Annotated in this window: 52 protein-coding genes and 1 pseudogene (1 of these 53 running past the window's edge); 31 read left to right on the top strand and 22 right to left on the bottom strand. The window is 72.6% G+C overall.

Annotation, left to right across the window (positions count from 1 at the left end):
• Positions 1–821 carry the 5' portion of a transaldolase gene (tal, locus tag ACGFMM_RS17165; protein WP_393647146.1) on the bottom strand. The gene continues 298 nt to the left of window position 1, outside the view, so the window shows 821 of its 1,119 coding nt (coding positions 1–821); its start codon is at positions 819–821; its stop codon lies off the left edge, out of view.
• A gap of 32 nt (positions 822–853) precedes the next feature.
• The gene (gene tkt, locus ACGFMM_RS17170) at positions 854–2,941 is read right to left on the bottom strand and encodes a transketolase (protein WP_393647147.1); all 2,088 of its coding nucleotides are present in this window, start codon (positions 2,939–2,941) and stop codon (positions 854–856) included.
• A gap of 309 nt (positions 2,942–3,250) precedes the next feature.
• Between tkt and ACGFMM_RS17175 the strand changes: the two genes are divergently transcribed.
• The 3 genes from ACGFMM_RS17175 (at position 3,251) to ACGFMM_RS17185 (ending at position 5,764) form a co-directional block, all read left to right on the top strand.
• Positions 3,251–4,204, top strand: coding sequence for a heme o synthase (locus tag ACGFMM_RS17175; protein WP_393647148.1), 954 nt, complete (start codon positions 3,251–3,253; stop codon positions 4,202–4,204).
• Positions 4,205–4,259: 55 nt separating this feature from the next.
• On the top strand, positions 4,260–4,580 hold the full coding sequence (locus ACGFMM_RS17180) for a hypothetical protein (protein WP_393647149.1): 321 nt from the start codon (positions 4,260–4,262) through the stop codon (positions 4,578–4,580).
• A 104-nt stretch (positions 4,581–4,684) separates the two neighbouring features.
• A complete protein-coding gene (locus tag ACGFMM_RS17185) occupies positions 4,685–5,764 on the top strand; it encodes an amidohydrolase (RefSeq protein ID WP_393647150.1) in 1,080 nt (359 codons plus the stop codon).
• A gap of 17 nt (positions 5,765–5,781) precedes the next feature.
• On the opposite strand, the gene ACGFMM_RS17190 is transcribed toward ACGFMM_RS17185, so the two are convergent.
• From ACGFMM_RS17190 to ACGFMM_RS17200, 3 genes are all read right to left on the bottom strand, one after another.
• The gene (locus tag ACGFMM_RS17190) at positions 5,782–6,741 is read right to left on the bottom strand and encodes a heme A synthase (RefSeq protein ID WP_393647151.1); all 960 of its coding nucleotides are present in this window, start codon (positions 6,739–6,741) and stop codon (positions 5,782–5,784) included.
• A gap of 83 nt (positions 6,742–6,824) precedes the next feature.
• Entirely contained in the window at positions 6,825–7,592 is a 768-nt protein-coding gene (locus tag ACGFMM_RS17195) for an ABC transporter permease (protein ID WP_393647152.1), read from the bottom strand.
• A gap of 88 nt (positions 7,593–7,680) precedes the next feature.
• Entirely contained in the window at positions 7,681–8,607 is a 927-nt protein-coding gene (locus ACGFMM_RS17200) for an ABC transporter ATP-binding protein (RefSeq protein WP_393647153.1), read from the bottom strand.
• A gap of 175 nt (positions 8,608–8,782) precedes the next feature.
• Between ACGFMM_RS17200 and ACGFMM_RS17205 the strand changes: the two genes are divergently transcribed.
• The 9 genes from ACGFMM_RS17205 (at position 8,783) to ACGFMM_RS17245 (ending at position 19,125) form a co-directional block, all read left to right on the top strand.
• Positions 8,783–12,385 (top strand): S8 family serine peptidase, encoded by a 3,603-nt coding sequence (locus ACGFMM_RS17205; protein WP_393647154.1) that lies wholly within the window; start codon positions 8,783–8,785, stop codon positions 12,383–12,385.
• A gap of 165 nt (positions 12,386–12,550) precedes the next feature.
• Positions 12,551–13,276, top strand: coding sequence for a helix-turn-helix transcriptional regulator (locus tag ACGFMM_RS17210; RefSeq protein ID WP_393647155.1), 726 nt, complete (start codon positions 12,551–12,553; stop codon positions 13,274–13,276).
• A complete protein-coding gene (gene sufB / locus ACGFMM_RS17215) occupies positions 13,273–14,688 on the top strand; it encodes a Fe-S cluster assembly protein SufB (RefSeq protein ID WP_393647156.1) in 1,416 nt (471 codons plus the stop codon). Before ACGFMM_RS17210 ends, sufB begins: the two co-directional genes overlap by 4 nt.
• 65 nt (positions 14,689–14,753) lie before the next feature.
• Entirely contained in the window at positions 14,754–15,935 is a 1,182-nt protein-coding gene (gene sufD, locus ACGFMM_RS17220; protein ID WP_393647157.1) for a Fe-S cluster assembly protein SufD, read from the top strand.
• Positions 15,935–16,252 (top strand): bifunctional 3-phenylpropionate/cinnamic acid dioxygenase ferredoxin subunit, encoded by a 318-nt coding sequence (locus tag ACGFMM_RS17225; RefSeq protein WP_393647158.1) that lies wholly within the window; start codon positions 15,935–15,937, stop codon positions 16,250–16,252. The genes sufD and ACGFMM_RS17225 overlap by 1 nt, the downstream gene beginning before the upstream one ends.
• A gap of 7 nt (positions 16,253–16,259) precedes the next feature.
• Positions 16,260–17,024, top strand: a complete 765-nt coding sequence (sufC, locus tag ACGFMM_RS17230) for a Fe-S cluster assembly ATPase SufC (RefSeq protein WP_393647159.1) — start codon at positions 16,260–16,262, stop codon at positions 17,022–17,024.
• A complete protein-coding gene (locus ACGFMM_RS17235) occupies positions 17,021–18,277 on the top strand; it encodes a cysteine desulfurase (RefSeq protein ID WP_393647160.1) in 1,257 nt (418 codons plus the stop codon). Before sufC ends, ACGFMM_RS17235 begins: the two co-directional genes overlap by 4 nt.
• A gap of 12 nt (positions 18,278–18,289) precedes the next feature.
• The gene (gene sufU / locus ACGFMM_RS17240) at positions 18,290–18,754 is read left to right on the top strand and encodes a Fe-S cluster assembly sulfur transfer protein SufU (RefSeq protein ID WP_393647161.1); all 465 of its coding nucleotides are present in this window, start codon (positions 18,290–18,292) and stop codon (positions 18,752–18,754) included.
• Entirely contained in the window at positions 18,751–19,125 is a 375-nt protein-coding gene (locus ACGFMM_RS17245) for a metal-sulfur cluster assembly factor (protein ID WP_393647162.1), read from the top strand. Before sufU ends, ACGFMM_RS17245 begins: the two co-directional genes overlap by 4 nt.
• A 78-nt stretch (positions 19,126–19,203) precedes the next feature.
• Here the strand turns inward: ACGFMM_RS17245 and ACGFMM_RS17250 are convergent, their stop codons facing one another.
• Positions 19,204–20,319 (bottom strand): oxidoreductase, encoded by a 1,116-nt coding sequence (locus tag ACGFMM_RS17250; protein WP_393647163.1) that lies wholly within the window; start codon positions 20,317–20,319, stop codon positions 19,204–19,206.
• A 110-nt stretch (positions 20,320–20,429) separates the two neighbouring features.
• On the opposite strand from ACGFMM_RS17250, the gene ACGFMM_RS17255 reads away from it, so the two are divergent.
• The 6 genes from ACGFMM_RS17255 (at position 20,430) to ACGFMM_RS17280 (ending at position 24,406) form a co-directional block, all read left to right on the top strand.
• A complete protein-coding gene (locus ACGFMM_RS17255) occupies positions 20,430–20,750 on the top strand; it encodes a DMT family transporter (protein ID WP_393647164.1) in 321 nt (106 codons plus the stop codon).
• The gene (locus tag ACGFMM_RS17260; protein WP_393647165.1) at positions 20,750–21,304 is read left to right on the top strand and encodes a TetR/AcrR family transcriptional regulator; all 555 of its coding nucleotides are present in this window, start codon (positions 20,750–20,752) and stop codon (positions 21,302–21,304) included. The genes ACGFMM_RS17255 and ACGFMM_RS17260 overlap by 1 nt, the downstream gene beginning before the upstream one ends.
• A gap of 64 nt (positions 21,305–21,368) precedes the next feature.
• Positions 21,369–21,968: an RNA polymerase sigma factor gene (locus ACGFMM_RS17265; protein ID WP_393647166.1), complete on the top strand. Its 600-nt coding sequence runs from the start codon at positions 21,369–21,371 to the stop codon at positions 21,966–21,968.
• Complete coding sequence (locus ACGFMM_RS17270; RefSeq protein WP_393647167.1) at positions 21,961–22,995, top strand: hypothetical protein; 1,035 nt, start codon at positions 21,961–21,963, stop codon at positions 22,993–22,995. The genes ACGFMM_RS17265 and ACGFMM_RS17270 overlap by 8 nt, the downstream gene beginning before the upstream one ends.
• A 123-nt stretch (positions 22,996–23,118) precedes the next feature.
• Complete coding sequence (dapD, locus tag ACGFMM_RS17275; protein ID WP_393647168.1) at positions 23,119–24,108, top strand: 2,3,4,5-tetrahydropyridine-2,6-dicarboxylate N-succinyltransferase; 990 nt, start codon at positions 23,119–23,121, stop codon at positions 24,106–24,108.
• A gap of 76 nt (positions 24,109–24,184) precedes the next feature.
• Entirely contained in the window at positions 24,185–24,406 is a 222-nt protein-coding gene (locus ACGFMM_RS17280) for a hypothetical protein (RefSeq protein ID WP_393647169.1), read from the top strand.
• Here the strand turns inward: ACGFMM_RS17280 and dapA are convergent.
• Positions 24,391–25,281 carry a 4-hydroxy-tetrahydrodipicolinate synthase gene (gene dapA / locus ACGFMM_RS17285; protein WP_393647170.1) on the bottom strand — a complete coding sequence of 297 codons (891 nt, stop codon included), beginning with the start codon at positions 25,279–25,281 and terminating at the stop codon, positions 24,391–24,393. The genes ACGFMM_RS17280 and dapA overlap by 16 nt on opposite strands.
• Before the next feature lie 101 nt (positions 25,282–25,382).
• Complete coding sequence (locus ACGFMM_RS17290) at positions 25,383–25,820, bottom strand: cupin domain-containing protein (protein WP_393647171.1); 438 nt, start codon at positions 25,818–25,820, stop codon at positions 25,383–25,385.
• Between the two features lie 187 nt (positions 25,821–26,007).
• On the opposite strand from ACGFMM_RS17290, the gene ACGFMM_RS17295 reads away from it, so the two are divergent.
• The gene (locus tag ACGFMM_RS17295; protein ID WP_393647172.1) at positions 26,008–26,718 is read left to right on the top strand and encodes an antibiotic biosynthesis monooxygenase; all 711 of its coding nucleotides are present in this window, start codon (positions 26,008–26,010) and stop codon (positions 26,716–26,718) included.
• 19 nt (positions 26,719–26,737) lie between these two features.
• Here ACGFMM_RS17295 and ACGFMM_RS17300 read toward each other — a convergent pair whose 3' ends face one another.
• Complete coding sequence (locus tag ACGFMM_RS17300; RefSeq protein WP_393647173.1) at positions 26,738–28,564, bottom strand: endonuclease/exonuclease/phosphatase family protein; 1,827 nt, start codon at positions 28,562–28,564, stop codon at positions 26,738–26,740.
• 206 nt (positions 28,565–28,770) lie between these two features.
• Here ACGFMM_RS17300 and ACGFMM_RS17305 point away from each other — a divergent pair, with 206 nt between their 5' ends.
• Positions 28,771–30,219 (top strand): hypothetical protein, encoded by a 1,449-nt coding sequence (locus ACGFMM_RS17305; RefSeq protein ID WP_393647174.1) that lies wholly within the window; start codon positions 28,771–28,773, stop codon positions 30,217–30,219.
• Between the two features lie 145 nt (positions 30,220–30,364).
• A pseudogene (locus ACGFMM_RS17310) lies at positions 30,365–31,522 on the top strand (RNA-guided endonuclease InsQ/TnpB family protein).
• Between the two features lie 78 nt (positions 31,523–31,600).
• On the opposite strand, the gene ACGFMM_RS17315 reads toward ACGFMM_RS17310, so the two are convergent.
• A complete protein-coding gene (locus ACGFMM_RS17315; RefSeq protein ID WP_393647175.1) occupies positions 31,601–32,821 on the bottom strand; it encodes a TerD family protein in 1,221 nt (406 codons plus the stop codon).
• 36 nt (positions 32,822–32,857) lie between these two features.
• The gene (locus ACGFMM_RS17320) at positions 32,858–33,088 is read right to left on the bottom strand and encodes a hypothetical protein (RefSeq protein ID WP_393647176.1); all 231 of its coding nucleotides are present in this window, start codon (positions 33,086–33,088) and stop codon (positions 32,858–32,860) included.
• A gap of 55 nt (positions 33,089–33,143) precedes the next feature.
• Between ACGFMM_RS17320 and ACGFMM_RS17325 the strand changes: the two genes are divergently transcribed.
• Complete coding sequence (locus ACGFMM_RS17325; RefSeq protein WP_393647177.1) at positions 33,144–34,196, top strand: AraC family transcriptional regulator; 1,053 nt, start codon at positions 33,144–33,146, stop codon at positions 34,194–34,196.
• Between the two features lie 81 nt (positions 34,197–34,277).
• Here ACGFMM_RS17325 and ACGFMM_RS17330 read toward each other — a convergent pair whose 3' ends face one another.
• From ACGFMM_RS17330 to ACGFMM_RS17355, 6 genes are all read right to left on the bottom strand, one after another.
• Positions 34,278–35,483, bottom strand: coding sequence for an MFS transporter (locus tag ACGFMM_RS17330; protein ID WP_393647178.1), 1,206 nt, complete (start codon positions 35,481–35,483; stop codon positions 34,278–34,280).
• 66 nt (positions 35,484–35,549) lie between these two features.
• Positions 35,550–35,939, bottom strand: coding sequence for a hypothetical protein (locus ACGFMM_RS17335; protein WP_393647276.1), 390 nt, complete (start codon positions 35,937–35,939; stop codon positions 35,550–35,552).
• A gap of 140 nt (positions 35,940–36,079) precedes the next feature.
• The gene (locus ACGFMM_RS17340) at positions 36,080–37,528 is read right to left on the bottom strand and encodes a peptidoglycan D,D-transpeptidase FtsI family protein (RefSeq protein ID WP_393647179.1); all 1,449 of its coding nucleotides are present in this window, start codon (positions 37,526–37,528) and stop codon (positions 36,080–36,082) included.
• Positions 37,529–37,649: 121 nt separating this feature from the next.
• On the bottom strand, positions 37,650–38,267 hold the full coding sequence (locus ACGFMM_RS17345) for a response regulator (RefSeq protein WP_393647277.1): 618 nt from the start codon (positions 38,265–38,267) through the stop codon (positions 37,650–37,652).
• Positions 38,268–38,302: 35 nt separating this feature from the next.
• Positions 38,303–39,565, bottom strand: coding sequence for a sensor histidine kinase (locus ACGFMM_RS17350; protein WP_393647180.1), 1,263 nt, complete (start codon positions 39,563–39,565; stop codon positions 38,303–38,305).
• The gene (locus ACGFMM_RS17355; protein WP_393647181.1) at positions 39,562–40,491 is read right to left on the bottom strand and encodes a hypothetical protein; all 930 of its coding nucleotides are present in this window, start codon (positions 40,489–40,491) and stop codon (positions 39,562–39,564) included. Before ACGFMM_RS17355 ends, ACGFMM_RS17350 begins: the two co-directional genes overlap by 4 nt.
• 198 nt (positions 40,492–40,689) lie before the next feature.
• Between ACGFMM_RS17355 and ACGFMM_RS17360 the strand changes: the two genes are divergently transcribed.
• Entirely contained in the window at positions 40,690–41,187 is a 498-nt protein-coding gene (locus ACGFMM_RS17360; RefSeq protein WP_393647182.1) for a cupin domain-containing protein, read from the top strand.
• A 67-nt stretch (positions 41,188–41,254) separates the two neighbouring features.
• On the opposite strand, the gene ACGFMM_RS17365 is transcribed toward ACGFMM_RS17360, so the two are convergent.
• On the bottom strand, positions 41,255–42,253 hold the full coding sequence (locus tag ACGFMM_RS17365; RefSeq protein WP_393647183.1) for a zinc-dependent alcohol dehydrogenase family protein: 999 nt from the start codon (positions 42,251–42,253) through the stop codon (positions 41,255–41,257).
• A gap of 105 nt (positions 42,254–42,358) precedes the next feature.
• On the opposite strand from ACGFMM_RS17365, the gene ACGFMM_RS17370 reads away from it, so the two are divergent.
• The 4 genes from ACGFMM_RS17370 (at position 42,359) to ACGFMM_RS17385 (ending at position 45,812) form a co-directional block, all read left to right on the top strand.
• A complete protein-coding gene (locus tag ACGFMM_RS17370; RefSeq protein ID WP_393647184.1) occupies positions 42,359–43,387 on the top strand; it encodes an AraC family transcriptional regulator in 1,029 nt (342 codons plus the stop codon).
• The gene (locus tag ACGFMM_RS17375; protein WP_393647185.1) at positions 43,384–43,860 is read left to right on the top strand and encodes a GNAT family N-acetyltransferase; all 477 of its coding nucleotides are present in this window, start codon (positions 43,384–43,386) and stop codon (positions 43,858–43,860) included. The genes ACGFMM_RS17370 and ACGFMM_RS17375 overlap by 4 nt, the downstream gene beginning before the upstream one ends.
• Positions 43,861–43,940: 80 nt before the next feature.
• Positions 43,941–44,654, top strand: coding sequence for a DsbA family oxidoreductase (locus ACGFMM_RS17380; RefSeq protein WP_393647186.1), 714 nt, complete (start codon positions 43,941–43,943; stop codon positions 44,652–44,654).
• Between the two features lie 102 nt (positions 44,655–44,756).
• Positions 44,757–45,812, top strand: coding sequence for an aminotransferase class V-fold PLP-dependent enzyme (locus ACGFMM_RS17385; RefSeq protein ID WP_393647187.1), 1,056 nt, complete (start codon positions 44,757–44,759; stop codon positions 45,810–45,812).
• Between the two features lie 33 nt (positions 45,813–45,845).
• On the opposite strand, the gene ACGFMM_RS17390 is transcribed toward ACGFMM_RS17385, so the two are convergent.
• On the bottom strand, positions 45,846–46,370 hold the full coding sequence (locus ACGFMM_RS17390; protein ID WP_393647188.1) for a MarR family winged helix-turn-helix transcriptional regulator: 525 nt from the start codon (positions 46,368–46,370) through the stop codon (positions 45,846–45,848).
• 158 nt (positions 46,371–46,528) lie between these two features.
• Here ACGFMM_RS17390 and ACGFMM_RS17395 point away from each other — a divergent pair, with 158 nt between their 5' ends.
• Positions 46,529–47,608 (top strand): alkene reductase, encoded by a 1,080-nt coding sequence (locus tag ACGFMM_RS17395; protein WP_393647189.1) that lies wholly within the window; start codon positions 46,529–46,531, stop codon positions 47,606–47,608.
• A gap of 70 nt (positions 47,609–47,678) precedes the next feature.
• Here the strand turns inward: ACGFMM_RS17395 and ACGFMM_RS17400 are convergent, their stop codons facing one another.
• Positions 47,679–48,782: a pyridoxal-phosphate-dependent aminotransferase family protein gene (locus ACGFMM_RS17400; protein ID WP_393647278.1), complete on the bottom strand. Its 1,104-nt coding sequence runs from the start codon at positions 48,780–48,782 to the stop codon at positions 47,679–47,681.
• A 248-nt stretch (positions 48,783–49,030) separates the two neighbouring features.
• Between ACGFMM_RS17400 and ACGFMM_RS17405 the strand changes: the two genes are divergently transcribed.
• Positions 49,031–50,548, top strand: a complete 1,518-nt coding sequence (locus ACGFMM_RS17405) for an FG-GAP-like repeat-containing protein (protein ID WP_393647190.1) — start codon at positions 49,031–49,033, stop codon at positions 50,546–50,548.
• Between the two features lie 47 nt (positions 50,549–50,595).
• Complete coding sequence (locus tag ACGFMM_RS17410; RefSeq protein WP_393647191.1) at positions 50,596–51,687, top strand: amidohydrolase family protein; 1,092 nt, start codon at positions 50,596–50,598, stop codon at positions 51,685–51,687.
• 63 nt (positions 51,688–51,750) lie between these two features.
• On the opposite strand, the gene ACGFMM_RS17415 is transcribed toward ACGFMM_RS17410, so the two are convergent.
• Positions 51,751–52,314 (bottom strand): GNAT family N-acetyltransferase, encoded by a 564-nt coding sequence (locus ACGFMM_RS17415; RefSeq protein ID WP_393647192.1) that lies wholly within the window; start codon positions 52,312–52,314, stop codon positions 51,751–51,753.
• Entirely contained in the window at positions 52,298–54,430 is a 2,133-nt protein-coding gene (locus tag ACGFMM_RS17420; protein WP_393647193.1) for a penicillin acylase family protein, read from the bottom strand. Before ACGFMM_RS17420 ends, ACGFMM_RS17415 begins: the two co-directional genes overlap by 17 nt.
• A gap of 90 nt (positions 54,431–54,520) precedes the next feature.
• Between ACGFMM_RS17420 and ACGFMM_RS17425 the strand changes: the two genes are divergently transcribed.
• Entirely contained in the window at positions 54,521–55,249 is a 729-nt protein-coding gene (locus ACGFMM_RS17425; protein ID WP_393647194.1) for a siderophore-interacting protein, read from the top strand.
• Positions 55,250–55,386: the final 137 nt, after the last annotated feature.

The raw sequence follows: 55,386 nt of genomic DNA on the forward strand, positions 1-55,386 counted from the left end.
GGGTCCTTGACGCCGGTCGAGGCCCACAGCGGACGCTGCTTGTTGGCCTGCGCCTTGTCGAGGGCGGCCCAGCGCTCGCTGCCGAACACGTCCTCGTACGCCTCGTAGGCCAGGCGGGCGTTGGCCAGCGCGGCCTTGCCCTTGAGGCCCTTGGCCTCGTCCGTGCCGATGACGTCCAGGCGCTTGTCGATCTCGGTGTCCACGCGGGACACGAAGAAGGACGCCACGGAGTGGATCTTGGAGAGGTCCAGGCCGCGCTCGCGGGCCTTCTCCAGACCGGCCAGGTAGGCGTCCATGACCGCGCGGTAGCGCTCCAGGGAGAAGATCAGCGTCACGTTGACGCTGATGCCGAGGCCGATGACCTCGGTGATCGCCGGCAGACCCGCCTTGGTGGCCGGAATCTTGATCAGCGTGTTGGGACGGTCCACCAGCCAGGCCAGCTGCTTGGCCTCGGCGATGGTGGCCGTCGTCTCGTGGGCGAGGCGCGGGTCGACCTCGATCGACACCCGGCCGTCCTGGCCCTGGGTCGCGTCGAAGACCGGCCGCAGGATGTCGGCGGCGTCGCGGACGTCCGCCGTCGTGATCATGCGGATGGCCTCGTCGACGGTCACCTTGCGGGCGGCGAGGTCGGCGAGCTGCTGGTCGTAACCGTGGCCCTCCGAGATCGCCTTTTGGAAGATGGACGGGTTGGTCGTCACGCCGACCACGTGGCTCTGGTCGATCAGCTCGGCCAGGTTGCCGGAGGTGATCCGCTGGCGCGAGAGGTCGTCCAGCCAGATCGCGACGCCTTCGTCGGAGAGGCGCTTGAGTGCGTCTGTCATGAGAGGTTCTCCAAAAATCGTGTCTGTCGGCGTCAGCGCGCGGCGGCTTCGAGAGATTCCCGGGCGGCGGCGGCCACCGCGTCGGCCGTGAAGCCGAACTCGCGGAAGAGGACCTTCGCGTCCGCCGAGGCGCCGAAGTGCTCCAGGGAGACGATCCGGCCGGCGTCGCCGACGTACTTGTGCCAGGTCAGGCCGATCCCGGCCTCGACCGCGACCCGCGCCTTCACCGACGACGGCAGGACGGAGTCCTTGTACGCCTGGTCCTGCTCCTCGAACCACTCCACCGACGGCATCGAGACCACCCGGGTCGGGACGCCCGCGGCCTGCAGCTGCTCGCGCGCCTCGACGGCGAGGTGCACCTCGGAACCGGTGCCGATCAGGATCACCTGCGGCTCGCCACCCTCGGCGTCGAACAGCACGTAGCCGCCCTTGGCCGCGTCCTCGTTCCAGGCGTAGGTCGGCACGCCCTGACGGGTCAGGGCCAGACCGTGCGGGGCGCCCTTGCCGAAGACCTTCGTGTGCCGCTTGAGGATCTCGCGCCAGACGATCGAGGTCTCGTTGGCGTCCGCCGGACGGACCACGTTCAGACCCGGGATCGCACGCAGCGAGGCCAGGTGCTCCACCGGCTGGTGGGTCGGGCCGTCCTCGCCGAGACCGATCGAGTCGTGCGTCCAGACGTACGTCACCGGCAGGTGCATCAGGGCCGACAGACGCACCGCGTTGCGCATGTAGTCGGAGAACACCAGGAAGGTGCCGCCGTAGATCCGGGTGTGGCCGTGCAGCGCGATGCCGTTCATGGCCGCGGCCATGGCGTGCTCGCGGATGCCGAAGTGGATCGTGCGGCCGTACGGGTCGGCCTCCGGCAGCGGGTTGCCCTGCGGCAGGAAGGACGACGCCTTGTCGATCGTGGTGTTGTTCGAACCGGCCAGGTCGGCCGAGCCGCCCCACAGCTCCGGGATCACCGCGCCGAGTGCCTGCAGCACCTTGCCGGAGGCGGCGCGGGTCGCGATGCCCTTGCCGGACTCGAAGACCGGGAGCTTGTCCTCCCAGCCCTCGGGGAGCTCGTTGGCCTGGATGCGGTCGAAGCCGGCCGCACGCTCCGGGTTGGCGGTGCGCCACTCGGCCAGCGACTTCTCCCACGCGGCGCGGGCCTCGCGGCCCCGGTCGCCCAGCGAACGGGTGTGCCGGATGACCTCGTCGGAGACCTCGAAGGTCTGCTCCGGGTCGAAGCCGAGGACGCGCTTGGTGGCCGCGACCTCCTCGTCGCCCAGCGCCGAGCCGTGCGCGGCCTCGGTGTTCTGGGCGCTCGGCGCCGGCCAGGCGATGATCGAGCGCATCGCGATGAACGACGGGCGCTCCGTCTCCGCCTCGGCCGCCCGGATCGCCGCGTACAGCGCCGCCGGGTCCAGGTCGCCGTTGGCCTGCGGCTCCACGCGCTGGACGTGCCAGCCGTAGGCCTCGTACCGCTTCATCGTGTCCTCGGACACGGCGGTCTCGGTGTCGCCCTCGATCGAGATGTGGTTGTCGTCCCACAGCATGACCAGGTTGCCGAGCTTCTGGTGACCGGCCAGCGACGAGGCCTCGGCGGCGATGCCCTCCTGGAGGCAGCCGTCACCGGCGATCACGTAGACGTTGTGGTCGAACGGGGACGTGCCGGGGGCCGCCTCCGGGTCGAACAGGCCGCGCTCGTAGCGGGCGGCCATCGCCATGCCGACGGCGTTGGCGACGCCCTGGCCCAGCGGGCCCGTGGTCGTCTCGACGCCGGCGGTGTGGCCGTACTCCGGGTGACCCGGGGTCTTCGAGCCCCAGGTGCGGAACGCCTTCAGGTCGTCCAGCTCAAGACCGAAGCCGCCGAGGTACAGCTGCGTGTAGAGGGTCAGGGAGGAGTGCCCCGCGGAGAGCACGAACCGGTCGCGCCCCACCCACTCGGGGTCGGCCGGGTCGTGGCGCATCACCTTCTGGAAGAGGGTGTACGCGGCGGGGGCCAGGCTCATCGCCGTACCCGGATGGCCGTTTCCGACCTTCTGTACGGCGTCCGCTGCCAGGACGCGGGCAGTGTCCACGGCCCGCTGGTCCACTTCGGTCCACTCGAGGTCTGTGGTGGTCGGCTTAGTGCTCACCCTGGGTCAGGGCTCCTCTCCACATGGTCAGTAGCCGGTGACGGAGGGTGTACCGGCGCTGCCGAGCCTACCCCCGATATAACGCCCTCATTTTTGCCACCGGGGCCCTCAAATGAGCGGATACAGCAAGAGTGCCGGTGACTCTGTCAGTTCGCCTCCCGAGCCGGTCCACCCCTTGGGACGACCCTGCCCAACACGACCCCACCCCGGCGAAGAACGGCGTATGGGCAACGTCTACAGTGGCGTGGTACGCGCAAGTCTTCACCCCGTCTTCATCCGGGGGGCTTGCTGGGAATTTCTCTGTCAGGGGTGTGCGTGACGGCCGTCGAGAACCGACCCGCCGGGGTCGTCTTGGCCCCCAGCCCGGGAGGCCATCGGCCGTTCGGGGCTCGCGTCAAGGCATTCGTGGCGCTGACGAAGCCGCGAATCATCGAACTGCTGCTCATCACCACCGTGCCGGTGATGTTCCTCGCCGAGCAGGGCGTGCCGGACCTGTGGCTGGTGCTCGTCACCTGCACCGGCGGCTACCTCTCCGCGGGCGGCGCCAACGCGCTGAACATGTACATCGACCGCGACATCGACGCCCTGATGGACCGCACCTCCCAGCGGCCGCTCGTCACCGGCGTGCTCACCCCGCGTGAGGGCCTGGTCTTCGGCATCTCGCTCGCCGTGATCTCGACCCTCTGGTTCGGCCTGCTGGTCAACTGGCTCTCCGCCTGGCTGTCGCTCGGCGCCCTGCTGTTCTACGTCGTGATCTACACGATGATCCTCAAGCGGCGGACCGCGCAGAACATCGTCTGGGGCGGCATCGCCGGCTGCATGCCGGTGCTGATCGGCTGGTCGGCCGTCACCAACTCGATGTCCTGGGCCGCCGTCATCCTCTTCCTCGTCATCTTCTTCTGGACGCCGCCGCACTACTGGCCGCTGTCCATGAAGGTGAAGGACGACTACGCGCGCGCCGGCGTGCCGATGCTGCCGGTCATCGCCTCCAACAAGGTGGTCGCCAAGCAGATCGTCGCCTACAGCTGGGTCATGGTCGCGGTCTCGCTGCTGCTCACCCCGCTCGGCTACACCGGCTGGTTCTACACCGCCGTGGCGCTGGTCGCCGGCGGCTGGTGGCTCTGGGAGGCGCACGCGCTGCTCGAGCGGGCGAAGTCCGAGGTGACCGGTCCCAAGCTCAAGGAGATGCGCCTCTTCCACTGGTCCATCACCTACGTCTCGCTGCTCTTCGTGGCGGTCGCGGTGGACCCCTTCCTGAGGTAGACGCCACACGGCCCGGCCGTCGCCAGTGGATCTACCGCTGGGTAGCATCCTTGTCATGGCAGACACCAAGCAGGCGGAGCGCCGGGCGACCCGGCTCGCCAAGCAGATCAAGGCGTTCTCCGAGGAGCACGGCGGCGCCGAGGGGCAGCTGGCCTACATCGGCCAGATGGGCACCCGGATCGTGCTCGTCGGCGAGGACGGCGGCTGGGGCGACCTGGTGGCCCCCTCCCACGACATCGCGCAGAGCGCTGCGGAGAAGGCCGGACTGACCCTCCACGACGAGTTCGACGGCGAGTTCGCGGCCAAGGTCGTCACCGGCCCCTACGAGTGGACCCGGATGGCCGGAATCCAGCTCGGCGGCCCGGCGAACAAGTAGCGCGCACGGCGGCCCACGAGGTCGCCGCGCAAGTCGGGGCAACACCTCGCGCGGGGCTCACCCGTTAGGACGGGTGGAAGCACGTCCACGCAGGGAGCCCCGTCATGATCGAGACCCCGACTCTGGTGGACCAGTACTGCCACGGGGTGCTCCGTACGGAGCTCGGCCTCGGCACGTTCGAGGCCCACCTCGGCAGGACCACCGGGCCGCCCGCGCCCGGCACCACCTTCTTCGACACCCAGACCGGCTTCGCGGTACGCCGCTGGTGCCCGCCGCTGCTCGGCCTCGAACCGCACTGCCCGCCCGCCCGCTATCTCGCCCGCCGCCGTGAACTCGGCGTCCTGGAGTCGGGCCGGCGGCTGCTGCGGGCCTCCGGGATCTCGACCTATCTGGTCGACACCGGAATGCCCGGCGACCTCACCGGACCGGCCGAGATCGCCGCCGCCGCGGCCGCGCGGGCCCATGAGATCGTCCGCCTCGAACTCCTCGCCGAACAGGTCGCCGACACCTCCGGCACCGTCGACGGGCTGCTCGCCAATCTTGCCGAGGCCGTGCACGGCGCCGCCGCGACCGCCGTCGCCTTCAGCTCCGTCCAGGGCGTGCCGCACGGGCTCGCGCCCGCGCCCGAGCCGCCGGGGCCGGGGGAGGTGCGCGGCGCGGCCGGGCGCTGGCTGGCCGGCCGCCGGGTCGGCGAACCGCTGACCGACCCCGTCCTGCTGCGCCATCTGCTCTGGATCGCCGTCGCCACCGGGCGGCCGCTGCAGCTCCGGGTGGGCGTCGAGGATCCGATGGCGCTCGGCGGCTTCGCCGCGGCGACGGCCGGCCTGGGCACGGACCTGGTGCTGCTGCACGGCTACCCGTACCACCGGCAGGCGGCGCATCTGACGAGCGTGTTCCCGCACGTGTACGCGGATCTGGGCCCGGTCCTCGCGCAGACCGGGGCCCGCGCGGCGGCCGTCCTCGCAGAGATCCTGGAGCTGGCGCCGTTCGGCAAGCTGCTGTTCTCCAGCGGCGCGCACGGGCTGCCGGAGCTGCACGTGGTGGCCGCGGCCACGTTCCGCAGCGCGCTGGGCCGGGTCCTCGGCGACTGGGTCGGCGACGGCGCCTGGTCCCTCGCCGACGCCCAGCGCGTCGCCACGATGATCGCCTCGGGCACGGCCCGGAGGGTGTACGGGCTGGGGTGAGCGTGCGGCGGGGGGCCTTACGCGGCGGTGAGCGCCGGGTCCGGCTGCGCGGGGATCTCCGGCGCCGTCACCGGCCGCTCCCGAAGGCTCAGCGCCAGACGGAGCACGGCGATCCACATCAGCGAGGAGCCGAGCATGTGCGCGCCGACGAGGAGCTCGGGCACGCCCGTGAAGTACTGCAGGTAGCCGATCCCGCCCTGGGCGAGCAGCACGATCAGCAGGTCGCGGGCGCGGGCGCGGGTGTCGTCGGGCGCGTCCACGATGCGCAGGACCAGCCACATGGCGACGGCCAGCGCGCAGATCACCCAGGCGGCGATCGCGTGGAGGTGGGCCGCGTCGGTCCAGTCCCACGGCATGCGCGGGACCTCGCTGCTGTCGCCGGCGTGCTTGCCCGCACCGGTCACCAGCGTGCCGAGCGTGATCAGCAGCGCGGCGACGGCCGTGATCGCCCAGGACAGCTTGCGGACCGGCTTCGGGACCCGAGGCCGGGGCGTGCTGTCGCCCTCGCCGGTGCGGTGCCAGGTGATCACGGCGACGGTGAGCAGCAGGTTGGCCGCCAGGAAGTGCACCGCGACGATCCAGGGGTTCAGCGCCAGCAGGACCGTGATGCCGCCGAGGACGGCGTTGAGCACGACGACCCAGAACTGCGACCAGGCCAGTCGGCTCAGCCCGCGCCGGCGCGGCTTGGCGGAGCGCGCGGCGATGATCGTCCAGCCGACGGCGGCCGACAGCACGTACGTCAGCATCCGGTTGCCGAACTCGATCGCGCCGTGGATGCCCTGCTCGGGCGTGGCGAACAGGCTGTCGTCCGTGCACTTCGGCCACGTGTCGCAGCCGAGACCGGAGCCGGTCAGACGGACCGCGCCGCCGGTGACGATGATGAGCACGCTCATCACGACTGCGGAGAGCGCGGCGCGCCGGAGCGTCCGGGGGGACGGCGTCCAGCGGCGGGCGATGGAGGCGAGGGGCGTTTGCACGGGCCCTATCGTAAGGGGGCCTTGTGCACGCGTTCACGAGGGGGTCGTTACGGGCGAAGTCACCCCGGAACGTCACCCCGTCGCTACTCCCAGCGGAAGAACTTCGCCGCCGCTCCGAGGCCGAGGACGGCCCAGACCGCGAGGATGCCGGCCGCGCCCCACGGCAGGGCCGCGCCGCCCTGGAGCACGTCGCGCAGCCCGTCGGAGAGCGCCGAGATCGGCAGCAGCTCCAGGACGGCGCGGGCCGCGTCCGGGAACTTCTCCAGCGGCACGATGACGCCGCCGCCGACGAGAAGCAGCAGGAAGACCAGGTTCGCGGCGGCCAGGGTGGCCTCCGCCCGAAGGGTTCCGGCCATCAGCAGCCCGAGGCCGGAGAACGCGGCGGTGCCGAGGACGAGCAGCAGCGCCACGGCCGCCGGGCTGCCCTGCGGGGACCAGCCGAGCGCCAGCGCGATCACCGTGAGCAGGGCGATCTGCAGCAGCTCGGTGACCAGGACGGAGAGCGTCTTGGCGGTCATCAGGGCCCAGCGGGGGAGCGGCGAGGCGGCGAGCCGCTTGAGGACGCCGTAGCGGCGCTCGAAGCCGGTGGCGATGGCCTGGCCGGTGAAGGCCGTGGACATCACGGCGAGGGCGAGCACCCCGGGGGCCAGGAAGTCCACGGGCTCGCCCGCTCCGGTGTCGACGATGTCGACGGTGGAGAACAGCACCAGCAGCAGCGACGGGATGATCACCGTCAGGAGCAGCTGCTCGCCGTTGCGGAGCAGCATCTTCGTCTCGAACGCGGCCTGCGCGGCGATCATGCGGCCGACGGGCGCGGCGCCGGGCTTCGGCGTGTACGTACCTGTGCTCATCCGCGCAGTTCCTTGCCCGTGAGTTCCAGGCTGCGCTTTCCCGGGGGGCGACCCCCGGACCCCCGGCAGAACTCGGCGTCGTTCCGCTTCATCCGCGCAGCTCCCTTCCAGTGAGTTCCAGAAAGACGTCTTCCAGCGTGTGGCGCTCGACCGCGATGCCCTCCGGCATGACGCCGTGCTGGGCGCACCAGGTGGTGACGGTGGCCAGCAGCTGGGGGTCGACGGTGCCGGTGATCCGGTACGAGCCGGGGGTCGGCTCGGCGGCCTGGGCGCCGTCGGGGAGGGCCTTGAGCAGGGAGCCGAGGTCGAGTCCGGGGCGGCCGGTGAAGCGCAGGGTGTTCTCCGCGCCGCCGCGGCACAGCTCCTCGGGGCTGCCCTGGACGGCGACCCGGCCGGCGTCGATGATCGCGACGTCGTCGGCGAGCTCCTCCGCCTCGTCCATGAAGTGGGTGGTGAGGACGACGGTCACGCCGTCCGCGCGCAGCTCGCGGACCAGGTCCCAGGTGGCCCGGCGGGCCTGCGGGTCGAGGCCGGCGGTGGGCTCGTCCAGGAAGACCAGCTCGGGGCGGCCGACCACGGCCATCGCGAGCGCGAGGCGCTGCTGCTGGCCGCCGGAGAGCCGGCGGTAGGTCGTACGGCCGCAGGAGCCGAGGCCGAGCCGCTCGATCAGGGCGTCCACGTCGAGCGGGTGGGCGTGCAGCCGCGCGGTGTGGCGGAGCATCTCGTCGGCGCGGGCGCCGGAGTACACGCCGCCGGACTGGAGCATGACGCCGATCCGGGGCCGCAGGGCCTCGCCCTGGGCGACGGGGTCCAGGCCGAGCACGCGGACGGTGCCCGCGTCGGGCCTGCGGTAGCCCTCGCAGGTCTCGAGGGTGGTGGTCTTGCCGGCGCCGTTGGGGCCGAGGACGGCGGTGACCGTTCCGCCCCGGACGTCGAGGTCGAGGCCGTCGACTGCGGTCTTCGTCCCGTACCGCTTCACCAGGCTCCGGACCTGTACGACGGACTCGTTCTTCATGCCGGGAAGTCTAGAGAGCCGCCGGGTGTGTCCGGTCTCCGGGGAGAGCCCTGGGGCCAACGAGCAAGGAATGACCGGAAGTTGTCCCCCGATTCGCTCACATGTACCTGCCAATTCCTTCACGATCGGACGACGGTACGCACCGATCCGCGCACCATCCGTGAAGGGAGAGTCCGTGGCGATACGCCGCAGAGCACATTCCGGACCGAGACGCACACGATCGCTCGCCGCACTGACCGCCGCCCTCGTCGTCCTGCCCCTCGCACTGAGCGCCGCTCCCGCGCAGGCCCAGGACCCCGAGGCCCGGCAGCCCTCCGCCTACGGGCAGAAGACGGAGGCCGCGCTCCGGGGCGAGCTGACCGGCGGCGGGAAGGAGACCTTCTGGGTCGCCCTCGCCGAGGAGGCCGACACCACGACCGCCCGCCGGGCCGCCGGCAAGACCGCCAAGGCCCGCGCCCTGCGCGCGGCGAAGACCGCGCACGCCGAGAAGAGCCAGGCCGGCCTGCGGGCGCTGATCAAGGGCGCCGGCGGTTCGTACGAGTCCTTCTGGATCGCCAACACCCTCAAGGTCACCGGAGACGAGGCGCTCGCCCGCAAGCTCGCCGCCCGACCCGAGGTCGCCGCCCTGGAGGCCGACGACCCGGTGCGGCTGCCCGATCCGCTGCCCGGCGAGGCGGAACCGCGTACCGACGCCGTCGAGTGGAACGTGGAGCGGATCAACGCCCCGCGGGTCTGGTCCGAGCTGGGCGTGCGCGGCGAGGGGATCACCGTCGCCAACATCGACTCGGGCGTCCAGTACGACCACCCGGCCGTGAAGGCCGCCTACCGGGGCCTGAAGGCCGACGGCACGTACGACCACGCCTACAACTGGTTCGACCCGGCCAAGGTCTGCACCGGTACGGCGCCCTGCGACAACAACGGCCACGGCACGCACACCATGGGAACCATGGTCGGCGACGACGGCGCCGGCAACCAGGTCGGCGTCGCGCCCGGCGCCCGCTGGATCGCCGCCAAGGGCTGCGAGTCCAGCTCCTGCTCCCGCGACTCGCTGCTCCGTTCCGGTCAGTGGCTCGTCGCCCCCACCGACGCGAGCGGCCAGAACCCCCGGCCCGACCTCGCCCCGGACGTGGTGAACAACTCCTGGGGCAGCGCCGTCCTGGACACCTGGTACAAGACCACCGTCCAGGCCTGGCGGGACGCGGGGATCTTCCCGGCCTTCTCCAACGGCAACAGCGGCCCCGGCTGCAACACCGCCGGCTCCCCGGGCTCGTACGTGAACAGCTACTCCTCCGGGGCCTTCGACATCAACAACACGATCGCCTCGTTCTCCTCGCGCGGCACCGGAGAGACCGGCGGGATCAAGCCGAACCTGGCCGCGCCCGGCGTCAACGTCCGCGCGTCCTGGAACAACGGCGGCTACAACTCCATCTCCGGCACCTCGATGGCCTCCCCGCACACGGCGGCCACCGTGGCCCTGATGTGGTCCGCCTCGCCGGCCGTCCGCGGCAACGTGACGGAGACCGAGAAGCTCCTCGACTCCACCGCGATCGACGTCGACGCCACCACGTGCGGCGGCACCGTCGCCGACAACAACGTCTTCGGCGAGGGCCGGCTCGACGCCTACGCGGCCGTCACCGCCGCCCCACGCGGCCCCCTCGGCGCGGTCGGCGGCAAGGTGACCGCCGCCGGCGCCCCCGTCGCCGACGCCGTGCTGCGCTTCGACGGCCCCATGAAGGCCACCGCGACCACCGGCGCGGACGGTGGATATCTCCTGCCCAAGCTGATGGTCGGGGAGTACGCCGTCGCGGTCGCCAAGTTCGGCTACCTCGCCGCCGCCGGCACGGTGACCGTCACCGAGAACGGCTCCGCCGTGAAGGACTTCGCCCTCGACGAGGCCCCGTCGGCCGACGTCACCGGCGTGGTCACCGGCGCCACCGGCCCGGAGGGCGGGGCGGTGCTCACCGCCCAGGGCACGCCCGTGACCGGTACGACCGGCCCGGACGGCCGCTACACGCTGCGGCTGCCGCACGGCACGTACCAGCTGAACGTCGTCCCCGCGCACCGCTGCGCCTCGGCGACCACCGTCCAGGTCGAGGTCACCGGGGCCCTGGCCAGGGACATCGCGCTGCCGGCCCGTACCGACGCCTTCGGCACCGCCTGCTCGGTCTCCGCCTCCGCGGACTTCCCGGCCGGCACCACCAAGCTGGCGTACTCCGGCACCACCTTCGGCACCGCGACCTTCGCGCTGCCGTTCCCGGTGCCCTTCTACGGGAAGACCTACCGCCAGGCGACCGCCTCCGTGGACGGCGTGCTCTCCTTCGGAGCGTCCTCCACGTCCAGCTCCAACACCACCCTGCCGACCGCCTCGACCCCGAACGGCGCGCTCTACCCGTTCTGGGACAACCTCACGGTCGACGCCGAGGCGGGCGTGTACTGGGGGACCACCGGCGCCGCCCCGCACCGCCGGCTCGTCGTCGAATGGCGCAACGCGCTGATCGCCGGCTCCGCCTCGGGCGAGCGGATCTCCTTCGCCGCCGTACTGAGCGAGGACGGCTCCGCGTCCCTGCACTACAAGGACGTCTCCGGGGCCGGTCTGGAGAACGGCTCCTCGGCGACGATCGGCGCGGAGAGCCACACCGGCACGGACGCGCTGCTGTACTCGTACAACGAGGGCGCGCTGACCGACGGGACCGTGATCACGCTGCGGCAGACCACGACCGCCGTCGTCACAGGCCGGGTCGTCGACTCCAACGACCTGCAGCCCGTCGCGGGCGCGCGGGTCACCGCCAGCAGCGGGGGCCTCGGCCCGGCCGAGGACACCGACGCGAACGGCGTCTACCTGCTCCAGATGCCGGCCGAGTGGCGCGACTACGACATCGGCATCAGCGCCGGCCACTATTGGCCCGACGGCAGCACCATCACGGCCCGGAACGGCGCGGTGTACGTGGTGAACGGCGAGCTCGGCACCGGCCGGGTCACCGCCGACACGGAGTCGCTCACCGTGATCGCCCCGGCCGGCCAGACCCGGACCCGGACGCTGAACCTGGCCAACACCGGCAGCATCGCCGCCTGGTTCAAGGTGGCCGAGAAGGACGGCAAGGGCTGGGTCTCCGTCTCGCCGGCCGCCGGCGACCTGGAGCCCGAGGGCATGAGCCCGTACGACAAGGCCAAGGTCGCGCTCTCCTTCGACACGACCGGAGTAACGCCCGGCACCGTTCTCACCGGCACCCTCCAGGTGACCTCGCAGAGCGGGCGCCGGCCCGTGATCGACATCCCGGTGAAGCTGGTGGTCCCGGCCTACCGGACCGCCGTCGACGCGGGGGCGGCCACCCAGTCCGTGGACGCGCTGGGCGACGCCTGGGGACCGGACCGCAAGCACGCGGCCGGTTCGTACGGCTGGCTCGGCACGACCACCGCGCCGTCCACGTCCCGGGAGATCACCGGCGCCGCCGACCCGACGCTGTACCGCACGGCCCGCCAGGGCATGTACGAGTACCGCTTCGACGGGCTGCCGGCCGGCACGTACCAGATCGAGCTGGGCTTCGCCGAGCTCGCCGCCCGGGGCCCGACCGACCGGGTCTTCGACGTGATGGCGGAGGGGCAGCAGTTCGTGCCCAATCTGGACCTCGCCCTGGAGGCGGGGGTGCGCGTGGCGCACGACCGGAGCTTCACCGTGAAGGTCACGGACGGGCAGCTCAACCTCCGTTTCGTGGCGAACGCAGGAAAGCCGCTGGTCAACTCGGTCCGGGTGACGGAGCGCCCCGATCTGACCGGCTGACACCCCTGCCCGACGCCTGCGGCCGCACCCTCCGGGGCGCGGCCGCAGGCCGTTCCGGAGATCATTTCCGCAGGTCAGGTAAGCCTTACCTGAGTGATGCACCGCACCGTCCGCCCCCCGGGACGCGGCTTGTCACCTTCGGAAGAATTACGCAACAATGGCGTTGTGAAAAACGTCGGCGAGGCTCCGGAGGAACTCGCGACCGGTGAACGATCGACACGCAACCGGGTCGCGCGGTCCATCCTTGACCACGGGCCCTCCACCGTCGCCGACCTCGCGGACCGGCTCGGCCTCACCCAGGCCGCCGTCCGTCGCCATCTGGACTCGCTCGTCGCCGACAACGTGGTGGAGGCCAGGGACAAGCGCGTCTACGGCACCCGCACCCGCGGACGCCCGGCCAAGGTCTTCGCACTGACCGACTGCGGCCGGGACGCCTTCGACCAGTCCTACGACACGCTGGCCGTCGAGGCGCTGCGCTGGATCGAGCAGAACGCCGGAGGTGAGGCCGCCGTCGCGGCCTTCGCCCGGGACCGCATCGAGGCGCAGGCCGAGGCGTACCGGCGGGCCGTCGAATCGGCGGAACCCGCCGAGCGCACCGAGGCGCTGGCCAAGGCGCTCACGGCGGACGGGTACGCTGCCACTGCGCGGCAGGCGCCCGTCGGCGAGCAGCTCTGCCAGCACCACTGCCCGGTCGCCCACGTCGCCGAGCAGTACCCCCAGCTGTGCGAGGCGGAGACGGAGATCTTCTCCCGCCTCTTGGGAACGCACGTCCAGCGTCTGGCCACCATCGCGCATGGTGACGGCGTCTGCACCACGTTCATCCCGCACGGCGCCCCACAGACCACTTCTTCATCAGCATCTGCAAGCACGGCCGGGAGGAACCCCGCATGACCACCGAGATCAGCCACCCCGAGCTCGAGGGCCTGGGTCGGTACGAGTACGGCTGGGCCGACTCGGACGCGGCCGGTGCCGCCGCTCAGCGCGGACTCTCCGAGGCAGTCGTCCGCGACATCTCCTCGAAGAAGAACGAGCCCGAGTGGATGCTGAAGCTCCGCCTCAAGGGTCTGAAGCTCTTCGGCAAGAAGCCCATGCCGACCTGGGGCTCCGACCTGTCGGGCATCGACTTCGACAACATCAAGTACTTCGTGCGGTCCACCGAGAAGCAGGCCGAGTCCTGGGAGGACCTGCCGGAGGACATCAAGAACACGTACGACAAGCTCGGCATCCCGGAGGCGGAGAAGCAGCGCCTGGTCGCCGGCGTCGCCGCCCAGTACGAGTCCGAGGTCGTCTACCACCAGATCCGCGAGGACCTGGAGGAGCAGGGCGTCATCTTCGTCGACACCGACACCGCCCTGAAGGAGCACGAGGAACTCTTCAAGGAGTACTTCGGCACCGTCATCCCGGTCGGCGACAACAAGTTCGCCTCCCTGAACACCGCCGTGTGGTCCGGCGGATCGTTCATCTACGTGCCGAAGGGCGTGCACGTCGAGATCCCGCTGCAGGCCTACTTCCGCATCAACACGGAGAACATGGGCCAGTTCGAGCGGACGCTGATCATCGTCGACGAGGACGCCTACGTCCACTACGTCGAGGGCTGCACCGCCCCGATCTACTCCTCCGACTCGCTGCACTCCGCGGTCGTGGAGATCATCGTCAAGAAGGGCGGCCGCTGCCGCTACACGACGATCCAGAACTGGTCGAACAACGTCTACAACCTGGTGACCAAGCGCGCCGTCGCCTACGAGGGCGCGACCATGGAGTGGGTCGACGGCAACATCGGCTCCAAGGTCACCATGAAGTACCCGGCCGTCTACCTGATGGGCGAGCACGCCAAGGGCGAGACCCTGTCCATCGCCTTCGCCGGCGAGGGCCAGCACCAGGACGCGGGCGCCAAGATGGTCCACATGGCCCCGAACACCTCCTCCAACATCGTCTCCAAGTCGGTGGCGCGAGGCGGCGGCCGTACCTCCTACCGCGGTCTGATCGAGATCGGTGAGGGCGCCCCCGGCGCCAAGTCCAACGTGCTCTGCGACGCGCTGCTCGTCGACACGATCTCCCGCTCCGACACGTACCCGTACGTGGACGTCCGCGAGGACGACGTCTCCATGGGCCACGAGGCCACCGTCTCCAAGGTCTCCGAGGACCAGCTCTTCTACCTGATGAGCCGCGGCCTCACCGAGTTCGAGGCGATGGCGATGATCGTGCGCGGCTTCGTCGAGCCGATCGCCAAGGAGCTGCCGATGGAGTACGCCCTGGAGCTCAACCGGCTGATCGAGCTGCAGATGGAAGGCGCGGTCGGCTAGCAGCCTCCGCACCCCGTACGCAGCGACTGATTTCTTTGACGCAGGAAGAGAGCAAGACGACAGCCATGGCTGAGGCTCAGAACATCCCCGCGGGCTCCACCACCGCGGGCTCGATCGCGGTGGCCGCCGAGTCCACCGTCGCCACCCGCATGAGTGCCCCGCCGTCCTTCGACGTCGCGGACTTCCCGGTCCCGCACGGCCGCGAGGAGGAGTGGCGGTTCACCCCGCTGGAGCGCCTGCGCGGCCTGCACGACGGCACCGCCGTCGCGTCCGGCGAAGGCGTCCGCGTCGAGGTCGAGGCCCCCGAGGGCGTCACCGTGGAGACCGTGGGCCGCGACGACGCGCGCCTCGGCAAGGCCGGCACGCCGGTCGACCGGGTCGCCGCCCAGGCGTACACCTCCTTCGAGAAGGCCTCGGTCGTCACCGTCGCCAAGGAGACCGTGCTCACCGAGCCGGTCCGCATCGCCGTGCACGGCGAGGGCGGCGTCGCCTTCGGCCACCAGGTGATCGAGCTCGGCGCCTTCGCCGAGGCCGTCGTCGTCATCGACCACACCGGTGACGCGGTGCTCGCCGCCAACGTCGACTACGTGCTCGGCGACGGCGCCAAGCTCACCGTCGTCTCCGTCCAGGACTGGGACGAGAAGGCCGTCCACGTCGCCCAGCACAACGCGCTGGTCGGCCGCGACGCCTCCTTCAAGTCCGTCGTCGTCACCTTCGGCGGCGACGTGGTGCGCATCCACCCGCGTGTCGAGTACGCCGCCCCCGGCGGCGAGGCCGAGCTGCTCGGCCTGTACTTCACCGACGCCGGCCAGCACCAGGAGCACCGCCTTCTGGTCACCCACAACGTCCCGCACTGCAAGTCCAACGTGGCCTACAAGGGCGCGCTGCAGGGCCAGGACGCGCACGCGGTGTGGATCGGCGACGTCCTCATCCAGGCCGCGGCCGAGGGCACCGACACCTACGAGCTGAACCGGAACCTCGTCCTCACCGACGGCGCCCGGGTCGACTCGGTGCCGAACCTCGAGATCGAGACCGGCGAGATCGCCGGCGCCGGCCACGCCTCGGCCACCGGCCGTTTCGACGACGAGCAGCTCTTCTACCTGATGGCCCGCGGCATCCCGGAGAAGGAGGCCCGCCGTCTGGTCGTGCGCGGCTTCTTCGCCGAGCTGGTGCAGCAGATCGGCCTCCCGGACGTCGAGGAGCGTCTCATCGCCAAGATCGAGGCCGAGCTGGAGGCTTCCGTCTGATGGCCTTCGTCCGCGTCTGTGCGCTGAGCGAGCTGGAGACCGACACCCCCAAGCGGGTCGAGGTCGACGGCACGCCGGTGTCCGTCGTCCGTGCCGAGGGCGAGGTGTTCGCGATCAACGACATCTGCTCGCACGCGAACGTCTCCCTCTCGGAGGGCGAGGTCGAGGACTGCGCCATCGAGTGCTGGCTGCACGGCTCCAGCTTCGACCTCCGCACCGGCAAGCCGTCCGGGCTTCCCGCGACGCGCCCCGTCCCCGTGTACCCCGTAAAGATCGAAGGGGACGATGTGCTCGTCTCCGTCACCCAGGAGTCCTGAGTCACCCATGGCAACGCTTGAAATCCACGACCTGCACGTCTCCGTCGAGGCCGAGAACGGTCCGCGCGAGATCCTCAAGGGTGTCGACCTGACCATCAAGCAGGGCGAGACCCACGCCGTCATGGGCCCGAACGGCTCCGGCAAGTCGACCCTGGCGTACTCGCTGGCCGGCCACCCGAAGTACACCGTCACCGGCGGCACCGTCACCCTCGACGGCGAGGACGTCCTGGAGATGTCGGTCGACGAGCGCGCCCGCGCCGGTCTCTTCCTCGCCATGCAGTACCCGGTCGAGGTCCCCGGCGTCTCGGTCTCCAACTTCCTGCGCACCTCCGCCACCGCCGTCCGCGGCGAGGCCCCCAAGCTGCGCACCTGGGTGAAGGAGGTGAAGGAGGCCATGGAGCAGCTGAACATGGACCCCGCCTTCGCCGAGCGCAACGTCAACGAGGGCTTCTCCGGCGGTGAGAAGAAGCGCCACGAGATCCTGCAGCTGGAACTGCTCAAGCCGAAGCTCGCGATCCTCGACGAGACCGACTCCGGCCTGGACGTCGATGCCCTGCGCATCGTCTCCGAGGGCGTCAACCGCGTCCGCGACACCGGCGAGGTCGGCACCCTGCTGATCACCCACTACACGCGGATCCTCCGCTACATCAAGCCCGACTTCGTGCACGTGTTCGCGAACGGCCGCATCGTCGAGTCCGGCGGCGCCGAGCTCGCGGACCAGCTGGAGAACGAGGGCTACGACAAGTACGTGAAGGGCGGCGCATCCGCGTGACACAGCTGCCGGGCCTCCTCGACACCGAGGCGATCCGCAAGGACTTCCCCCTGCTGGATCGAGTGGTCCACGACGGGAAGAAGATCGTCTATCTGGACTCCGCCGCGACCTCGCAGAAGCCGCGCCAGGTGCTCGACGCGCTGAACGAGTACTACGAGCGGCACAACGCGAACGTGCACCGCGGCGTGTACACGGTCGCCGAGGAGGCCACGGCGCTGTACGAGGGCGCCCGCGACAAGGTCGCCGCCTTCATCAACGCGCCGAGCCGCGACGAGGTGATCTTCACCAAGAACGCCTCCGAGTCGCTCAACCTCGTGGCCAACATGCTCGGCTGGGCCGAGGAGCCCTACCGGGTGGACCACGAGACCGAGATCGCCATCACGGAGATGGAGCACCACTCCAACATCGTGCCGTGGCAGCTGCTCTCGCAGCGCACCGGCGCGAAGCTGAAGTGGTTCGGCCTCACCGACGACGGCCGGCTCGACCTGTCGAACATCGACGAGATCATCACCGAGAAGACGAAAATCGTCTCCTTCACGCTGGTCTCCAACCTGCTCGGCACCGTCAACCCGGTCGAGACGATCATCCGTCGTGCCCAGGAGGTCGGCGCCCTCGTCTGCATCGACGCCTCGCAGGCCGCGCCGCACATGGTGCTCGACGTGCAGGCGCTGCAGGCCGACTTCGTGGCCTTCACCGGCCACAAGATGTGCGGCCCGACCGGTATCGGCGTGCTGTGGGGACGGCAGGAGCTCCTGGAGGACCTGCCGCCGTTCCTCGGCGGCGGTGAGATGATCGAGACCGTCTCGATGCACTCGTCGACGTACGCGCCGGCCCCGCACAAGTTCGAGGCGGGCACGCCCCCGATCGCGCAGGCCGTCGGCCTCGGCGCGGCCGTGGACTACCTGTCGGCGATCGGCATGGAGAACATCGCGCGCCACGAGCACGCGATCACCGAGTACGCCGTACGGCGGCTCCAGGAGGTCCCCGACCTGCGGATCATCGGCCCCACCACGGCCGAGGACCGCGGCGCCGCGATCTCCTTCGTGCTCGGCGACATCCACCCGCACGACGTGGGCCAGGTGCTCGACGAGCAGGGCATCGCGGTCCGGGTCGGCCACCACTGCGCGCGGCCGGTCTGCCTGCGGTACGGAATTCCTGCGACCACGCGGGCGTCGTTCTATCTGTACTCCACTCCGGCCGAGGTCGACGCCCTGGTCGAGGGGCTGGAGCACGTCCGTAACTTCTTCGGATAGGGCGGCTGACCTGTGAAGCTGGATTCGATGTACCAGGACGTCATCCTGGACCACTACAAGCACCCCCACGGGCGGGGCTTGCGGGACGGCGATGCCGAGGTGCACCACGTCAACCCGACGTGCGGCGACGAGATCACGCTGCGGGTGAAGTACGACGGCTCCCGTATCGAGGACGTGTCGTACGAGGGCCAGGGCTGCTCGATCAGCCAGGCCTCGGCGTCCGTCCTGAACGAGCTGCTCGTCGGCAAGGAGCTGGACGAGGCGCAGAAGATCCAGGGCACGTTCCTGGAGCTGATGCAGTCCAAGGGCCAGCTCGAGCCGGACGACGCGATGGAGGAGATCCTGGAGGACGCGGTGGCGTTCGCCGGAGTCTCGAAGTACCCGGCCCGGGTGAAGTGCGCGCTGCTCAGCTGGATGGCGTGGAAGGACGCGACGGCCCAGGCCCTGGGCGGCGCGGCGGAGAGGAAGTCGGCATGACCGAGAACGCAGAGGCCACCACGGCCACCACGGAGCAGGCCGCCGAGGCCGTGGCGCTCAAGCCCGCCTCCGAGGAGGAGGTCCGCGAGGCGCTGTACGACGTCGTCGACCCCGAGCTGGGCATCGACGTGGTCAACCTCGGGCTGATCTACGGCATCCACATCGACGACGCGAACATCGCGACGCTCGACATGACGCTGACGTCGGCGGCCTGCCCGCTGACCGACGTGATCGAGGACCAGGCGAAGGCGGCCACCGACGGCATCGTCAACGAGCTGCGGATCAACTGGGTCTGGATGCCCCCGTGGGGCCCGGACAAGATCACCGACGACGGCCGCGAGCAGCTGCGCGCGCTCGGCTTCAACGTCTGATCTTCCCCGGACGAAAGGGCCGCACCCCTCAAGGGTGCGGCCCTTCGCCGTGCTGCTCGGCAGGCCGGTGGCGCGTGCTCAGTACGCCGGCGGCGGGGGCGTCGCGGCGCTCTCGGCGAGGGCCACTGCCAGGTTCTCCTTGCGGATCCGCTGGTCCACGTAGAGCAGCCCGTTGACCAGCGGCGGGAAGGTGCTCTGGATGACGTAGCCGGCCATCTGCGCCAGCAGGACGATCACCAGGTACACGGAGAGCATCGAGATGACGTCGGCCATCCGCGGCTCGGGCCCGAGGTCGGAGGCCGCCGTGATCAGCGGGATGAAGCCGAGCATGCCGAGGACCTGCTGGACCACCCCCGCGATCACGCCGGCGATGAGCGCGACAAGGACCGAGATGCCGGCGATAGGCCACCAGCGGCCGTGCACCAGCTGCGAGGAACGGCGCAGGGCCGCGATCGGGCCCTGCTTCTCGAAGACCACGGCGGCCGGGGCCAGGATGAACTTCACGTAGAGCCAGACCGCCGGGACGACGGTGATCAGCGCGCCGAGCACGCCGACGACGAGGAACACGCTCGCGGCCGTCCCGTCGTCGCCGTCCCCGGACGCCGCGGCCACCGAGGTGCCGATGATGATGACGGAGAAGGCGACCAGGGCCAGCAGCGTCGGGACCATGGCGATCAGGCCGCTCAGCAGGGTGGTGCCGATCAGCGCCGGCACCCGGGGCAGCGCCTGGCGCCACACGGAGCCGAAGGTCGCCGGGCGGCCGACGACCGCGTTCTGCAGGACGGCGAGCATGGCGGCCTGCACCGTCGCGACCGCGAGCACATAGCCGATCATGAGGACGGCCAGCACGCTGAAGAAGGCGACGACGAACGGCTGGAGCTCCTCCCACGGCGGCTCCGAGCTGCCGGGCTCGTCGACGGCGTCGAGGAAGCCGGGCACGGCGTCGCTGACGCCGGCGAGGGCGACGACCACCGCCACGCCGACCACCACCGAGTAGAGGCCGAAGACGACCAGCGGTATGCCGAACACCGCGCTCTTGTACCGGCCGATCGACGCCATGGCACCGCCCAGCATCTCCCCGACGGTGAGCGGCCGCAGCGGGATCACCCCGGGCTGCGGCGGCGGGGGCGGCGGAGCCCAGCCCCCGCCCCAGCCCGGATCTCCGTACGGGCCCCACCCCTGGTTCTGCGCCATTCCCCGCTCCCCGCTCCCTGCGTTCTGTTCCCGCCACCGATGGGTGACCCGGACACGGTATCGGGAGCGGACATGCCAGGGACATGACCCTGCTGTGTACGCTTGTACGCATGGGATACGGACTGCTCGCCGGAGCAATCGCCGCGGAGATCGTCGCCACGCTCTCCATGAAGTACAGCGAGGGCTTCTCCCGGCTCGGGCCCTCCCTGCTCACCTGCGCGGGCTACCTCCTCGCCTTCGGCCTGCTCGCCCAGGCGCTGAAGACCCTCCAGGTCGGCACCGCCTACGCCATCTGGTCCGGCGTCGGCACGGCCGCTGTCGCGGCGATCGGCGCCGCCTTCCTCGGCGAGAGCATGAACCCCGCCAAACTCGCCGGCATCGTGATGATCATCGGCGGGGTCGCGGTCCTCAACCTCGGCGGCGCCCACTGATGGCCCGGGCCCGCCGGTACGACCCGGACCGCCGCCGCCGGATCGTCGACGCGGCACTGCGGGTGGTCGGCCGGGACGGCATCGCCGGGCTCAGCCACCGCACCGCGGCCGCCGAGGCGGACGTGCCGCTGGGCTCGACCACGTACCACTTCGCCTCCCTCGACGAACTGCTGGTCGCCGCGCTGCGACAGGCCAACGAGGGCTTCGCCGTCATCCTGCGCGAGAGCGAGGCGCTCGCCGACCCGTCGACCGATCTGGCCGCCGAGCTGGCCCGGCTCACCGGCGTCTGGCTCCGCGGCGACCGCACCGGCGTGGAGCTGGAGTACGAGCTCTACCTCGCCGCGCTGCGCCGCCCCGCGCTCCGCCCGGTCGTGGCCGAGTGGACGGAACAGGTCACCACACTGCTCACCCGCCGCACCGACCCCGCCACCGCCCGCGCCGTGGCCGCCCTGATGGACGGCATCGGCCTCCAGGTGCTGCTGACGGGCGGCGTCTACGACGAGGAGTACGCGCGCGAGATGCTGGCGCGGGTGCTCGTCCCCCGGGAGCCGTGAACCCGTTCCGCCGCTGCGGGCAACAACGGGTGTGACAGCTATCGACCACGGAACAGGAGCGGCCGTGACCGGGCCCTCTGGGTCCGCGGACGCGGACATCGTCGCCGCGTCGCGCGAACGGCCCGAGCTCTTCGCGGAGTTGTACAGCCGCCACGCGGCCGACATACACCGCTACGCCGCCCGTCGCCTCGGGGACGAGGCGGCCGACGACATCACGGCCGAGACCTTCCTGACGGCCTTCCGGATCAGGCACCGCTACGACACGACCCGCGCCGGCGCACGGCCCTGGCTGTACGGCATCGCCGCCAACCTCATCGGCCGGCACCGCCGCACCGAGGTCCGTGCGCTGAAGGCCCTGGCCCGCACCGGCCACGACCCGGTCGCCGAGTCCTGGTCGGACCGGGCCGACGACCGGCTCGCCGCCCAGGCCGCGCACGGCCCCCTCGCCGCCGCACTGGCCCGGCTGTCGGCCCGGGACCGGCACACGCTGCTGCTGGTCGCCTGGGCGGATCTCAGCTACCAGGAGGTCGCGGAGGCCCTCGCCATACCCGTCGGGACGGTCCGGTCCCGGCTCAACCGCGCCCGCAGGACGCTGCGCGGCGTGCTCGGAGACACCGATCCCACACGTGTCCACGACAGCGCCCCGGAGGCCGTCCATGGATGAGATGAAGACGCTCCAGGAATTCCGCGCGGACGCCCCCACCCCGGACCGCGCCCGTCTCGCCCCCGGCCGGCAGCGGCTCCTCGACGCGGCCGAGCGCCGGGACCCGGGCTGGGGGAAGCGGCTGCGCTGGAAGGTCGCCGCCCCGGCCGCCGCGGCGGCGCTCACCGCCCTGGTGGTCCTCGCCGTCCAGACCGGCCCCGCGGCCCCGGGGGACGAGGTCGAGCCGGCGAGCGGCGTCGCGTTCCTGGAGGAGGCGGCGCGGGGCATCGAGAAGACGAGTGCCGGAAAGCCGGCGCCGCGGCTGGGGCCGGACGAGTGGGCCTATGTGATCACGGTCGATCTCTGGCGTCCGCGACCGGGGACGAAGCCCTTGCCGCCGATTCCGAAGGAGTGCGCCGTCGAGATCCCGGGACTCGACCTCTCGGTCGTGAACGCCGAGGTCGGCGAGTCCTGGCGCAGGGGCGACGGGACCAAGGGCGCGGGCAGGCACACCCGCACGGGCAAGTGCGGCAAGATGAACGCCTTCAACATGTCCGCCGGGCCCTTCCCCAAGTACGGCAGGCCGATCGGGTACTACTACGAGTTCGCCGCCAAGCCGCACAAGCCGGAGCAGCTCTTGGACGAGATGCGCGCGGCCGGAATCGACGGATTCAGCAATGCGGCGGACACGGACTTCCGGGCTCTCGCGGGCCTGTTCCACATGCCACTCAAGACCACGCCCGAGTTCACCGCCACCGTGTACCGAGCCATGGCGCGGATACCCGGCGTCACGCTGACCCAGGAGTACGACGAGATGCTCGGGCGGAAGGTCGCCGTCGTCGCCCACAAGGGAGACGCGAAGTCGGCGAAGAACCCGCGCGACGAACTGCTCCTGGACCCGAAGACGTACCGGGTGCTCGGATCGCGCACGAGGGTCGGCACCGAGCCGATCAAGCAACTGGGCCCGTCCGGGAAGCCGGGCAGCGTGATCGCCCGCGACGTCCTCGTCGACATCGGGATCACCGAGAAGCTCGGCGACCGGCGCTGACCGCCCCCGGCCCTGGGCGAACGCCCGAACGCGGTTCCGTCGTACCGGCGGAACCGCCAGGGGACCCGACCGGGACCTGAGACCGGTTCGCCCGGGGGCGGGCGGGGCGGTTAGGTTTCCCCCATGACCGACACCACTGCTCCTCGCTCCATCGGCGCCGTCGCCGCCGGCCTCGCCACCATCGCCGGCGACGGCACCGTTCTCGACACCTGGTTCCCCGCCCCCGAGCTCACCGAGGCGCCCGGCCCGGCCGGCACCGAGCGGCTGACGCCCGACGCCGCCGTGAACGCGCTCGGCGAGGGCGCCGCCAAGGCGCTCGGCGTGGACGCGCGGCGCGGTGTCGAGGTCGTCGCCGTACGGACGGTCATCTCCTCGCTCGACGACAAGCCGCTCGACGCCCACGACGCGTACCTGCGCCTGCACCTGCTCTCGCACCGCCTGGTCAAGCCGCACGGCCAGAGCCTGGACGGCGTCTTCGGCCTGCTCGCCAACGTCGCCTGGACCTCGCTCGGCCCGGTCGCCGTGGACGACATCGAGAAGGTGCGGCTCAACGCCCGCGCCGAGGGCCTGCACCTCCAGGTCACCTCGATCGACAAGTTCCCGCGGATGACCGACTACGTCGTCCCGGCCGGCGTCCGCATCGCCGACGCGGACCGCGTCCGGCTCGGCGCGCACCTCGCCGCCGGCACCACCGTCATGCACGAGGGCTTCGTCAACTTCAACGCCGGCACCCTCGGCACCTCCATGGTCGAGGGGCGCATCTCCGCGGGCGTCGTCGTCGGCGACGGCTCCGACATCGGCGGCGGCGCGTCCACCATGGGCACCCTGTCCGGCGGCGGCAACGTCGTCATCTCCATCGGCGAGCGCTGCCTGATCGGCGCCGAGGCCGGCGTCGGCATCGCGCTCGGCGACGAGTGCGTCGTCGAGGCCGGTCTGTACGTGACCGCCGGCACCCGCGTCACGATGCCCGACGGACAGGTCGTCAAGGCCCGTGACCTGTCCGGCGCGTCGAACATCCTGTTCCGCCGCAACTCGGTCACCGGCGCCGTCGAGGCCCGCCCGAACAACGCGGTCTGGGGCGGCCTGAACGACATCCTCCACAGCCACAACTGAGCGTGACCGATCGTGGTGACTCTGCGTTGATCCGTACGACGCGGAGTCATCCGATCGGACCAGGGCGAGGAGCGACATGAGGACGAGGGACACCATCGTCAGGGCGTGCGTGGTCGCGGCGGCGGTGCTGCTGCCGGCCGGGACCGCCGCGGCGGACGAGACGCACACCGGCTCGCACAACGGCCCCGCGGTGTCGAACGGCCCCAGCCTCGCACTGCACACGGGGCAGGTCGACGACCCCCTGGAGGACGTCCTCGAGCACGCGGCGCTGTTCGGCACCACCTACGTGTACGACTGAACCAGCTCCTCGTACGCCTTCCGCAGCCCGTCGGCCGTCTCCCGGCCGGCGGGCTGCAGCGGTTCGCGGACCGGCATGCCGAGCAGCGCCTTGACGGTGACCGTGCCGGGCAGGCCCGAGGCCATCATCAGCTCGGCGAGCGGCAGCGTCAGGGCGTTGAGCCGGGCCGCCTCCGCCGTCTCGCCCCGGTCGAAGGCGTCCAGGACCGCGCGCATCTGCCGCGGGGCCACGTTCGCCACGGTGCTGACGTAGCCGCTGCCGCCGATCGCGTACAGCGGCAGGTTCAGCTCCTCGCAGCCGGAGTAGTACGCGAGGCCGGTCCGCGCGAGCACCTTCGTGGAGCCCAGCAGGTCGTAGGCGCAGTCCTTCACCGCCACGATCCGCGGGTGCCCGGCCAGCCGGATCATCGTCTCGGGCTCGATGCGGGTCGCCGTGCGGCCCGGGATGTCGTAGAGCATCACCGGCAGGCCGGTCGCGTCCGCCACCCGCAGGAGGTGCGCCTCCACGGCGGCCTGCGGGGGCCGGCTGTAGTACGGCGGGACCACCAGCAGACCGTCCGCGCCCGCCTCCTCGGCCTGCCGGGCCAGTTCGACGGTGTGCCGGGTGTCGGCGGTGCCGACGCCGGCGACGAGGGACGGTCCGGGGCCGACTGCCTCCCGCACGGTGCGGATCAGCGCGGCCTTCTCGGCGTCCGAGGTGGTGGGGGACTCGCCCGTGGTGCCGTTGAGGACGAGCCCGTCGCAGCCCTCGGTGACCAGCCCGCCGGCCAGCTTCGCGGCCGCGCCGAGGTCGAGTCCGCCGGTGGCGTCGAAGGGGGTGACCATCGCGCACAGGGCCCGGCCGAAGGGGCGGCGTTCGGTGACGTGAGTGCTCATTCCGGCAGTCTCCGCCCCGTGACCGTGAAGGTCTACTTAGACCTTCTTGTGATCAGGGGGCAGAGTCCCTTAATCGTGGCGCGGGTCCGGCCGGGGGTGGATCAGGCGCAACAGCAGCAGTAGCAGTAGCACATGAGGGCTCCGAAGCGTCCGGTCTCGAAGGAGTACGACACTCCGGCGGGGATGAACATCCAGTCCCCTGCCGTCAGTTCCTGCCCGTCGTAGGTGATCGATCCACTGACGATGAACCGGATTCCGTCGCCGTCGTCATGAGAGTGCGTGGACGACTGTGCGCCGGGTTCGGCGGCGGTGATGAACAGGTGGGAGGGCTTGTCCAGCCAGACCGGGAGCTGCCACTTGCGAAATCCCGGCGGGGCGTTGTCGACGACGAGGGCCTTCATGGCCTCGTCCACGTTCGTGTCACGGGATGTGACGATCCGGCCCTCGGTGCGCAGGCCGCTGCTTCGCACGGCCTCCTGGACGCGTTCCGTGCATCGCTCGAAGCTCAACCTGTTGGGGTCGAATTTGGCTGTCGCCATCGGTTCCTCCAGTGGGTTCGGGGGGGCATCTCCGAACTAGGGCTAACCGGTCGCAAACAGCAGAAAACGCTCCATTCGTGCCTTTCTGGGCGGACGGGTGTCGCAACCACCGTCCGGTGATCAGGGGTTGACCTCAAGCGCGCTCGAGGTCGGAGGGTGGAGGCCTCGACGAAAGAAGGAGCCTTCCATGAACGCCGTCATCCACCCGCACGCCCGTCCCGACCTGCACCGCTCCGACGTCGGCCTGGTCATGGCCAGCACCTGGCGGGTCGGCACGCCCGAGCGGCAGCGGGCGGCCGTGGACGCCATCGCCAAGGCCTGGCAGGCCCGGGACTGGCCGGACGTCGGCCTGCTCTCGTACTCCGTCTACATCGGCGACGACGGCGACACCCTGCTGCACTACTCGCAGTGGACCGGAGAGCAGGAGTACCAGGACTTCGTGGCGCGGCACCGGGACGACCGGAACGCGGAGATCGACGCGGCGGTGCCCGGCATCGGGCGGGTCGCGCTGCACCGCTACCACCCGCCGTACCGCCGCTCCCAGGAGCCGGGCGACGCCCGGATCCCGGGCTGCGTCGTCGCCGTCGACGTGGAGTTCGACGGGCCCGACGCCGACCGGCAGCGGGACTGGGTGGACACCGTCATGGAGGCCCTGGAGACCGACCCGGGCCTCGCGCCGGGCGGGATCTCCGCGCACTTCCACCTCGGCGTCGACGGCGACCGCATCCTCAACTACGCCGAGTGGGAGAGCCGGCAGGCCCACGTCGACGCCCTGGCCGGGTCCGGCGGCATCGGCTCCGCGACCCCGCAGTGGGCGAAGGTGCAGAGCTACCCGGGCGTCGTCGGCGGCGCGGTGACGCGCTACGCGCCCGCGCTGAGCCTCAGCGCGGGCGCGTAGCCGGGAGCGGCTGCCGTCCCTACGGGCGGAAGCGCAGCACCTGCGGGTCGTGGTCGCTGTTCTGCTCGGCGAACTCGGCGTTGATGTGCACGCTGTCGTACTCGAAGTGGTGCACCCCGGGGCTGGTCAGGATCTGGTCGAGAACCTGGCTGTTGCCCTGGAAGACGTACGAGTAACGCTCGTCGCGGGGCAGCGACTTCACGGCCGGGTAGAGCGCCCCGCCGTCGGTCAGCGCCTTGGTGGTGGCGGAGAACTCGAAGTCGTTGATGTCGCCGAGGACGATCACGTCGGCCTGCTTCTGGATCGACAGGACGTCCTTGACGAAGGCGTTCACGGCCTGCGCCTGCAGCAGCCGCTTGGCCTCGGAGGAACGGTTCGGCGGCTGGCGGTGCGAGACCAGCGACTCGTCGCCGCCCTTGGAGCCGAAGTGGTTGGCGACCACGAAGACCGTCCGGCCGCGGAAGACGAACTCGCCGGCCAGCGGCTTGCGGCTGCTCTCCCAGGCGGTGTTCGCCGGGTCGATCCGGCCGGGGGAGTGGGTCAGCTCCGCGCCGTACGCGCCCTTCACGACACCGGTCGCGGTCGTCGCGTTGCCGCCGGCGCGGTCGATGAAGTCGACCCGCTCCGGGTTGAACAGGAAGACCTGGCGGATGTTGCCGCCGGGCTCGCCGCCGTCCTTGTTGTTCTCCGGGTCGATCGAACGCCACTCGTAGCGCGGGCCGCCTGCGGCGACGATCGCGTCGGTGAACTTCTGCAGCGTCTGGCCGGCGGCGACGGTGCCGTCGTTCTTCGCGCCGTTGTCGTCCTGGATCTCCTCCAGGGCGACGATGTCGGGCGTGGACAGGTTCTCGACGACCGCCTTCGCGAGCGCGTCGAACTTCTCCTGCGGGTCGGACGGGTCGAGGTTCTCCACGTTGTACGTGGCCACCGCCAGCTCGTTCTTGTGCTGGCGCTCGGTGACCTCGCGCTCCAGACCGCGGTCGACGACCGTGCCCAGGGTGCGGGCGGTCAGCGTGTAGCCGCCGAACTGGTTGAAGTCCAGCGGACCCTCGGTGTCGCCGGCCAGCATGTCGCCGACGTTCGCCTTCGGGAAGGGCTGCTGGGCGATCGGGGTCAGCGACTGGATCTGCAGCCGGCCCGTGTTCTGCGAGGTGTACGAGCCGTAGAGGGCGCCGCCGCGCTCGGAGCGGTGCTCCCACGGCTTCACCGTGACCCACAGCTCGGAGTACGGGTCGGTCGCGCCGACCACACGGGAGCCGCCGATCTTGACGTTCGTGCCCTCGAGGGACTCGTAGTAGTCCAGGGCGTAGGTCTCCGGGTCCAGCTGCAGCCCGTTGATCGAGCCGCCGGCCGCCGGGTCGCCCTCGGGGGCGTACGCGTCGGGCACCGAGAAGCCGTCGATCGTCACGGCCTCCGGCACCGGGTTGCCCGAGGAGACCACGGTGACCGTCGGCTTGGAGAGCTGGGTCAGCGACTGGTTGCCGGAGTTCAGGCCGCCGGGGACGTACTCGCCGACCGTGCCGGCCACGCTCACCGAGTCGCCGACGGCGACCTTCGGGACGGAGCTGGTGAAGACGAACAGGCCCTCGCTGGTGGCGGCGTTGTCGTCGCCCTGCGGGTCCTGGATCCAGAAGCCGCGCGAGCCGTAGGTGCGCACGCCGGTGACGATGCCGGTGACGCCGGTGACCTGCTGGCCCACCAGCGGCGAGACCCGGGTGGTCCCCTGGATGTCGTGGATGCGGACGTCGGCGGCGGAGGCGGTGCCGGAAGCGGCGAGCAGACCCGCGGCCAGGGCAGCGGCTACGACGGAGGAGACCGCGGCGGATCTCGGTATGGAGGAAGGCATCAAGGAGCTCCGGTAATGCTTGGAGAATCGGGCGATTGATCTACGCGCGTCAATCTCTTGTCAGAGCACCCCACTTGTCAAGGGTCCGCAGGTGTACGAGGGCTGACGGAATCGTGAACCGCCGGACGCGGCCGCAAATGCGTCTACGCTGAAGCCGCCTGGAGCTGAAGGCCGCCTGGAACCGCACCGCTGAGGAGAAGACCCCGATGGCATCGGACCGCCCCACCCTGCCCCCCGTTCGGCTGCGCGCGGAGGCGGAGCTGGCGCGGGCCGCGCTCGCCGCGCCGCTGCTGGCCGGGGCCGTGCGGCTGGCCCGCTGGGCCGGTCCGCAGACCCGGGTCGGCGCGGGCGGCGAGCTCGCCGACGACCAACTGCCCGCGGCGGCCGAGGTGTTGGGCCTGGAGCCGGACGACGACGGCGCGGCGCACGCCAGCGAGGCGTGGCGGGTCGCCGTGGACACCGGGCTCGTGACGGTGCCGGAGCCGGAGGGCGACGAGGACGAGGCGGCCGGCGTCACGGCCGGCGAGCAGCTGGCACTGCTCACCAAGGGCTCCCCGGCCGATGTGCTCGCGGTGTGGCTGGACGGCTTCGACGCGGTGTTCGCGGACGCCACCGCGCCGGTCTTCGACGAGCTGGCCGACCTCATCGGCGAGGACGGCGAGATCGACGTCGCGAAGCTGGACTGGGACCCGGAGGCGGAGACCGCCTTCCTGGAGGGCGTGCTCGGCAACCTGTACCTGCTGACCGTCAGCGAGGGCGGCTCGGGCGAGGGCCCGGTGCCGCTGCCGGCGCTGGCCGCGTCGATGATCGTGCCGGACGACATGGGCGAGCCGACGGACGACGTCCTGGAGCAGGTCTCCGAGGCGATGATGCGGCTCGACGACCAGTTCCGCGTCCTGGAGCCGATCGGGCTCGTCGAGTACCAGCCGGTGGACGAGGCGCTGATGGCCGAGGAGGGCGAGGAGCCCGTGCCGTCGGTGGACGACGAGGACGTGTCCCGGTACGGGATGGTCCGCCTGACGCCGCTCGGCCTGTACGGCATCCGGACCCGGATGCTGGAGGCCGGGGTGGACGCGCCGGCGGTCGGCGATCTGACCGGCAAGGGCCCGGAGGCGCTGCTCGACGGCGTCGCCCACTACCCGTCCGAGGCGGCGCGCGGCGAGGTCGAGCTGTGGCTGGCGGGCCGCGAGCCGGTGGCGGCGGCGCGCGAGCTGCTCGCCGCGGCGCGCGGCGCCGACGAGGGCTCGCCGCTGCGCCGGCTGCACTGCCAGCAGGCGCTGTCGCTGGTCGGCGCGGAGGCGGAGCCGGCGGTGCGGGAGGTCCTCGACGACCCGGAGCTGGGCGGCCTCGCGCGGGTGTGGCTGGCGGAGCGGGGCGCGGCGGACGTGCCGGCGCCGCCGGAGGCGATGATCTTCTGGCTGGCCGTGGACACCATCGCGGCGCAGCTGGAGATGGACGGCGACCTGGAGGAACTCCAGGACCTCATCGAGGGCCTGACGGGCCGCCACGACGGATTCTTCGACGCGGTCTGGCGCGTCGAGCACCCGGCGACCGCGGACGTCCTGGAGGCGATGGGCCGCCTGCACCGCGACAAGCGCATCGCCAAGGAGGCCCGCAAGTCGGCCTTCAAGGCCCGCTCCCGCACCGACGACTGAGGGGGCGGCGCCGCACCCCGTCCCGTACCCGCGGGCTTCACAGGGGTGCGAATGCGTGTGCTGATGATCGCTCGTTGGGGTGGCGCTGTGAGGTCAAGGCAGCGAGGGCGGCGGTCGATACACGGAGCCGGTACGTGTATCGGGCATGCCCGATATCCGCAGCCGTCCCCGCCCGGCGGAATGGGACCGGTGCCGGTGGGTGTGGAACGAGTGCGTGGCCAAGTGCACGGCCGTGCACGCGCACAACAAGGCCACCGGGCAGAAAGTCACGTGCGGCCCGGCACAGCTCGACAGGATGCTGACCGACGCCCGTGCCCGTACTCCGTGGCTGCGTGAGGGCGCGTCGGTTCCTCAGCAGCAGATCATCCGCGACTTCGGCCGTTCCCGCGCCAAGGCGCAGAAGGACATTGCATCGGGCGTGCCCGTGGCGCGCCGGGCCGGGATGCCCACGTGGAAGCCCAAGTGCGCGGCGCTGCCGAGCTTGAACTACACGCGGCGCGGGTTCCGGTTGAAGGACGGCCGTCTGTGCCTGGCCGGGGGCATCCTGCTGACGGTGGTGTGTCGCGCGAGCTACCGGCTGAGCCGTCCTCAGTGCGCGTGTACCAGGACAGCCTTGGGCACTGGTACTGCTCATTCGTCGTCCCCGTCCAGCTCGAGCCCATGCCGGGGACCGGGTGCGCACTCGGCGTCGACTGGGGTGTGAAGCAGACCGCGACCACCACGTCCGATGCTCACGACCTGCCGCACGTCGAATACGGCAAGAAGGCCCAGGCGAAGCTGACCCCGTACGACCGGATGATGGCTCGCCGCAGGCCGCAGAAGGGCCGACCCGGATCGAAGGGCTACCGCGCGGCGAGGAAGCTGCGGGCGAGGGCGTACAAGAAGGCCGCCAGGCAGCGTAGGGACACCAGCCGCAAGTGGGCCAAGAAGGTCGTCCGCGACCACGATGTCATCGCCGTCGAGGACTTCCGGCCTAAATTTCTTGCCAGGACCACCATGGCCCGCAAGGCCGCTGACGCCGCCATCGGCGTCACCAAGACGGCCTTGATCGAGATGGGCCGTAAGCACGGGCGGGACATCCGCCTTTTCCACCCCTCGCACACCACGATGGACTGCGCGCACTGCGGAGCGAGAGCCAAGCACGTTTTGCCGCTGGGGATGCGTACCTACACCTGCACCGCGTGCGGAACCTCGTCCCCCAGACAAGAACTCCGCACGCGTGATGCTCGTCCGGGCTGGTATCACCCCGGCTGGTGCCGATGGCGCAAGACCTCCCGGAGCTATGCTCCGGGAGGCGGCCTGAGCCAGGAGTCCCCTCCTTGCGAGGAGGGGAGGATTCAATCAATCGGAGAGAGTTCCGCCACCGCCCCGAGCCGGCCGTCTACAGCGCCTGGGCGGCCGGCTTCACCATGCCCCGAACCGTACGGGCCTTCACGAACTCGCCCATCGCCGTCATCTCCCATTCGCCGGAGAACTGGCGGATCAGCTTGCACATCATCACGCCGGTCTGCGCCTCCGCGTTCGTCAGGTCGAAGCGGACCAGCTCCTCGCCGGTCGCCGCGTCCATGAGCCGGCAGTACGCCTTGGCGACCTCGGTGAACTTCTGTCCGGAGAACGAGTTCACGGTGAAGACCAGGCCCGTCGCCTCCGCCGGCAGCCGGCCGAGGTCGACCGTGATGACCTCGTCGTCGCCCGCGCCCTCGCCGGTCAGGTTGTCCCCGGAGTGCCGGACCGCGCCGCCGAGGATGGTCAGCTTGCCGAAGTAGCAGCTGTCCAGGTGGTTGCGCTGCGGGCCGTACGCGACGACCGAGGCGTCCAGGTCGATGTCCTTGCCGCGGTACGCGGGCTCCCAGCCGAGGCCCATCTTGACCGCGGACAGCAGCGGGCGGCCGCCCTTGACCAGCGACACCGTCTGGTTCTTCTGCAGGCTGACCCGGCCCTTGTCCAGGTTGATCTTCCCGCCGGCAGGCGGGGCCGGCGGGGCGGCCGGCGGGGCGGCGGGCGCCTGCGGGGCCGAGATCCTCGGGTCCACGGGAGCCGCGGCAGGCACGGGCGGGGCGACCGGGGCCGGCGGCGCGACCGGGGCGGCCGCCGCGGGCTCCTCCTCCACCGAGACCCCGAAGTCCGTCGCGATGCCGGCGAGCCCGTTCGCGTACCCCTGGCCCACCGCGCGCGCCTTCCAGACGCCGCCCCGCAGATAGATCTCCACGACCACCAGCGCCGTCTCCGCGCCGAGCTGCGGCGGGGTGAACGTGGCGAGCACGCTGCCGTCGTCCGCGTTGCGGATCGTGGCGGTCGGCTCGATGCCCTGGAAGGTCTGGCCGGCCGCGTCCGGGCTGGCGGTGACGACGATCTTCTCGATCCCGGCCGGCACCGCCGTGGTGTCCACCACGATGGCGTCCGGCGCCGTGCCGCCACCGGAGCGGTACGTCACGCCGGGCCCTGACGGCTGGTTGTAGAAGATGAAGTCGTCGTCCGAGCGGACCTTGCCGTCGGTGTTGAGCAGGAGGCCGGAGACGTCGAGGCGCACCGGGGCGGCGACGTCCACCGCCACGCGCTGGACGGCGAGCGGGATGTTCGAGCCGGGGGTCATTGCGGTCATGCCCCGGGTAACGAGCGACGCCGCTTTGCCGTTCCCTTACCTGCGGCCACCCTGGTGACGCGGATGCGAGCGGGCCGTGCGCTCGTTGCCGAACTTGTACGCGCCGGTCCAGCGCGCCATCACCATCTGTGCGTCCCCCGCCTCGACGGCGGCCAGGAACTTCGCCGCGCGGTCGCCGCGCAGGGTGGCGGCGGCGCGGCCGCGGTGGACGATCTCGACGCGGCCGTCGTCGAACCGCCGGTAGCTGAAGCCTTCGGGTCTGGGCATCCCGGCATCCTCCCGCCGCCGGGCCCGGCGGCGCACCCGAATATCCTTCGGCCCTGTGGGTGGGGAGACGGGGAACTCGTTCCGTACGCGGGACGTGGACGAGGCGCGGCGGGAGATCGGTGCGCGGTACTACGCGAACTTCATGGACGTCGTCGAGAAGGAACGTCCCTTCGCGGCCCGTTTCGACATCGTCGACCTCGGCCCGCTGGTCCTCGGCGAGCTGATCTGCGGCGCGGACGTCCGGATGCGCTTCGGCGAGCTGGGCCAGTACCACGTCGACGCCCCGCTGACGGGCAGCATCGACTGGCGGCAGGGCGGCCGTGGCGCGGGCACCATGGACCCTGCCACCGGCGTCGTGTTCGACCCGGCCGGCGACACCGCCCTCGACCGCTGGGGCGGCGACTGCCGGGTGCTCGCCGTGAAGATCGACGCGGCGGCGCTGCGCGCCCGCCTGGATGCGCTGCTCGGCCGCACCGCGGGCCGCCGGCTCGCCTTCGCGCCGCTCCTCGACCTGGGCCGCGGCCCCGGCCTGAGCTGGGTCGGCCTCGCGCGGCGGGCGTTTCGCGAGACCCTCGCCGACGAGGGCCTGGCCCGCCACCCGCTGATCGCCGCGCCGCTCCAGGAGGCGCTGCTCAACGGGCTGCTGCTGGCCGCCGACCACCCGTACCGCGAGGAGCTGGCGCATCCCGGCGAGCCGCGCCGCCCCGCGCCCGTCAAGCGCGCCATGGACGCCGTCCTCGCCCGCCCCGAGCACCCGTTCACCACCGCGGAGCTCGCCGGGCTCGCCCGGGTCGGGGTGCGCCGGCTCCAGGAGTCGTTCCGCGAGTACCTGGGCATGACCCCGATGGCGTACGTACGCCAGGTCCGCCTCGACCGGGTGCACGGCGAACTGCGCCTCGCCGAGCCGGACGAGGTCACCGTCGGCGCGGTGGCCTGGCGCTGGGGCTTCACCCACCCGGGCCGGTTCGCCGCCCAGTACCGGGAGCGCTACGGGGAGACCCCGTCGCAGACCCTGCGCGCCGCCCCGATCCGCCGAAGCGGCGGGGGAGTTCGTTTTCCGGACAACGACCGCGTTCCGCGGATCGCGCGGTGCGCACCCGCTCCGTAGATTTGCCTCTGTCACGTGCGCCGGCTCGCGCACCTGACTCGGGCCCCGGCCGCGGCTCCCCCGCAATGGCTCGGCCGGGCCTCACACCCCCGCCCCCTCCGTCTTCGTCACGGGGGACCGGCGTGCCGTCCGGGCCGCCAGCGCAGCCGCCCCCGCGACGCCCGCCACCGCGAGCACCGGCAGCAGCACCCGTACGTCGAGCACCGTCACCAAGCCCGCGCCCACCGCGAGGGCGACCGCGTTCGGCACGAACACCAGGGTGTTCGCGGTCGCCGCCGCCCGGCCCACCGCCTCCTTCGGCGCCGTCCGCTGCACCGCCGTCATCGTCGCGACGAGCACCCACGGCAGCCCGAGCCCGATCCCCGCCGAGGCCGCCAGCGCCACCGCGTCGTACGGCAGCGCCCGCGCGCCCGCCGCCACCGCGAACAGCGCCAGGCCCGCCGCCGCGAGCCGCGGCTCGGCCACCCTGCGCAGCAGCGGCCCCGCGGCGAGCCCGGCGGCCACCGAGCCCGCGCCCTGCACCGCGTACAGCACGCCCGCGTACGCGGGGGAGTGCCCCAGACCCCGGTCCACGACCGCGTACACCGCCGCCCCGTTCAGGCCCGCGAGCAGCATCGTGAACGCCGCCGCCGGCACCAGCACCCGCAGCTGCGGCGCGCCGCGCAGCACCCGCAGCCCGTGCGCCGTCTCCGCCCGCCACCGCCCCGGCACGCGCCCGCGCCGCACGGCGGGCGGCTCCTCCCGTACCCGCATCAGCGCGAACAGCCCGGCCGCGAGCGTGAACGTCGCCGCGTCGAGCAGCACCACAGGAGCGCCGCCCCAGCGGGCGAACAGCCCCGCCGCGGCCATCGGCGCGACCAGCTTCACCGCCTCGTTCACCGTCAGCCGCAGCCCGTTGAAGTCCCCGAGCCGGCGTTCGTCCAGCGCGTCCGCCGCGAGCGCCGACTCCGCCGCGTCCTGCACCGCGCCCTGCGCCCCGTACACCAGGAGCACCGCGAACAGCAGCCACACCCGGTCCGCCGAGTCCACCCACAGCAGCACCGGCAGCAGCGCCGCCATCCCCAGGTTCACCGCCACGATCAGCGGCCGCCGCCGCACCCGGTCCGCGACCGCGCCGAGCACCGGCCCGAACAGCGCGGGCGCCCACAGCGCGAACGCGGTCAGCGCCGCCAGACCGTCCGAACCCGTCAGGGACTTGACCCAGATGCCGGAGACCAGCCACAGGGCCGTCGTCCCGAACCCGGAGACCAGCACCCCGGCCAGATAGCAGCCCACCGTCCGTCTCATGCCCGCAGCGTGGCGGCTAAGGAGCCGCCGAAGGATCGGGCGGATGCCCTAAGGGGCTTCACCTGCTCAGGCGACGGCCTTCTGCCGGGCCCGGGTCTCCCACCACAGGGCGGCCCCCGTCGCCAGGGCGCCCGCGCCCTCCCACAGGCCGACGCCCAGGAAGCCGGACGGGGCGCGGCCCGTGACGACGGCGAGGGTGAAGACCGTGCAGGTCAGCAGCCGGAAGGGCACCGTCCAGCGGAAGAAGGCCCGCCAGTCGGCCAGGGCGGCCAGCACGTAGTACACGCCCATGTTGAGCGCGGCCATGGAGGACGCCGTCATGAAGACCAGGGTGTGGTCCCCGTCCGCGCGTCCCCCGTCGGGTATGGGCTCGAAGCCCATCATCGTGAGCAGGGCGTCGGGGGAGATCAGCCCCACCACCCCCAGCGCGGCGGCGAGCACGCCGAAGACCGCCATGGTCCAGCCGGACAGGGAACGGGGCAGGCGACGCACGGCAGTCCTCCGGTTGAGCACTCAACTTGTGTCCCCGCGAGGCTACTTCAGCACCCCGCGCCCCACGTCGGCGCCCGCCCGCGTCACTTCGGCGCCCGCCAGCGTCACTTCAGCGCCGCCCGCATCATCTTCTCGGCCACCGGCGCCGCGAGCCCGTTGCCGCTGACCTCGGAGCGCGCCGCGCCGGAGTCCTCGATCAGCACCGCCACCGCGACCTCCTTGCCGGTCGCCGGGTCCTTGGCGTACGAGGTGAACCAGGCGTACGGCGTCTTGCTGTTGTTCTCGCCGTGCTGCGCCGTGCCGGTCTTGCCGCCGACCTCCACGCCGTCGATCGCCGCGTTGCTCCCGGTGCCCTGCTCCACGACCGTCTGCATGGCGCTGCGCAGCTGCGCGGCCGTCCCGGACGACACGACCCGCCGGGTCTGCCCGTCCTCGTACGACTGGAGCGCGGTGCCGTCGGAGTCCACGACCTCGGAGACCATGTGCGGTGCGGCCATGAGCCCGTCGTTGGCTATGGCCGCGGACACCATGGCCATCTGGAGCGGCGTGGCGGTCACGTCGAACTGGCCGATGCCGCTGAGCGCGGTCTGAGCCCGGTCCATGCCGGAGGGGTACACGCTGGCGTACGCCCGTACCGGCACGTCCAGCTCCCGGTCGTTGAAGCCGAACTTCTCCGCCATGCCCCGGACCTTGTCCTGCCCGAGGTCGGCGGCGAGCTTCGCGAAGACGTTGTTGCAGGAGTACCGGAGCGCGGTGCGCAGGCTCGCGTTCTCGCAGGGCGCGGCGGCGTTCTCGTTCTTCAGCACGGTCCGCGTGCCGGGCAGCGTGTACGGGTCCGGGCTGCGCGTCGGCGTGTCCACGTCCGGGTAGAGCCCGTCCTCCAGTGCCGCCGCGGCGACGACCAGCTTGAACGTGGAGCCGGGCGGCAGCGGCTGCCGCAGCGCCCGGTTGACCAGCGGCTTGTCCGGGTCCTCGGAGAGCGCGCGCCAGGCCTCGCCGTCCGTGAGCCCGGCGATCTTCGACGGGTCGTACGACGGCGTCGACACCATTCCGAGGATCCGGCCGGTCTTCGGGTCGATCGCGACGGCCGCGCCCTTGTTGTCGCCGAGCGCCTCGTAGCCGGCCTTCTGCACCGCAGGGTCGATCGTGGTGAGCACGTCGCCCGGCTTCTGCTGCTCGCCCGTGAGGGCGTCCACCGGGTTCTTCAGCCGGGTGTCGGTGCCGTCCAGGACGCCGGAGTAGATGCCCTCCAGCTGGGTGGCCCCGTACGCCTGGGAGCTGTAGCCGGTCACCGCCGCGTACAGCTCGCCGTCGGTGTACGACCTCTTGTACGCGAGGTCGCCGCCCTTCGTCGGCTTCGAGCCGGTGACCGGGGACCCGGCCACGACGAGGTCGCCGAGCGGCTGCGCGTACTGCGCGATCGTCTTCCGCCGGTTGTGCTGGTCGTCTGCGAGGGCCCGGCCTTCGTACGCCTGCAGCCAGGTGGCCCGCAGCAGTACCGCGAGCACCAGAAGCAGCGCGAAGACCGAGGCGCGCCTGATCGTCTTGTTCATCCCCCGGAAGGACGAACCGATGGGAGCCGGACGTTCCGGATCCGACCGGTTTCTCAGACAATCCTCATGCATCACCCGAAGTGCGTGGGGCCGAGCCCGTGCGACCCCGAGCGTCGCACGGTCAGCCCGGCGTGACGAACCCCGACTCGTACGCCACGATCACCGCCTGCGTACGGTCCCGCACCCCCACCTTCGCGAGCACCGCCGCCACATGCGTCTTCACCGTCGCCGCGCCCACCGACAGCCGGTCCGCGATCTCCGCGTTGGTCATCCCGGTCGCCATCAGCCGCAGCACCTCCGCCTCCCGCTCGGTCAGCCGGGCCACCCAGGGCGGGGCGGTCCGCGGCGCCCGCCGGGCGTGCTCGGCCGCCAGAGCGCGCACCGCCGCCGGGTACAGCAGCGAGTCGCTGCGGGCGACCAGCCGCACCGCGCCCACCAGCTCCTCGGGGGCCGCCCGCTTCAGCAGGAACCCGGCCGCCCCGACGCGCAGCGCGTCGTACACGTACGCGTCGTTCTCGAAGGTCGTCACCACCACGATCCGCGGCGGGTCCGCCGGCCCGGCCAGGATCTGCTCGGTGGCCCGGATCCCGTCGACCTCCGGCATCCGCACGTCCATCAGGACCACGTCCGGCCGCAGCGCACGCACCACGGACACCGCCTCGGCCCCCGTCGCCGCCTCCCCGACCACCTCCAGGTCCGGCTCCGCGTCCAGGATGACCCGCAGCGCGGTCCGCACCATCCGCTCGTCGTCGGCGAGCACGACCCTGATCGCCGTCACCGCGCACCGCCGAGCGGCAGCCGGGCGGTCAGCCGCCACACGCCGTCGACCGGCCCGGCCGCGGACGAGCCGCCGAGGAGCCGCGCCCGCTCCGCGACGCCGCGCAGCCCGCGGCCGCCGCCGGGGCGGACCGGCGCCGGACGGCCGGCCAGCGGGTTCTCCATGGTGATCTCCAACCCCTCGTCGTCCAGCGCCAGATGCGCCGTGACCGGTGCGCCGCCGGCGTACCGGGCGGCGTTCGTCAGCCCCTCCTGGACGATCCGGTACGCCTCCCGGGACACCGTCCGCGGCACCCGCTCCAGATCTCCCGTCCACGTCACCTCCGCGGCCGCGCCCGCGCCCTTCGCCAGGGCGGCCAGCGCCTCAAGACCCGGCCCGGGCAGCTCGCCGGACGCCGCGCCGTCGTCGTCCCGCCGCAACAGGCCGAGGACGTGGTCGAGTTCGCCGACCGTGCGCCGGGTGGTCTCCTCGATCGAGGTCAGCGCCTCGCGCACGAACGCCCGGTCGTCGGGGGCGTCGCTGTCGAGCAGCCGGCGGGCCGCGCCCGCCTGCAGCGTCACCGCGCTCAGCGCGTGCCCCACCGAGTCGTGCAGCTCGCGGGCGAGCCGGTTGCGCACGGCCAGCTCCTCGGCCCGCCGCTCGGCCGCCGCGAGCCGGTCCGCCGGGCTCGGCCCGAGCAGCCGCGGCGCGCAGCCGGCGAGCAGAGCGCCCGCCCCGGCGGCGACCGCGGCCAGGGCCACCAGCATCAGCAGGCCCCCGGGGACGCCCGCCCAGTGCACCCAGGGCGCGTCCACGCCCCAGAACCGGCTGAGTTCGGAGTTCCGCAGCCGCTCCGAGAACGGCAGTACCAGCATGGTGAGCGCGAACGGCGGCAGCGCCAGCGTCGCCCCGCTCACCAGACCGCCGAGGCCCACGTGGAGCACGAGCCAGCCGGCCGTCCGCGCCCGCGCGGCCCGCCCGCGCGCCGGGCCGTCCGCGAGCTCCTCGCCCCGTACCCCGCACAGGGCCCGCGCGACCGCCACCGACATCGGTCGGGCGAGCGGGAACAGCGCGGTCACCGCGACGAGCGGCAGCGCGAAGGCGTACGCCCCGAACTGCAGCCCCACCGAGCCGTTGAACAGGCCCTGCCCGTCGGAGAGCGGTGAGAGCACCACCGTGCCCAGCAGCCAGTACGGCATCAACAGCGCGCCGCCGAGGATCAGATGGACCCAGCGCAGCACCGCCCGCCGGCCGAACACCGCGGTGACCGCGCCTCTCACGCGCCGCGCCGGCGCAGGAAGACCGTCAGACAGCCGGCCAGCAGGAACCCCGTGATCATCTCTCCAGCGTAGGAGGTGATCATCTGCGCCGTGGGCTCCTTCGCCGGATCCGAGCCCGGCATCGACGCGGCCAGCAGCATCCACGCGCCCCAGCAGCCCACGCCGCCCGTGCCGATCCAGGCCGCCGCCAGCGGGGCGCCCACCCGGCGCGCCTTCCCGAGCCGGAAGACGAGCGTCAGCACGGCGGCCGCCGCGGCGACCACGAAGCCGGCCCGCACCGCCTCCAGGACGTAGTAGTCCGACGTCCGGTCCGCGATCCGGGCGGCCGAGAGTCCCCACTCGGCGCCCGACGCCCACAGCACGTGCAGGGCGGCCGGCACGAGCGCGAGCACCGAGGCGGCCACCGCGGTCACCCGCGTCGCGCGCCCGCAGAGGTCGGGGGCGAGCTCGCCGACCCGGCCCGCCCACACGTGCGACCAGCGGTCCCGCGCGTACAGGACGAACAGCGTGCCGAGGGCGAGCGCCTGGACGATGAACCCGCCGTACACCACGGAGAAGACCCATTCCTCGAGGAACGGCTCCCCGCCGGCGGTGTGCTGTTCGGCCCCGGCGACCGCGGCGGTCGCCAGCTGTACGGGGAAGCCGACCACGATCGGGGCGAGCAGTCCGGTCGCCGCCCACATCGGCAGCCCGAGCAGCCAGGACCGCACCCGCAGGCCCCAGGGCTGGGTGAGCAGCAGGGCGAGCACGACGACGCCCAGGTCCATCAGGACGGTGACGCTGTTCAGGACGGCCATGAGGCCGGGGTCGTCGAGCAGCACGCTGTTCTCGGGTATGCCGATCCTGCTGCCCGCCACCCAGGCGATCTTCAGCGAGATGTACGGCAGCGTGGCCAGGACGGCCAGGGCGCGGAGAGTCTTCTTCATGGCTCCCACCCTGCTGTTCGGCGTGCCCACGACACCTCCTGCGAGGAGAGGAACCGCCTCCGCCGCACGGGGGAGACAGGAGCCGCGCGAGGAGGAGTTCCGGTGCCGGCGAGCAGGGTCTCCCTTGCGAATTGACCAGAGAAATCAGCCCCTGAATGCACCCCGTGCCAGGTCACTCAGCCCCGTAGAGTGATCTTCATGAACACGCAGACGCAGCCCTTCGCCCCCGTCCTCACCCGCGCCGCCCAGGCCGAGACCACCGCAGACCCGAGCGCCGTGATGACGCTCCTCGCCGACTCCGACGCCACCGGCGGCGCGCTCACCAGCTACCGCTCCACCTTCGCGAAGGGCGCGGTCGGCGCCCCGGCGCACTTCCACACCAAGGCGTCGGAGCTGTTCTTCGTCATCGACGGCTCGCTCCAGGTGCTGCTCGGCGAGGAGCTCACCGTCCTGGAGCGCGGCGACTTCCTGCTGGTGCCGCCGCACACCCCGCACGCCTTCGCCGCCGCGCCCGGCGACACCGCCGACGTGCTGTTCGTCTTCACGCCGGGCATGCCGCGCTTCGACTACCTCCGGCTGCTCGGCCGGGTGATGCGCGGCGAGGCGAGCGTCCAGGAGATCAAGGACTCCTCGGAGCAGTACGACAACCACTACGTCGACAGCCCCGTCTGGCAGTCCGCCCTCGCCGCCCGCTGAGGCACGGTCCGCTGAGGCGCGGCCTGCTGAGGCGCCGCCCGCTGAGCACGGTCCGCCGGCGGGCGTGTCAGACCGTCACCACGATCTTCCCGGTGTGGGCGTCGGACTCCATCAGCCGATGGGCGTCCGCCATCCGCTCCAGACCGGCGAAGGTCTCCGCGACCACCGGGGCGAGCGTGCCGTCGGCCAACCCCGCACCGAGGAACGCGGCGGCCCGGCGACGGCCCTCCGCGGCTTCGGTGAGCGTGAAGTTGTTGTACATGTGCACGGTCTGCGGCCAGTTCATGGACAGGGCGACCGGCCGCGGGTCGAGCCAGCCGTACAGCACAGTCGTCCCGCCCGGCCTCAGCGCCTCCCCGAGCCGGGCGAACTCCGGTCCGCCGATGGCGTCGAAGGCCGCGTCGGCGCCCCGGCCGCCGGTGATCCGGCCGACCTCCTTCACCAGGTCCTCGCTTCCCGTGACGATCACGTGCGCCGCGCCGAGGTCGAGGAGCCGCTGCCGTTTCGCCTCGCCGCGGGTCGTGGCGATCGGGATGGCGCCGACGCGCAGGGCCGTCTGGATCGCGGCCGTGCCGACCCCGCTCGACCCGCCCGTGATCACCACGTGGTCACCGGCCCGGACCCCGGCCGTCTCCACCAGTCCGCCGTACGCGGTCGTGTACGTCAGCCAGGCCGCGGCCGCCGTCACCGCGTCCACCCCGGGCGGGGCCGGCACCACGTACTCCTGCGGCAGCACGACCCGCTCCGCGTACACCCCGTGCACCCCGAAGTCGAAGTTGGCGGCGGACAGCACCGCGTCGCCCGGCGCGTACGCGGTCACGCCCGCGCCGACCGCCTCGACGACTCCGGCCGCCTCGTAGCCGAGCCGGGAGCCCGGCAGCGTCGCCTCGTAGAAGTAGCCGCCCGAACGGAACAGAGTCTCCGCCCGGTTGAGGCCGATCGCGGTCACCCGGACGCGCACCTCGCCGGGTCCGGGGGAGCGGAGAGGCACCTCCTCGACGGTGAGGACCTCCGGCCCGCCGAGCTCGTGGAACAGAACTGCCCTGGTCTGCGTGTCAGTTGTCATACCGTCGACCGTAGGAGCGGCCGGCGAGACGTTCCATGTCCGAAGACCGCCCCTTCATGTCCGGGCGTCTTTCCTGCGGTTGGAGCGGTCGGTTACGGTGCGGGCATGGACGTGCTGAGCGACGCCATCGCCGCGATGCGGACCGGACGGCCGCACTCCTCGCGCACCCGCATCCACGGCACCTGGGGCATGCGGTTCCCGCCGACCGGCGGGGCCGGGTTCCACGTGATCCTGCAGGGCGCCGGGTGGCTGCTGCCGCCGGAGGACGGCGAGCCCGTCCGGCTCGGGCCGGGCGACGTGGTCTTCCTCGCCCACGGCACCGGCCACGCCCTCGCCTCCCACCCGGACGCGCCGCTCGTCGACGTCCTGCCGCTGCCCGACGGCTCCTGGCCGCTCTCACGCGCCCCCGGACCGGGCCCGGCCGGCACGGAGACCGTGCTGCTCTGCGGGGCGTACCGGCTCAGCCGGGCCCGCGCCCACCCGCTGTTCACCGAGCTCCCGGCGTACGTGCACATCCCGGCCCGGATCGGCGCGCACCCCCGGCTGCGCGCCGCGATCGACCTGCTCGGGGCCGAACTCGCCGACCCCCAGCCCGGCACGGACGCGGCCGTCCCGGCCCTCCTCGACACCCTGCTGCTGTACCTCCTGCGCACCTGGTGGCTGGCCGAGCGCCCGGACCGCGCCGCCGGCTGGTCCGGCGCCCTCGCCGACCCCGGCATCGCCGCCGCGCTGCGCTCGATCCACGCGGACCCGGCGCGGCCGTGGACGGTCGAGTCCCTCGGCGCGGTCGCCGGACTGTCGCGGGCCGCCTTCGCCCGCCGCTTCGCGGCCCTCGTGGGCCGCTCCCCGCTCGCGTACCTGACGTGGTGGCGGATGACCACCGCGGGCCGGCTGCTGCGCACCGGCGACGCGCCGCTGCGCACGGTCGCGGCACGGGTGGGCTACGCCTCGGAGTTCGCCTTCGCCAAGGCGTTCAAACGCGAGTACGGCGTGGCTCCCGGCCGGTACCGGGCGACCGGGGAGCCGCCGGAGCCGTCGCCGCCCACCGCGCAGTGCGCCCCGGCCACCGCCCCCGGCGCAGCCGCCGTCCCCGGCGCAACCGCCGTTCCCCTCCCCGCGTCCCTCACGTCATGATCAGAACCGCCGTAGCCGAGGACCTCGACGCCATAGCCGCCCTGCACCGCGAGGCCCGCGCCACCTACTACCGGGACCGGCTCCCCGAGGACGCGTACGACGGGCCCGAGGAGCTGGCCCGCACGCGCGCGGCCTGGGCGGCCGCCGTGGCGGAGGGGCGCGTGCTGTGCGCGGAACGGGACGGCGTGCTCGCCGGAGTGGCCTCCAGCGGGGAGCGCGACGGCGTCATGCACCTCGGCCAGCTGCACGTCGACCCCGCGCAGTGGCGGCGCGGAGTCGGCAGCGAGCTGCATCGGGCGTGCGTCGACACCTGGCGCGCCCGGGGCGTCACGGCCGTACGCCTCGACGTGTACGAGCACAACACCCGGGCCCAGGCCTTCTACGCGGCCCACGGCTGGGAGCCCGACCCGGACGTGCCCCGCAGCTCCTCCCACCTCGTGCTCCGGCTCACACTCGCCCCGTCCGCGGAATGAGACGCCCCCGGTCCGCGTTGGCACCGGACGTGAGCGGAGGGCTGTCCTCCGGGCCGTGCGAGAGGGAGAGAACCGGACACATGCGCGTCGAGATCTGGAGCGACATCGCCTGCCCGTGGTGCTACATCGGGAAGGCGCGCTTCGAGAAGGGCCTCGCGGCCTTCGCCCACCGGGACGACGTCGAGGTCGTGCACCGTTCCTTCGAGCTCGACCCGCACCGCGCCAAGGGCGACACGGGCCCGGTCCTGGAGATGCTGGCGAAGAAGTACGGCCGCACCCTCGACGAGGCCCGCGCCATGGAGGAGCACGTGGCCGCCAACGCGCGCTCCGAGGGTCTGGAGTACCGCACCGACGGCCGCGACCACGGCAACACCTTCGACATCCACCGGCTGCTCCACCTCGCCCGCGAGCGCGGCCGGCAGAACGAGCTGCTCGACCTCGCCTACCGGGCGAACTTCGCCGAGGAGCGCTCCGTCTTCGACGACGAGACCCTGATCGGGCTGGCCGTCGAGGCGGGCCTCGACGAGGCCGAGGCGCGCGCGGTGCTCGCCGACCCGGCCGCGTACGCCGACGCCGTGCGCGCCGACGAGCGCGAGGCCGCCGAGCTGGGCGCGAACAGCGTGCCGTTCTTCGTGCTCGACCGCCGCTACGGGGTCTCCGGCGGCCAGCCCGCGGAGCTGTTCACGCAGGCCCTGGAGCAGGCCTGGGAGAGCCGTGTGCTGCAGCCGGTCGCCGTGACCGCAGCCGCCGGCGACGCGGACGCGCCCACCTGTGACGTGAACGGCAACTGCTGAGGTCGCACCGCCCGCGCCGGATCCACCCATAAGTACTTCTTAGAAGTACCCCTCAAACTCTCCCAATTGACTTTGAGTTGAGGGTTGTCCAGGGTGGGAGGCATGGATGACCAGCCCCTGGGCGGCGACGAGTTCGCCCCGACGCAGACGTATCTGAACACCTCCACCTGCGGCCTGCTGCCGCGCCGCGCGGTCGACGCCGTGACGGCGCTGGCGGCGGAGCTCGCCGCCGGGCGGCCCGACGGCTCCGGCGACGCCGGGGCCGTGCAGGCGGCGCGGGAGTCCTTCGCCCGGATCGCCGGCGTGCACCCCGACCGGGTCGCCGTCGGCGGCTCGGTCGCCGTGCATGTGGGCCTGATCGCGCAGTCGCTGCCCGCCGGGGCGGAAGTCCTGTTCCCCGAGGGCGACTTCAGCTCGGTGATCGACCCGTTCCTGGTCCGCGGCGACCTGAAGCTGCGTTACGCGCCGCTGGAGCGGCTCGCCGGGGCCGTCCGGCCCGGCACCGCGCTCGTCGCCCTGTCCTCCGTGCAGTCCGCCGACGGCCGGATCGCCGATCTCGCGGCCGTGCGCGCCGCGGCCGCCGCGCACGGGGCGCGCACCCTGCTCGACGCCACCCAGTCGGCCGGCTGGCTGCCCCTGGACGCGGGCGCGTACGACTTCACGGTCACCGGCGGCTTCAAGTACCTGATCTGCCCGCGCGGGGTCTCCTTCCTCACCGTCACCGAGGAGGCCCAGGAGACGCTGACGCCGATCCACGCGGGCATGTCCGCGGGCGTGGACGTCTGGGGCAGCGTGTACGGGCCGCTCGCCGAACTCGCCCGCTCCGCCCGCCGGTACGACGAGCCCCCGGCCTTCCTCTCGTACCACGGCGCCGCCGCGTCCCTGGCGCTGCTCGAGGAGATCGGCGTGGGGCGCATCGGCCCGCACGCGACCGCGCTGGCGGACCGGTTCCGCGCCGGCCTGGACCGGGCCGGCCGCGCGTACGTCCCCGCCGGGCCCAGCGTGATCGTCGCCGTGCCCGGCCTCGGCGACCGCCACCCCGACCTGCTGCGGGCCGGAATCGTCACCTCGGCCCGGGCGGGCAATCTGCGGGTCTCGTTCCACCTCTACAACACGGCCGCCGACGTGGACCGCGCCCTGGACGTGCTTGCGGCCTGAGGCCCTGAAGCCGCCGGGCTGCCGGGCCGCGCCCTATGCGCCGTCACCCACGGGCGGGCAGTCGTACGGGCCCTCCGCCTCGCACAGCCCCTCCTCGACCCGGGCGAGCAGCCGCTCCAGCGTGGCGGCCTCCTCCGGGTCGAGGTTCTTCAGCGTGTGCTGCTCCAGGGCCGCCCAGGCCCCGGCCACCTGCGCGCGCAGCGCCTCGCTGCGCTCGGTCGCCTCCACGCGCACGGCCCGCCCGTCGTCCGGGTCGGGGGAGCGGCGGACGTGGCCCGCCTGCTCCAGGCGCTGGAGCATCTTGGTCATCGTCGACGGGTCGACGCCCATCTCCTTGATCAGCTGCGCCTGGCGCGCCGGGCCCCCCTCCCACAGCCGCATCATCAGGAACTCCTGGCCCGGGTAGAGCCCCAGGTCGCGCAGCAGCCGCGCCGCGGTCATGCGGTGCACCCGGAACGCCCGGGCCAGCGTGCAGCTGACGGGTGCGTGCTCGGTGACCGGCGCCCGGCGCGGGGTACAGGCGGGGTCGCCCTGGTGTGCGGGGCTCTCGACGGACATCGGCTCTCCTCGGGCAGGTTCTTTTCCCAGATTACCTTGGTCGGCCAACGAATGGGTTACAGTGGCAGCCGAGCAACTATTTGGCCGACCAATGAGACCGAATAGTTGGCCGACCATATAACTCGTTCTTCCCGTTCCCGCCTGTCCCGGAGGCAGAGATGACCACCGCTTTCGACCCCGTCGACCTCGCCGGCACCGCCCTCGCCAACCGCATCGCCATGGCCCCCATGACCCGCAGCCGCGCCGAGGGCGAGCTGCGCACCCCCACCCCGCTCGTCGCCGAGTACTACGCCCAGCGCGCCACCGCCGGCCTGATCATCACCGAGGGCGTCCAGCCGACCGCCGCGGGCCAGGGCTACCCGAACACCCCCGGACTGCACACCGACGAGCAGATCGCCGCCTGGCGGCAGGTCACCGACGCCGTCCACGAGCGCGGAGGCAAGATTTTCGCCCAGTTGATGCACGCCGGCCGAATCAGTCACCCCCAGGTCCTCGGCGAGGGCCGCCACCCCGTCGGCCCGTCCCCGGTCACCCCGGCCGGGCAGCTCTTCGCCGGCTCCGGGCTCATCGACTTCGTCGCCCCGCGCGAGCTCACCGGCGACGAGGTGGGCGAGACGATCGAGGGCTTCGCCCTGGCCGCCCGCAACGCCGTCGCGGCCGGCTTCGACGGCGTCGAGATCCACGGCGCCAACGGCTATCTGATCCAGCAGTTCCTCGCCACCGGCTCCAACCACCGCACCGACGAGTGGGGCGGCTCCGTCGAGAACCGCATCCGCTTCGCCGTCGAGGTCGTCAAGGCCGTCTCCGCCGCGATCGGCCCGGACCGCACCGGCCTGCGGATCTCCCCGGCCAACACCTACAACGACATCGCCGAGACCGACACCGACGAGGTCTACCCGGCCCTGGTCGCCGCGATCGAGCCGCTCGGTATCGCCTACCTGCATGTCACCGAGGCCACGGCCGAGGTCCGCGAGCTGACCCTCGCCCTGCGCAAGCAGTTCTCCGGGACCTTCGTCCTCAACCCGGCCACCGAGGGCCCCACCGGCCCGGACGCCCTCGCCCTGATCGAGGACGGCACCGCCGACCTCGTCGCCTTCGGCGCGCTGTTCCTCGCCAACCCGGACCTGCCCGCCCGCCTGCGGGCCGGCGGCCCGTTCAACACCCCCGACACCGCCACCTTCTTCGGCGGCGACGCCCGCGGCTACACCGACTACCCGGCGCTCGCGCCCACCGCGTGACCGCAACCGCCGCACATGCCGAAGGGGCCCGCCGCAGCCGCGGCGGGCCCCTTCGTACGCGTAGCACTGCCTACCGCGCCCACGCCTCCGTGACCGCGCGGCGGGCGCCCGCCGGGTCCACCGTCCGGCCCGACTCACCGAGCGCCGTGCCCAGCGCCGCCAGCGAGGCCCGTACCACGTCCGGCGTCGCGTCAACGCCGTAGTGGTTCACCCGGATCATCTCCTTCGCCAGCGCGCCCCCGCCCGCCGCCAGCGGCAGCGCCGGATCCGTCGCCAGCGCCTTCGCCACCAGCTCCGAGGCGTCCACCCCGGCCGGTGCGCGCAGCGTCGTCGCCACCGGGGCCGCGTCCCTCGCCTCGTACACATACGGCTCCAGGCCGCCGCCGAGCGCCAGCACGCCCGCCCGGGTCGCCGCCGCGGCCGACGCGTGCCGGCCCATGAGCGCGTCCAGGCCCTCCGCCTCGATCCGCTCCAGGCAGGCCTCGAGCGCCAGCATCTCCAGCTGCGCCGGCGCGTGCAGCAGCGCCTTGCGGCCGCCGTCGATCCAGCGCTCCTTCCAGTCGAGCAGCGACAGGTACGAGCGGCGCGGCGCCGCCGGGTTGGCCGCGAACCGCTCCCAGGCCCGCTCGCTCACCGACACCGCCGACACGCCCGCCGGACCGCCCATCGCCTTCTGCGCGCCGATGATGCACAGGTCGACGCCCCAGGCGTCCGGCAGCACCGGCTCGGCGCCGATCGAGGCCACCGCGTCCAGGTAGAACAGCGCACCGTGCGCCCGTACCACCTCGCCGATCTCCGCGACCGGGTTGGTGTTCCCGGTCGCCGCCTCCGCGTGCACCAGCGACACGAACTCGATCTCCGGGTGCTCCTCGAACGCCCGCTCCACCTGAGCGGCCGTCACCGCCGTGTGGAACGGCACCTCCAGATCGACCACGGTCGCCCCGCAGTCCCGCAGCCAGTTCCCGAACGTCTGCCCGTACGGACCGGTCACCACGTTCAGCGCCGTCGAACCGGCCCGCGCGCCGCTGCGGATGCAGCCCTCCAGCGGCAGCAGCGCCTCGCCCTGCGCGATCACCACGTCCTGCTCGGTGCAGAGCAGGGCGGCGACCCGGCGCTCGATCGACGCGAAGTGCGCGGCGGTCAGCGGAGCCAGGTCCAGGAGCGGATGTGTCACGGTCACGGCGGTGCCTTCTTCGGTTCGGTGCGGTGGTTCGGTGCGGTGGTTTCTGCCGGTTCAGGGTAGCGAGCGGCCCTCGCCGGGCCACGGGGGCGGTCCGGATCTTCGCCAACAAAACGGGATATCGGGCGCGTACAACCCTGACGCCTCATCCCGTGTCGAACAGGGCGACGGACAAAGGACGGGCCTTTTCCGGACACCCCCGCTGCCGCCCGGATCAACTCATGGCATCCAGGAGCCGCTCCATGCGCAAGAACCGCCTCGCCGCCCTCACCGCGGCGACGTTCCTCCTCATCGCGGGCGCGGGGATCATGACCGCGCCCGCCGCCCACGCCGGCGTCCCCGGCGGGACCCGCGCCGACGACCGCAACACGGACTTCAACGGCGACGGTTACGACGACGTCCTCGTCGGCGCGCCCGGCGCGCCCGTCGGCGGGAAGCGGGGCGCGGGCCTCGTCACCGTCCAGTACGGCTCGGCGAAGGGCATCGGCACCAGCCGGGCCGCCGTCATCAGCCAGAACACCCCCGGGGTGCCCGGCGCCGCCGAGAGCGGCGACGCCTTCGGCAAGGCCGTCGCCAGCGGCGACCTCGACGGCGACGGCTACGACGACGCGATCGTCGGCGTCCCCGGCGAGGACATCGACACCAGGACCGACTCCGGTGGCGCGGTCGTCCTCTGGGGTTCCCCGAAGGGCCTCGTCGGCGCGGACAGCCAGGGCCTGGACAGCCTGCTCGGCGTCACGGCGGGCCGGCGGTTCGGCTCGGCGCTCGGTGCGGCCCGGTTCAGCGCCGAGACCGCCGGCGACCAGCTGATCGTGCTCGACCGCGACGCGGCGGAGCTGCACCTGTTCGCCGCCGTGCCGCAGCGGAGCGCCACCCGCGCCGACCGGATCCTCCCGCTCACCCGCAGCGCGCTGCGCGCGACCACTGCGGCCGAAGAGCCGGTCCGCGACATCGCGGCGAAGTCCGTCACGACCGGGGACTACGACCGGAACGGCTTCGCCGACCTGGTCATCAGCGGCACCAGCCGCGGCGAGGACCCCGGCCACGGCTGGTCCTGGTACATCGCCGGCACGTCCACCGGCCTCGAGTACCGGCGCGCCCTGCGCGGCGGCCCGTCCGTCGCCTCCGGCGACATCAACCGCGACGGGTACGACGACCTCGTCACCGGCGAGCCGCACAGCCCGAACGACGGCGGCGACTGGATGACCGGCGGCCAGGTCGGCGTCTACCTGGGCAGCGCGCAGGGGCCGAAGGGCGCCGGCGGCGTCGGCACCCCGCCGACGTGGTGGACGCAGAACTCGCCCGGCGTGCCCGGAGCGTCGGAGCGCGGGGACGGCTGGGGCGCGGACCTGTCCGTGGCCGACACCGACGGCGACGGCTACGCCGACGTCGCGATCGGCGCGCCGGGGGAGGACATCGGCACGGTCGCCGACGCCGGCATGGTCACCGTGCTGCGCGGCAACTCCCGCGGGCTCACCGCGACCGGGGCCGCCGCCTGGACGCAGGACTCGCCGAACGTGCCCGGCTCGGTCGAGAAGGGCGACAGGTTCGGCGGCCAGGTCCGGCTCGTCGACCCCAACCGCGACGGCCGGTTCGGGCTGCTCGCGGCCGCGCCCGGCGAGAACACGAACGACGGCGTGGTGTGGGTGTTCTCGGCCGGCTCGGGCGGGCTGACCGCGAGCGGCTCGTGGACGTTCGGCGCGGGTTCGTTCGGCGCGCCGTACGCGGACGGGCTGTACGGGGCCGCGATCGACGAGTGACGGATCACGCATCCCGGGTGGGCGCCCGCCCCTCGTACAGTGCAGACATGAGCGATCGCGTGGTGCTGCATGTGAAGGGGCGGGTGCTCGTCGGCCCGGAGGACGTCCGGGACGAGCTGTGGGTCGTCGACGGCCGGATCACGTACGACCGCCCGGCCGGCGCGGACGACGTCCGCACCGTGCGCGGCTGGGCGCTGCCGGGCCTTGTCGACGCGCACTGCCACGTCGGCCTCGACGCGCACGGGCCGGTCGACGCGGCCACCGCCGAGAAGCAGGCCCTGACCGACCGGGACGCCGGCACGCTGCTCATCCGGGACGCCGGCTCGCCGTCCGACACCCGGTGGATCGACGACCGCGACGACCTGCCGAAGATCATCCGGGCCGGTCGGCACATCGCCCGCACCCGCCGCTACATCCGCAACTACGCCCACGAGATCGAGCCCGACGAGCTGGTCGCGTACGTCGGCCGGGAGGCCCGGCGCGGCGACGGCTGGGTCAAACTGGTCGGCGACTGGATCGACCGCGGGGCCGGCGACCTCACGGCCTGCTGGCCGCGCGCCGAGGTCGAGGCCGCGATCGCCGAGGCGCACCGGCTCGGCGCCCGGGTCACCGCGCACTGCTTCGCCGAGGACTCGCTGCGGGACCTGGTGGAGGCGGGCATCGACTGCATCGAGCACGCGACGGGGCTCACCGAGGACACGATCCCGCTGTTCGCCGAGCGCGGCGTCGCGATCGTGCCCACCCTCGTCAACATCGCGACCTTCCCGAAGCTGGCCGCGGGCGGCGAGGACAGGTTCCCCCGCTGGTCCGCGCACATGCGCCGGCTCCACGAGCGCCGGTACGACACCGTCCGCGCCGCGTACGACGCGGGCATCCCGATCTTCGTCGGCACCGACGCGGGCGGCTCGCTGCCGCACGGCCTGGTGGCGGCGGAGGTCGAGGAGCTGGTGAAGGCCGGCATCCCGCCGCTGCAGGCCCTCTCGGCGACCGCCTGGGGCGCCCGCGCCTGGCTGGGCCGCCCGGGCCTGGACGAGGGCGCCCCGGCCGACCTCGTCGTCTACGACGACGACCCCCGGGCCGATGTCCGCTCCCTGGCGGGCCCCCGCCGGGTCGTCGTCAACGGCCGCGTGATCGCCTGACGCGGGCAGGGAGCGGCGCGGGGCGGGCACGGGGCCGCCCGCCCGGCGCTGCCGGCCCCCGTCCTACCGGGTCAGGAACGCCAGCCGGGCCTTCTTCTCCGGGATGAAGACCTCCGGCAGGTCCACCTCCGGCAGCACGACCTCCGGGCCCAGTTCGAACCCGGCGCGGACGAGCCGGGCGATCGCCTTCTCGTTGGCGGCGTCCGGCTCCGCCACGAGCCGGCTGCGACCGGTCAGCGCGTACGCGGTCAGGGCGGTGAGCAGGCCCGCGGTGAAGCCGGGGCGCGGGGCGTCGCTCGGGGCGAGCAGGATGTGCACGCCGAGGTCGCCGGGCCGCACCTCGTAGCACTCCGAGACCCGGTCGGCCTCCGGCTCGTACGTCTGGAACAGCGCCACCGGCTCGCCGTCAAGCCGGACCAGGAAGCCGTGGTGGGTGTCGAGCGAGTCCAGGTGAGCGTAGACGTCCCGCACCTGCTCGACGGTGGTGTCCTTCATTCCCCAGAAGCGGGCCCGCTCGTTCGCGACCCAGCCGTGGATCAGCGTGGCGTCGCGGTCGGGGTCGATGCGCTCGACGCGCACCGTGCCGAAGCCCTCGACGGTCTGCTCGTACTCAGTGGTCGCGGTCATGGGGGTCTTCCGTCTCCTTCTTCAGATGGGTCCAGTCGGTGACGACCGGGGCGAGTTCGCCGCGCAGCCACAGGGGGAGCTGGTCGCGGTGGTGCGGATCGCCGGGCACGCCGGACGCGCCGAACGGCACGACCCACAGGGACCGTTCGCGGTCCGCGAGGTCCCAGACGTACCGGGCGGCCGAGGCCCGCGCCGAACGGTCGGTGTAGCCGGGCACGCTGGACGTCGACAGCACGCAGTCGTGGTCGCCGCCGAGTCCGGGCCACTGCGCGTCGTCCGCGTCCGGCAGCGCCTGCCAGGGCGCGAGCCGGTGCGTCACGCCCCATGCCGGGGGCGCCTCGCCGGCCGCGACCTCCTCCAGCGCCTCGCGCACGATCCGCGCCATGTCCTCCGCCGGTACGGGCCCGGCGGCCAGCAGGGTCTCCAGGGCGTACGCGACGCGCGGCCCGAGCGCCAGCCAGGGCGCGAACACCGCCGGGTACGGGGCGGGTTCGCGCAGCGCCCGGAACGCCTCGTGCGCCGCCGTGCGGCGTACGACGGCCCCGCGGACGGCCGCGTACAGCCCGGCGTGCGTGCTTCCGGCGTCCATCCGCCGGTCCCAGGCGAGCAGCCGCTCCCGTACAGCCGCGGCGGCCGGGGCGAGCGCGGCCGGGTCCGTGCCGCGCACGGCGTCCAGCAGCCGGGCCGCGGACGGGTTGTCGGTGTCGCGGTGGACGGCCGCCATCGCGCCGGGCGTCCAGTCCGTGCCGGCCGACAGCAGGGCGTCGATGCGGGCGGCGCGGTGCGGCGGGGCGAACTCCACGCCCAGCGGGGCGGCGAGCCCCCGGGCGTTGGCCATCACGGCGTGGCCCGCGACCGCGGCGCGCGGCGTCGGCGCCGGCTCCGCGGCCCAGGCGTGCCGGGCCTCCCAGGCGGGCACCACGCGCAGCGAGTTGGCCCGGTCGCGCACCGGCACGTGCCCGGCGACCCGGTGCAGCAGCCCGCCCGCGGTGTCGGCCGCCTGCACCACGTTCACCGGCTCGACCCACGCGTCGAGCGCCCGGTCCACGTCCCCGACGGTGCGCGCCGCGAGCAGCGCCGGCAGCGCGGAGAACCCCAGCTCCCCGGTGACACGCGGCGGGTACCGCAGGCTGAGCACGGTCTCCTCGCCGGGGCCGTCCGCGGTCTCCTCGACCAAGCCGTCCGCGGTCTCCTCGCCGGGGCCGCGCGCGATCACCGGGCCGCGGTCCGTCTCGATCACCTCGACCTCGACCGGCTCGCCGCCCGCGACCTGCACCGTCTCGGTGTGCACGGCCGCCGGCCGCCAGCCGTCCGGGCCCAGGGCCTCGACGCCCCCTTCGGGCGTGCGGCGCAGCCGCTCGCGGTAGACGTCCTGGTAGTCGGCCATCGCGTTGGTGATCGCCCAGGCGACCGAGCCGGTGTGGCCGAAGTGGGCGAGGCCGGGCACGCCGGGCACCGCGAGGCCCACCACGTCGTACTCCGGGCAGGCCAGCCGGATCTGCTGGTACACGCCCGGGTCCTCGATGAACCGGTGCGGATCGCCCGCCACCAGCGCCGCGCCGCTCGCGGTGCGCTCGCCGGCGACCACCCAGCCGTTGGAGCCGGCCGTGCCGGGACCGTCCGTGGCGAACAACTCCGTCCACCGCGCGCCGAGCCGGGTCGCGACCTCCTCGCGCCACAGCTTCGTCGGGAACCCGGCGAACAGGATGTGCGTGGACAGCCAGACCGCCAGCGGCGTCCACGGCTCCCAGCGTCCCGGTACGAGCCCGGTGGCGGCGAACTCGGGCGCGCGGGCGGCCCCTTCGGTGAGGCCCGCGGCGACGCCCTCGGCGTACGCGCGCAACCAGTCCGCGGTCCTCGGGTCCCGACCGGCCAGCCGGTCGTAGCAGCGGCGCGCGGTGTCCGCGAGCCGGACGCGGCGGGCGAAGACGTCCCAGTCGACGGCCTCCGGGCCGAGGAACGCGGCCGAGCCGCCCAGCGCCCGGCACCGCTCGACCTCCAGCTGCCAGGCCCGGTCGACCGCGGTCACCCGCCCCTGCGCGAAGGCGAGTTCGCGCGGGTCGGCGGCCCGCAGGTGCGGAATGCCCCGGGCGTCCCGGTAGACCTCGATGCTCACTCTCGCCCCGATCTCTCTTAGGTTAGGCTGGCCTAAATTAAGCCACGGCCGCCCGGGAGGCAATCCGGGCCTCAAGGGGAGGAGACCGAGGTGGGGCAGGGACATGGCTGGGAAGGCGTCGTCCTCAAGCTGTTCCGAGGCAAGGACTTCACGTTCACCGTGACCGGCGCGGAACAGGTCACCGAGCACTACCGCCGGGTGCGGATGACCGACGGCGGACTGCTCGCCGCCGCCGGCGTCCACCCCACGATGTGGGTCCGGCTCTGGTTCGAGAACGACGGGAAACCGCACCAGCGCGGCTACACCCTCGTCGACCCGGACCCCGAGGCCGGCACGTTCTCGGTGGAGTTTGCGCTGCACGAGGGGCCCGCGAGCGCCTGGGCCGAGCGCTGCGCCCCCGGCGACACCATCGAGGCCACCCTCCAGGGCACCGGCTTCACCGCCCCGGACCCGGGCCCGAGCCGGCTCTTCCTAATCGGCGACCCGGCCTCGCTGCCCGCGATCAACTCCCTGCTCGACGCCCTGCCGGGCGTCCCCGCCACCCTGTGGTTCGAGACCAGCCGCCCCGACCACGACGGCCTGCCCGTACGGCTCGACGCGGACCGCCACGAGCTGCGCCGGGTGCCCCGGCGCGACGGGGGCGCGGGCCTGGTCGAGCGGGTCCGCGCCGAACTGCCCGCCCTGCTGGCCGCCGAGCCGCACCCGTACGTCTGGATCGCCTGCGACACCGCGACCACCCGCACCCTCTCCGCGTACACGCGCAAGGAGCTCGGGGTGGGCAAGGACCGCATGCACGCCCTGGGGTACTGGCGGCCGTAGCGACAGCTGGGCAGGGGTGTTCCGAAAGAATCGAATATGGGCGCGGAAACCATCCTTTGGAGTGAAGTCACCTCAGGTGTCTCCCCGTTCACTCTTCGTACGTAAGGATTCCCCTGTCTCAAGTCGCCGACGCCGCG

This window comes from Streptomyces sp. NPDC048604 (genome assembly GCF_043199435.1).
GTDB lineage: Bacteria > Actinomycetota > Actinomycetes > Streptomycetales > Streptomycetaceae > Streptomyces.

Excerpts from the sequence above, each read along its gene's own strand:
- ACGFMM_RS17180 (WP_393647149.1), top strand. The coding sequence starts at position 4,260 with ATGGCAGACACCAAGCAGGCGGAGCGCCGGGCGACCCGGCTCGCCAAG.
- ACGFMM_RS17185 (WP_393647150.1), top strand. The coding sequence starts at position 4,685 with ATGATCGAGACCCCGACTCTGGTGGACCAGTACTGCCACGGGGTGCTC.
- ACGFMM_RS17195 (WP_393647152.1), bottom strand. The coding sequence starts at position 7,592 with ATGAGCACAGGTACGTACACGCCGAAGCCCGGCGCCGCGCCCGTCGGC.
- ACGFMM_RS17200 (WP_393647153.1), bottom strand. The coding sequence starts at position 8,607 with ATGAAGAACGAGTCCGTCGTACAGGTCCGGAGCCTGGTGAAGCGGTAC.
- sufB (WP_393647156.1), top strand. The coding sequence starts at position 13,273 with ATGACCACCGAGATCAGCCACCCCGAGCTCGAGGGCCTGGGTCGGTAC.
- sufD (WP_393647157.1), top strand. The coding sequence starts at position 14,754 with ATGGCTGAGGCTCAGAACATCCCCGCGGGCTCCACCACCGCGGGCTCG.
- ACGFMM_RS17225 (WP_393647158.1), top strand. The coding sequence starts at position 15,935 with ATGGCCTTCGTCCGCGTCTGTGCGCTGAGCGAGCTGGAGACCGACACC.
- sufC (WP_393647159.1), top strand. The coding sequence starts at position 16,260 with ATGGCAACGCTTGAAATCCACGACCTGCACGTCTCCGTCGAGGCCGAG.
- ACGFMM_RS17245 (WP_393647162.1), top strand. The coding sequence starts at position 18,751 with ATGACCGAGAACGCAGAGGCCACCACGGCCACCACGGAGCAGGCCGCC.
- ACGFMM_RS17250 (WP_393647163.1), bottom strand. The coding sequence starts at position 20,319 with ATGGCGCAGAACCAGGGGTGGGGCCCGTACGGAGATCCGGGCTGGGGC.
- ACGFMM_RS17255 (WP_393647164.1), top strand. The coding sequence starts at position 20,430 with ATGGGATACGGACTGCTCGCCGGAGCAATCGCCGCGGAGATCGTCGCC.
- ACGFMM_RS17260 (WP_393647165.1), top strand. The coding sequence starts at position 20,750 with ATGGCCCGGGCCCGCCGGTACGACCCGGACCGCCGCCGCCGGATCGTC.
- ACGFMM_RS17270 (WP_393647167.1), top strand. The coding sequence starts at position 21,961 with ATGGATGAGATGAAGACGCTCCAGGAATTCCGCGCGGACGCCCCCACC.
- dapD (WP_393647168.1), top strand. The coding sequence starts at position 23,119 with ATGACCGACACCACTGCTCCTCGCTCCATCGGCGCCGTCGCCGCCGGC.
- ACGFMM_RS17280 (WP_393647169.1), top strand. The coding sequence starts at position 24,185 with ATGAGGACGAGGGACACCATCGTCAGGGCGTGCGTGGTCGCGGCGGCG.
- dapA (WP_393647170.1), bottom strand. The coding sequence starts at position 25,281 with ATGAGCACTCACGTCACCGAACGCCGCCCCTTCGGCCGGGCCCTGTGC.
- ACGFMM_RS17290 (WP_393647171.1), bottom strand. The coding sequence starts at position 25,820 with ATGGCGACAGCCAAATTCGACCCCAACAGGTTGAGCTTCGAGCGATGC.
- ACGFMM_RS17295 (WP_393647172.1), top strand. The coding sequence starts at position 26,008 with ATGAACGCCGTCATCCACCCGCACGCCCGTCCCGACCTGCACCGCTCC.
- ACGFMM_RS17300 (WP_393647173.1), bottom strand. The coding sequence starts at position 28,564 with ATGCCTTCCTCCATACCGAGATCCGCCGCGGTCTCCTCCGTCGTAGCC.
- ACGFMM_RS17305 (WP_393647174.1), top strand. The coding sequence starts at position 28,771 with ATGGCATCGGACCGCCCCACCCTGCCCCCCGTTCGGCTGCGCGCGGAG.
- ACGFMM_RS17315 (WP_393647175.1), bottom strand. The coding sequence starts at position 32,821 with ATGACCGCAATGACCCCCGGCTCGAACATCCCGCTCGCCGTCCAGCGC.
- ACGFMM_RS17320 (WP_393647176.1), bottom strand. The coding sequence starts at position 33,088 with ATGCCCAGACCCGAAGGCTTCAGCTACCGGCGGTTCGACGACGGCCGC.
- ACGFMM_RS17330 (WP_393647178.1), bottom strand. The coding sequence starts at position 35,483 with ATGAGACGGACGGTGGGCTGCTATCTGGCCGGGGTGCTGGTCTCCGGG.
- ACGFMM_RS17335 (WP_393647276.1), bottom strand. The coding sequence starts at position 35,939 with ATGGCGGTCTTCGGCGTGCTCGCCGCCGCGCTGGGGGTGGTGGGGCTG.
- ACGFMM_RS17340 (WP_393647179.1), bottom strand. The coding sequence starts at position 37,528 with ATGAACAAGACGATCAGGCGCGCCTCGGTCTTCGCGCTGCTTCTGGTG.
- ACGFMM_RS17345 (WP_393647277.1), bottom strand. The coding sequence starts at position 38,267 with ATGGTGCGGACCGCGCTGCGGGTCATCCTGGACGCGGAGCCGGACCTG.
- ACGFMM_RS17355 (WP_393647181.1), bottom strand. The coding sequence starts at position 40,491 with ATGAAGAAGACTCTCCGCGCCCTGGCCGTCCTGGCCACGCTGCCGTAC.
- ACGFMM_RS17360 (WP_393647182.1), top strand. The coding sequence starts at position 40,690 with ATGAACACGCAGACGCAGCCCTTCGCCCCCGTCCTCACCCGCGCCGCC.
- ACGFMM_RS17365 (WP_393647183.1), bottom strand. The coding sequence starts at position 42,253 with ATGACAACTGACACGCAGACCAGGGCAGTTCTGTTCCACGAGCTCGGC.
- ACGFMM_RS17370 (WP_393647184.1), top strand. The coding sequence starts at position 42,359 with ATGGACGTGCTGAGCGACGCCATCGCCGCGATGCGGACCGGACGGCCG.
- ACGFMM_RS17375 (WP_393647185.1), top strand. The coding sequence starts at position 43,384 with ATGATCAGAACCGCCGTAGCCGAGGACCTCGACGCCATAGCCGCCCTG.
- ACGFMM_RS17380 (WP_393647186.1), top strand. The coding sequence starts at position 43,941 with ATGCGCGTCGAGATCTGGAGCGACATCGCCTGCCCGTGGTGCTACATC.
- ACGFMM_RS17385 (WP_393647187.1), top strand. The coding sequence starts at position 44,757 with ATGGATGACCAGCCCCTGGGCGGCGACGAGTTCGCCCCGACGCAGACG.
- ACGFMM_RS17390 (WP_393647188.1), bottom strand. The coding sequence starts at position 46,370 with ATGTCCGTCGAGAGCCCCGCACACCAGGGCGACCCCGCCTGTACCCCG.
- ACGFMM_RS17395 (WP_393647189.1), top strand. The coding sequence starts at position 46,529 with ATGACCACCGCTTTCGACCCCGTCGACCTCGCCGGCACCGCCCTCGCC.
- ACGFMM_RS17405 (WP_393647190.1), top strand. The coding sequence starts at position 49,031 with ATGCGCAAGAACCGCCTCGCCGCCCTCACCGCGGCGACGTTCCTCCTC.
- ACGFMM_RS17410 (WP_393647191.1), top strand. The coding sequence starts at position 50,596 with ATGAGCGATCGCGTGGTGCTGCATGTGAAGGGGCGGGTGCTCGTCGGC.
- ACGFMM_RS17415 (WP_393647192.1), bottom strand. The coding sequence starts at position 52,314 with ATGACCGCGACCACTGAGTACGAGCAGACCGTCGAGGGCTTCGGCACG.